This is a genomic window from Gilliamella sp. Nev3-1 (assembly GCF_001690435.1).
Classification (GTDB): Bacteria; Pseudomonadota; Gammaproteobacteria; order Enterobacterales; family Orbaceae; genus Gilliamella; species Gilliamella apicola_C.
On sequence record NZ_LZHN01000063.1, the window covers coordinates 57,672 to 115,342 of the forward strand.

The 57,671-nt window shown below is 35.5% G+C and carries 56 protein-coding genes and 1 pseudogene (2 of these 57 cut by a window edge); 24 read left to right on the forward strand and 33 right to left on the reverse strand.

All coding sequences use genetic code 11. The features are described 5' to 3' along the window. From A9G40_RS09575 to A9G40_RS09585, 3 genes are all read left to right on the forward strand, one after another. A protein-coding gene (locus A9G40_RS09575; RefSeq protein ID WP_065582849.1) for a helix-turn-helix transcriptional regulator crosses the window boundary here: on the forward strand, positions 1-188 show its 3' portion. It extends 13 nt beyond the left edge of the window; only the last 188 of its 201 coding nucleotides appear in the window; its start codon lies off the left edge, out of view; its stop codon occupies positions 186-188. Next, the gene (locus A9G40_RS09580; protein ID WP_065582850.1) at positions 188-601 is read left to right on the forward strand and encodes a hypothetical protein; all 414 of its coding nucleotides are present in this window, start codon (positions 188-190) and stop codon (positions 599-601) included. Before A9G40_RS09575 ends, A9G40_RS09580 begins: the two co-directional genes overlap by 1 nt. 100 nt (positions 602-701) lie before the next feature. Then, on the forward strand, positions 702-1,463 hold the full coding sequence (locus A9G40_RS09585) for an antA/AntB antirepressor family protein (RefSeq protein WP_065582851.1): 762 nt from the start codon (positions 702-704) through the stop codon (positions 1,461-1,463). A 304-nt stretch (positions 1,464-1,767) separates the two neighbouring features. Here the strand turns inward: A9G40_RS09585 and A9G40_RS15040 are convergent, their stop codons facing one another. After that, entirely contained in the window at positions 1,768-1,941 is a 174-nt protein-coding gene (locus A9G40_RS15040; RefSeq protein ID WP_176700243.1) for a hypothetical protein, read from the reverse strand. Positions 1,942-2,071: 130 nt separating this feature from the next. On the opposite strand from A9G40_RS15040, the gene A9G40_RS09590 reads away from it, so the two are divergent. The 7 genes and pseudogenes from A9G40_RS09590 (at position 2,072) to A9G40_RS09620 (ending at position 8,105) form a co-directional block, all read left to right on the forward strand. Continuing rightward, positions 2,072-2,689 (forward strand): host cell division inhibitor Icd-like protein, encoded by a 618-nt coding sequence (locus A9G40_RS09590; protein ID WP_065582852.1) that lies wholly within the window; start codon positions 2,072-2,074, stop codon positions 2,687-2,689. Next, a complete protein-coding gene (locus A9G40_RS09595; protein WP_065582853.1) occupies positions 2,679-2,912 on the forward strand; it encodes a hypothetical protein in 234 nt (77 codons plus the stop codon). Before A9G40_RS09590 ends, A9G40_RS09595 begins: the two co-directional genes overlap by 11 nt. Then, entirely contained in the window at positions 2,905-3,126 is a 222-nt protein-coding gene (locus tag A9G40_RS09600) for a hypothetical protein (protein ID WP_065582854.1), read from the forward strand. Before A9G40_RS09595 ends, A9G40_RS09600 begins: the two co-directional genes overlap by 8 nt. After that, complete coding sequence (locus A9G40_RS15515; protein ID WP_255307307.1) at positions 3,113-3,235, forward strand: hypothetical protein; 123 nt, start codon at positions 3,113-3,115, stop codon at positions 3,233-3,235. The genes A9G40_RS09600 and A9G40_RS15515 overlap by 14 nt, the downstream gene beginning before the upstream one ends. Before the next feature lie 4 nt (positions 3,236-3,239). Continuing rightward, entirely contained in the window at positions 3,240-5,615 is a 2,376-nt protein-coding gene (locus A9G40_RS09605; protein ID WP_065582855.1) for a primase-helicase zinc-binding domain-containing protein, read from the forward strand. A gap of 107 nt (positions 5,616-5,722) precedes the next feature. Next, positions 5,723-6,295, forward strand: coding sequence for a hypothetical protein (locus A9G40_RS09610; RefSeq protein ID WP_065582856.1), 573 nt, complete (start codon positions 5,723-5,725; stop codon positions 6,293-6,295). Between the two features lie 728 nt (positions 6,296-7,023). Continuing rightward, a pseudogene (locus A9G40_RS09620) lies at positions 7,024-8,105 on the forward strand (IS3 family transposase). A gap of 4 nt (positions 8,106-8,109) precedes the next feature. On the opposite strand, the gene A9G40_RS14360 reads toward A9G40_RS09620, so the two are convergent. The 18 genes from A9G40_RS14360 to hutW all read right to left on the reverse strand — a co-directional run bounded on the left by A9G40_RS14360 (position 8,110) and on the right by hutW (position 25,978). Continuing rightward, on the reverse strand, positions 8,110-8,382 hold the full coding sequence (locus tag A9G40_RS14360; RefSeq protein WP_081302225.1) for an RHS repeat domain-containing protein: 273 nt from the start codon (positions 8,380-8,382) through the stop codon (positions 8,110-8,112). Between the two features lie 213 nt (positions 8,383-8,595). Then, positions 8,596-8,796, reverse strand: a complete 201-nt coding sequence (locus A9G40_RS09625) for a hypothetical protein (RefSeq protein WP_141675241.1) — start codon at positions 8,794-8,796, stop codon at positions 8,596-8,598. Then, positions 8,775-8,963, reverse strand: coding sequence for a hypothetical protein (locus A9G40_RS15045; RefSeq protein ID WP_065582859.1), 189 nt, complete (start codon positions 8,961-8,963; stop codon positions 8,775-8,777). The genes A9G40_RS09625 and A9G40_RS15045 overlap by 22 nt, the downstream gene beginning before the upstream one ends. 212 nt (positions 8,964-9,175) lie before the next feature. Next, a complete protein-coding gene (locus A9G40_RS09635) occupies positions 9,176-9,454 on the reverse strand; it encodes a YrhB domain-containing protein (protein ID WP_065582860.1) in 279 nt (92 codons plus the stop codon). After that, the gene (locus A9G40_RS09640) at positions 9,454-10,740 is read right to left on the reverse strand and encodes an RHS repeat-associated core domain-containing protein (RefSeq protein WP_065582861.1); all 1,287 of its coding nucleotides are present in this window, start codon (positions 10,738-10,740) and stop codon (positions 9,454-9,456) included. The genes A9G40_RS09635 and A9G40_RS09640 overlap by 1 nt, the downstream gene beginning before the upstream one ends. 202 nt (positions 10,741-10,942) lie before the next feature. Beyond that, entirely contained in the window at positions 10,943-11,323 is a 381-nt protein-coding gene (cdiI, locus tag A9G40_RS09645; protein ID WP_065582862.1) for a ribonuclease toxin immunity protein CdiI, read from the reverse strand. Beyond that, on the reverse strand, positions 11,320-11,865 hold the full coding sequence (locus A9G40_RS09650) for a CdiA family toxin C-terminal domain-containing protein (protein WP_065582863.1): 546 nt from the start codon (positions 11,863-11,865) through the stop codon (positions 11,320-11,322). Before A9G40_RS09650 ends, cdiI begins: the two co-directional genes overlap by 4 nt. A gap of 113 nt (positions 11,866-11,978) precedes the next feature. Beyond that, positions 11,979-12,185 (reverse strand): hypothetical protein, encoded by a 207-nt coding sequence (locus A9G40_RS09655; protein WP_065582864.1) that lies wholly within the window; start codon positions 12,183-12,185, stop codon positions 11,979-11,981. A gap of 12 nt (positions 12,186-12,197) precedes the next feature. After that, on the reverse strand, positions 12,198-17,174 hold the full coding sequence (locus A9G40_RS09660) for an RHS repeat-associated core domain-containing protein (protein ID WP_065582865.1): 4,977 nt from the start codon (positions 17,172-17,174) through the stop codon (positions 12,198-12,200). A gap of 1 nt (position 17,175) precedes the next feature. Beyond that, entirely contained in the window at positions 17,176-17,859 is a 684-nt protein-coding gene (locus A9G40_RS09665) for a DUF4123 domain-containing protein (protein ID WP_065582866.1), read from the reverse strand. A gap of 399 nt (positions 17,860-18,258) precedes the next feature. After that, on the reverse strand, positions 18,259-18,405 hold the full coding sequence (locus tag A9G40_RS14365) for an integrase core domain-containing protein (protein WP_081302226.1): 147 nt from the start codon (positions 18,403-18,405) through the stop codon (positions 18,259-18,261). Between the two features lie 29 nt (positions 18,406-18,434). After that, positions 18,435-20,321 carry a DNA topoisomerase III gene (locus A9G40_RS09670; protein ID WP_065582867.1) on the reverse strand — a complete coding sequence of 629 codons (1,887 nt, stop codon included), beginning with the start codon at positions 20,319-20,321 and terminating at the stop codon, positions 18,435-18,437. A gap of 262 nt (positions 20,322-20,583) precedes the next feature. Next, positions 20,584-21,585: a zinc transporter ZntB gene (zntB, locus tag A9G40_RS09680; protein ID WP_081302227.1), complete on the reverse strand. Its 1,002-nt coding sequence runs from the start codon at positions 21,583-21,585 to the stop codon at positions 20,584-20,586. 85 nt (positions 21,586-21,670) lie between these two features. Next, complete coding sequence (locus tag A9G40_RS09685; protein WP_065582869.1) at positions 21,671-22,447, reverse strand: heme ABC transporter ATP-binding protein; 777 nt, start codon at positions 22,445-22,447, stop codon at positions 21,671-21,673. Between the two features lie 13 nt (positions 22,448-22,460). Then, entirely contained in the window at positions 22,461-23,447 is a 987-nt protein-coding gene (locus A9G40_RS09690; protein ID WP_218058003.1) for a FecCD family ABC transporter permease, read from the reverse strand. Positions 23,448-23,493: 46 nt separating this feature from the next. Next, positions 23,494-24,132, reverse strand: a complete 639-nt coding sequence (locus A9G40_RS09695; protein ID WP_065582870.1) for an NAD(P)H-binding protein — start codon at positions 24,130-24,132, stop codon at positions 23,494-23,496. 18 nt (positions 24,133-24,150) lie between these two features. After that, positions 24,151-24,651, reverse strand: a complete 501-nt coding sequence (gene hutX / locus A9G40_RS09700; protein ID WP_065582871.1) for a heme utilization cystosolic carrier protein HutX — start codon at positions 24,649-24,651, stop codon at positions 24,151-24,153. A gap of 25 nt (positions 24,652-24,676) precedes the next feature. Next, positions 24,677-25,978, reverse strand: a complete 1,302-nt coding sequence (hutW, locus tag A9G40_RS09705) for a heme anaerobic degradation radical SAM methyltransferase ChuW/HutW (RefSeq protein ID WP_081302228.1) — start codon at positions 25,976-25,978, stop codon at positions 24,677-24,679. On the opposite strand from hutW, the gene A9G40_RS09710 reads away from it, so the two are divergent. From A9G40_RS09710 to A9G40_RS09755, 9 genes are all read left to right on the forward strand, one after another. Next, positions 25,946-26,302, forward strand: a complete 357-nt coding sequence (locus A9G40_RS09710) for a TonB-dependent receptor (RefSeq protein WP_065582873.1) — start codon at positions 25,946-25,948, stop codon at positions 26,300-26,302. The two genes, hutW and A9G40_RS09710, sit on opposite strands and share 33 nt — an antisense overlap. Before the next feature lie 267 nt (positions 26,303-26,569). Then, entirely contained in the window at positions 26,570-27,223 is a 654-nt protein-coding gene (locus A9G40_RS09715; protein ID WP_065582874.1) for a YjfI family protein, read from the forward strand. Between the two features lie 18 nt (positions 27,224-27,241). Next, a complete protein-coding gene (locus tag A9G40_RS09720) occupies positions 27,242-27,934 on the forward strand; it encodes a PspA/IM30 family protein (protein ID WP_065582875.1) in 693 nt (230 codons plus the stop codon). Between the two features lie 94 nt (positions 27,935-28,028). Next, positions 28,029-28,673: a hypothetical protein gene (locus A9G40_RS09725; protein ID WP_065582876.1), complete on the forward strand. Its 645-nt coding sequence runs from the start codon at positions 28,029-28,031 to the stop codon at positions 28,671-28,673. 31 nt (positions 28,674-28,704) lie between these two features. Next, positions 28,705-30,807 carry a hypothetical protein gene (locus A9G40_RS09730; protein ID WP_065582877.1) on the forward strand — a complete coding sequence of 701 codons (2,103 nt, stop codon included), beginning with the start codon at positions 28,705-28,707 and terminating at the stop codon, positions 30,805-30,807. Between the two features lie 115 nt (positions 30,808-30,922). After that, positions 30,923-35,866: a DNA repair ATPase gene (locus tag A9G40_RS09735; protein ID WP_065582878.1), complete on the forward strand. Its 4,944-nt coding sequence runs from the start codon at positions 30,923-30,925 to the stop codon at positions 35,864-35,866. A 900-nt stretch (positions 35,867-36,766) separates the two neighbouring features. Further along, positions 36,767-37,510 carry a hypothetical protein gene (locus tag A9G40_RS14745; RefSeq protein WP_065582880.1) on the forward strand — a complete coding sequence of 248 codons (744 nt, stop codon included), beginning with the start codon at positions 36,767-36,769 and terminating at the stop codon, positions 37,508-37,510. Positions 37,511-38,141: 631 nt separating this feature from the next. Beyond that, complete coding sequence (gene nifJ, locus A9G40_RS09750; RefSeq protein WP_065582881.1) at positions 38,142-41,684, forward strand: pyruvate:ferredoxin (flavodoxin) oxidoreductase; 3,543 nt, start codon at positions 38,142-38,144, stop codon at positions 41,682-41,684. Positions 41,685-41,960: 276 nt separating this feature from the next. After that, a complete protein-coding gene (locus A9G40_RS09755; RefSeq protein ID WP_065582882.1) occupies positions 41,961-43,148 on the forward strand; it encodes a pyridoxal phosphate-dependent aminotransferase in 1,188 nt (395 codons plus the stop codon). 77 nt (positions 43,149-43,225) lie between these two features. On the opposite strand, the gene A9G40_RS09760 is transcribed toward A9G40_RS09755, so the two are convergent. The 4 genes from A9G40_RS09760 to zapB form a co-directional block, all read right to left on the reverse strand. Continuing rightward, complete coding sequence (locus A9G40_RS09760; RefSeq protein WP_218058006.1) at positions 43,226-43,678, reverse strand: C40 family peptidase; 453 nt, start codon at positions 43,676-43,678, stop codon at positions 43,226-43,228. Positions 43,679-43,712: 34 nt separating this feature from the next. Next, on the reverse strand, positions 43,713-45,071 hold the full coding sequence (locus A9G40_RS09765; protein WP_065582883.1) for a GTPase/DUF3482 domain-containing protein: 1,359 nt from the start codon (positions 45,069-45,071) through the stop codon (positions 43,713-43,715). Position 45,072: 1 nt separating this feature from the next. Continuing rightward, the gene (locus A9G40_RS09770; protein ID WP_065582884.1) at positions 45,073-46,377 is read right to left on the reverse strand and encodes a DUF2868 domain-containing protein; all 1,305 of its coding nucleotides are present in this window, start codon (positions 46,375-46,377) and stop codon (positions 45,073-45,075) included. An 81-nt stretch (positions 46,378-46,458) separates the two neighbouring features. Continuing rightward, positions 46,459-46,704: a cell division protein ZapB gene (gene zapB / locus A9G40_RS09775; protein ID WP_065568020.1), complete on the reverse strand. Its 246-nt coding sequence runs from the start codon at positions 46,702-46,704 to the stop codon at positions 46,459-46,461. 100 nt (positions 46,705-46,804) lie between these two features. On the opposite strand from zapB, the gene tpiA reads away from it, so the two are divergent. Further along, entirely contained in the window at positions 46,805-47,569 is a 765-nt protein-coding gene (tpiA, locus tag A9G40_RS09780) for a triose-phosphate isomerase (RefSeq protein WP_065582885.1), read from the forward strand. 270 nt (positions 47,570-47,839) lie between these two features. On the opposite strand, the gene A9G40_RS09785 is transcribed toward tpiA, so the two are convergent. From A9G40_RS09785 to corA, 4 genes are all read right to left on the reverse strand, one after another. Further along, entirely contained in the window at positions 47,840-48,262 is a 423-nt protein-coding gene (locus A9G40_RS09785; protein ID WP_065582886.1) for a YcgN family cysteine cluster protein, read from the reverse strand. Further along, positions 48,259-48,507: a YcgL domain-containing protein gene (locus A9G40_RS09790; RefSeq protein ID WP_176700479.1), complete on the reverse strand. Its 249-nt coding sequence runs from the start codon at positions 48,505-48,507 to the stop codon at positions 48,259-48,261. Before A9G40_RS09790 ends, A9G40_RS09785 begins: the two co-directional genes overlap by 4 nt. A 25-nt stretch (positions 48,508-48,532) precedes the next feature. Further along, positions 48,533-49,492, reverse strand: coding sequence for a glucokinase (locus A9G40_RS09795; RefSeq protein WP_065582887.1), 960 nt, complete (start codon positions 49,490-49,492; stop codon positions 48,533-48,535). 213 nt (positions 49,493-49,705) lie between these two features. Further along, a complete protein-coding gene (gene corA, locus A9G40_RS09800) occupies positions 49,706-50,647 on the reverse strand; it encodes a magnesium/cobalt transporter CorA (protein ID WP_065568016.1) in 942 nt (313 codons plus the stop codon). Positions 50,648-50,866: 219 nt separating this feature from the next. Between corA and A9G40_RS09805 the strand changes: the two genes are divergently transcribed. The 3 genes from A9G40_RS09805 to A9G40_RS09815 all read left to right on the forward strand — a co-directional run bounded on the left by A9G40_RS09805 (position 50,867) and on the right by A9G40_RS09815 (position 52,180). Continuing rightward, a complete protein-coding gene (locus A9G40_RS09805; RefSeq protein ID WP_065582888.1) occupies positions 50,867-51,388 on the forward strand; it encodes a single-stranded DNA-binding protein in 522 nt (173 codons plus the stop codon). 375 nt (positions 51,389-51,763) lie between these two features. After that, positions 51,764-51,922 (forward strand): hypothetical protein, encoded by a 159-nt coding sequence (locus A9G40_RS15050; protein ID WP_176700480.1) that lies wholly within the window; start codon positions 51,764-51,766, stop codon positions 51,920-51,922. Positions 51,923-51,982: 60 nt separating this feature from the next. After that, entirely contained in the window at positions 51,983-52,180 is a 198-nt protein-coding gene (locus tag A9G40_RS09815) for a hypothetical protein (RefSeq protein ID WP_141672025.1), read from the forward strand. 685 nt (positions 52,181-52,865) lie between these two features. Here the strand turns inward: A9G40_RS09815 and A9G40_RS09820 are convergent. Further along, positions 52,866-53,933: a beta family protein gene (locus tag A9G40_RS09820; RefSeq protein WP_065582890.1), complete on the reverse strand. Its 1,068-nt coding sequence runs from the start codon at positions 53,931-53,933 to the stop codon at positions 52,866-52,868. A 930-nt stretch (positions 53,934-54,863) separates the two neighbouring features. Next, positions 54,864-54,995 (reverse strand): transposase, encoded by a 132-nt coding sequence (locus A9G40_RS15520; RefSeq protein ID WP_065582891.1) that lies wholly within the window; start codon positions 54,993-54,995, stop codon positions 54,864-54,866. Between the two features lie 311 nt (positions 54,996-55,306). Here A9G40_RS15520 and A9G40_RS09830 point away from each other — a divergent pair, with 311 nt between their 5' ends. Continuing rightward, positions 55,307-55,969, forward strand: coding sequence for a MarC family NAAT transporter (locus A9G40_RS09830; protein ID WP_065582892.1), 663 nt, complete (start codon positions 55,307-55,309; stop codon positions 55,967-55,969). Positions 55,970-55,991: 22 nt separating this feature from the next. Here A9G40_RS09830 and A9G40_RS09835 read toward each other — a convergent pair whose 3' ends face one another. The 4 genes in view from A9G40_RS09835 to lpxK are tightly spaced (at most 17 nt apart) and all read right to left on the reverse strand, a layout consistent with a single transcriptional unit that may run on beyond the window. Further along, positions 55,992-56,684: a DUF2461 domain-containing protein gene (locus tag A9G40_RS09835; RefSeq protein ID WP_065582893.1), complete on the reverse strand. Its 693-nt coding sequence runs from the start codon at positions 56,682-56,684 to the stop codon at positions 55,992-55,994. 3 nt (positions 56,685-56,687) lie between these two features. Further along, the gene (gene kdsB, locus A9G40_RS09840) at positions 56,688-57,452 is read right to left on the reverse strand and encodes a 3-deoxy-manno-octulosonate cytidylyltransferase (RefSeq protein WP_065582894.1); all 765 of its coding nucleotides are present in this window, start codon (positions 57,450-57,452) and stop codon (positions 56,688-56,690) included. 17 nt (positions 57,453-57,469) lie between these two features. After that, a complete protein-coding gene (locus tag A9G40_RS09845; RefSeq protein ID WP_065582895.1) occupies positions 57,470-57,655 on the reverse strand; it encodes a Trm112 family protein in 186 nt (61 codons plus the stop codon). A gap of 3 nt (positions 57,656-57,658) precedes the next feature. Beyond that, positions 57,659-57,671: the end of a tetraacyldisaccharide 4'-kinase gene (gene lpxK / locus A9G40_RS09850; protein WP_065582896.1), read on the reverse strand. The gene runs 995 nt beyond the window's last position; the window shows 13 of its 1,008 coding nt (coding positions 996-1,008); the start codon falls outside the window, past its right edge — the gene reads right to left on this strand; the stop codon is at positions 57,659-57,661.

The window sequence follows — 57,671 nt, forward strand, 5'->3', positions numbered from 1 at the left end:
TCCTTTCCAAACAAGAAGTAAAAAACTTACTACATTTCAAATCTGACACTAGCCTTTACACGCTAGAGAAGAAAGATAAAACTTTTCCGCAAAAAATTAGAATCGGTTTACGCCGTGTTGGCTATCGAGCTGATGAGATTTATTCTTGGCTTGAATCTCGCAGAGTAGAACGTCGCGAGGTAGCATAATGGTGATAAAACAAAACCCTCTATATCGCGAAATAATCGAGGGCTTGCATTGGAATCTTGACGCTTCCAATCATAGCCAATCTGATTATAAAAAGCTACCCAAAAAGCCGAGAGCTTACCTATTAATTGCGTGTACTGGTGACAATGGTATTACCGAAAATGAGATATTGCTCACCTGTAGGCTTTCTAGTGGTAGAAATTACTGTTCAGAGCTAGAAAGAAAGTTAGGCATCACATTAAAGCGCATGGATGAACCTAATACCGACGGAATAGGCTCACACTATCGCTATTACCTAGCCAATAAGGAAGATGCTCAAAAGGTGGTTAATCTGATTCTTAGTTATGAAAATAGCTTATTAACTGAATCAGATATCAGCCAAATTTTAGCACTTTACCCAAGCAAAGCAGCTTAATTAATTGATTTTATAGCAAAGCTCATTTTTGAGCCGACGGTATCCCTTTGCCTAAATTTAGCTAAAAGAGGGATTTTTCGACACGTTAGGAGTAATACTTATGACAGATTTTAATAATTTAGTACCAGTAACCGAAACACAATTAAACGGCAAATTACAGCAAACAGTTAGCGCAAAGGCTTTACATAATTACTTAAAAGTAGGAAATGATTTTTCAACATGGATAAAGGGAAGAATAAAAGAATATGGACTTATTAAAAATGATGATTTTTTAATCTTTGATTCATCAGAATTCAGGAATCAAAGTACAAATAATGAACAGCAAATAAAATGGACAACTAAGCGAGGTGGAGATCGTAAAAGTACAGATTACATCCTTACAATCGGAACCGCTAAAGAATTAGCAATGATTGAAAATAACGAGAAAGGACGAGCAATAAGAAAGTACTTTATACGTTGTGAAGAACACCTTAAAGAAATCGCTCCAGCAATCCAAAAGAAAGCACTTAATCGATTAAAAGCGCGTTTAGAAGTCGCAGATTATAGCCGTCCTATGTGTGACGCTTTAACTATACAACGATTATCCCTAGGCAAGGAGACCAAGCCACATCACTATACTAATGAATTTGATATGATTAATCGTATTGTACTTGGCATGACAGCAAAGGCTTACCGAAAAGCTCATAATCTCACGGGTGATATTCGCGACCATATCACTGAAGAACAGCTTAATCACTTAGCTTACCTTGAGAAATCCAATATCACGTTAATAGATATGGGTTGGAATTATGAAAAACGAAAAGCAGAACTCATCAAGTTATCACAAAGCTACATGATTCGGTTATTGGGTAAGGTGGCTTAATTATGATGACTACACACCCATTTAACGCCCTAGCAATAGGGCAATATACTCAAGCCCTAAATAATCGCTTAAATTGCTGTTTTGATGGGATTAACGCCATCCAAAAGGTGAAATCATTCTTCTTGGTTGGCAATAATTCTAGTTTTCAGTCAAAAAAGCCTATTTCAGTGGAAACCAGTGTAAAAGTACGCACTAAGTACGCAATGAAAACCGTTTTTTTAATGCGTACTAATCATTGCATGGGGTTGAATTTTAAAAGTAGGTTTCTTGAGTCCATAAAAAGAAACCACAAGAAACTTAATTATTATGCTTTAGGTATAATTCCTCGTGATTGTAATTCTTTTCTTAAAACTCTTTTAATCCAAGTAGCCAAGCTAGTATCGCCATCTTTCATAGCTTCTTCTTCTAACTGTTGCCGAAATTCTTCGGTTAATCGCATTTGGTATTGTGGTGATCTTTTTTCTTTTGGTGTTGACATGGTAATTACCAGATATTATTATAATTACACGGTGACGACCATTATAATGGTCGCGCCCCAAAAAACAATAGCCCAGAGAGTTCACGCCTCAATAAGCTATCTAACCACAAACATTAAATGGAGTAATGCTATGGCTAATAGTAATGATACCCTACGCCCTAAAAATGGGCAACCCGACCTATTTAATTTAATTTCTGTTTTAAATCTCTATCAAGCAGATATTAAATCAAGTAAAAAACACTTGCACAATCTCAATCATTCGGGCTATATTGATAACGCCTTAGCAAAATCTAAGGTCAGGATTGGAACCCTGAACAGTTACTTGGCGACACATGACGCCCAAAGCGTCTTTTTTTGTGTCAATGCTTGCGCACACCTATTTATCAATATTTCTTCTATGGTGGCGTTAGTGGGGCATCCGAAAGGATGGCTGGGTCACCAAGTAACCAGTAGTTCCAACCCTGCTAACGTCACCGCCAACGAGATTGGAACCTCTAGCGGTGGTTATGTAAATCATTACTTGGAGGCTGTCACTATGACTACGATCCCTACCCCTATTATATCCACTCAAAAACTATATAAATTCTATGACCTATCAACGGCTCAAGTAGTCCAAATAACGGCAACAACCGAACGCCAAGCACGCAAGAGCCTAGGCAAATCATCCCTTATCTTTATTGCCAGAATTCGCTTATATCCAGTTATTGAAGACACTAAAAGCTTTGGAGGTTATCACTATGGGCAATAATAACTTTCAGATATTAAATAACATCGAAACAAAACTTATTCAAGTTCGGAGCATGGCTAAAATTGCCTTAGATAACACTAACTATAAGTGCGCAGGATATGACGAGCCTTTTATCGAACAAGCCGACATGAGTAATTTACTATGGGTTATCGTTGATTTAGTAGAGCAAGCTTTTGATGAGTTACAAGAGTACGGGTTAACAGAGGATAATAATAATGGCTAATATCTCATTGGACGCAATTAATACTATCAATACAAGACTAGGACAAGCTAACGCTATCACCACGCTTTTAATGGCTGATTGTGATTCAAACACGCCAATTAACGAAGAATTACGCTCCTATGCCCTTGATGCTGTATCAGACTTAATTAACGATTCTAAAAAGCTATTTAGAAGCGAAACCGAGCGCAAGGAGGCAAAGAATGAAAGAGTTTGATTTTGTCCATAACGATGACGATACCAAACGATTACCACCCGAAGTTAGGCGATTTTATATTTTAGTGGCTCAATTTGAGCTACTAGACATGGAACAAACTAAGGGCTAAAAATATGAAAATCAACGAAATTACAGCCCAAGCCGTAGGTAAATGGGATTATATCTTTCAATCATTAGGTATTGAGGTGGGTAATGGCAAACATTGCCCTTGCCCTGTCTGTGGAGGTAAGGATAGATTTAGATTTGATAACCAAAATGGTAGAGGTACTTATATCTGTAACCAGTGCGGTAGTGGTGACGGCTTAGAGCTTATCAAAAACTATTGTCAATGCGACGCTAAAGAAGCATCGAGTAAAGTAGTGGAGTGTTTAAATCTTTCTAATCAGAATAACAAAATACGGGAAAATCTCGTATTTAGAAAAATAGATTCTGAACAATTACATAATGATAACATACCAGATAATCCCGTATGTAAAAGGGTCGAGTATTTGCTATCTAAAGCAACATTAGGGCAATCTCAATACCTGACCAAGAAAGGGTTAACCTTTGATTTACCCTTGTTAGATAACGGGCGCATTTTTGTGCCTATGCTGAATCTTCATAATGAATACGCAGGTGGTCAATTTATCGAGCCTGACGGCAGTAAGCACTTAATGAAAAACTCAAATAAGAAAAGTGCTTTTATATTAGTGCGCTCAATATTGAGCCGACCTGCCGAGGTGTGCGCAAATTTGCTCGCACACAATGAAATTATTATCTGTGAGGGTTTAGCCACAGGGATATCGATAGCGGAATTCCGCCAACAGTCTATTGTTATATCTGCCATTGACGCAGGCAATCTTATTCATGTAGCTAAGTCTATTCGTGAACTAAATCCTACTACTAAAATCATTATCGCAGGTGATAACGATATTGGTCAAAGCCCGAATACGGGCTTAGCTAAAGCAATAGAAGCGTCTCAAGCGGTAGATGGTTATTACTCAGTACCTGATACAGATTATAAATGTGATTGGGATGATTATAGACAACAATTTGGAAGTGATAACGCTTCGGCTCATTTTAATAAAAACCTCATAAAACCAGAGTTACCAACCGTGACAAAACTTAACATGCAAAACGAGTTATCAAGCATGAACCTATCGCAAATGGCATCAAGCCAACGCGCCGAACTGCTCAATCAATATTATGATAATAACCTTGCGATTAATCTTACTACCGATGAAATCTATCACTATCAAGATAACGCATGGCAACCTATAAGCGATAAACTGTTAATGCGAACGCTAGCCGATTTATTCACTCAATCAGGCGAGCCATTTAACCCTATGCGAATTAGCTCAGCGGTTGAATCGCTCAGGTTATCACTGCCTATAATGGGAACACCTCAGAAAGATTTAATCTGCTTTAAAAATGGCGTATATGAGCTAAAAAGCCAAACCTTTAGACCTCACAATAAGCAAGATTGGCTATTAGTCAGTAATGATATTGATTACTACCCTGTCAAAGAAAATGAATCTTTTGATACTCACGCGCCAAACTTCGCTAAATGGCTAAAAAGAGCATCAGGCAATCAAGATAAGGCTAAAAATATCTTAGCTGCGCTATATATGATATTGGCTAATCGTCATGACTGGCAATTATTCTTAGAGGTTACAGGCGCAGGCGGTAGCGGTAAAAGTGTTTTTGCTGAAATTGCGACGATGTTATCAGGTAAAAACAATACTGTAATAGGCACTATGGACGCATTAGAAAAGGCAAGGGACAGAGCCTTAATCGTGGGTTACTCATTAGTCATATTACCCGACCAACCGCGTTATATGGGTAGTGGTGCAGGATTAAAAGCGATTACTGGCGGTGATGAAGTCGCAATAGACCCAAAACACAAGCAACCTTACTCATGTAAAATCCCTGCGGTAGTTTTGGTTATCAATAACGAGGCAATGAGATTTAACGAGCGTAACGGCGGTATATCACGGCGTAGGGTTATCTTTCACTTTGGCGAGGTCATCCCTGAAAAAGAGCGAGATTTAAACTTGGTTAGCAAAATAGAGCAAGAACTCCCCTCAATTGTGAGGTTGCTATTAAATGAGTTTACCAGTCCAGCAGAAGCCAAAGAAAGACTACACCAGCAACAACAATCAGACGAAGCGACGGCGATTAAACGCGAATCCGACCACTTGGTAGATTTTTGTAGTTATCTTGATGCGCTTGATTATCCCAATGGTATGTTTATTGGCAATATGGGAATAATGCCCTTTAACCCCCGAAAATATTTATATCATGCTTATATTGAATACATCCGCAATACAGGTTTAAACAATCCGTTATCACTGACGCAATTTGGCACATCGCTTAATTATGCAATGAAAGAAAACGGTAAAGACTACATGCGTAAAAGAGCAAATAAAGGGATGAGGACCAACGTAGAGCTTAATATCAATACTAGTCAAGATTGGCTACCCAAAGCCGAAGAACTAGCTCGTAGTTAATATTTGTTAACCTATGAACCGCCTAATTTGGGCGGTTTTTTGTTGTTCGCTTATGTAAGATAAGATACATTAAATGGGTATTTTCTTATAAATAAAAGGTTTTAAAATTGAGTAATTTATCTCTCGATGAAATTTTATCGCTTTATAGATTTAATCAATATTATGGTTCACCATCAGAATATTTTTATTCTAGTGGCCTAATAATTGATTGGGCTGAAAAACAAGTTATGCAAGGTGATGATTCAGAAATACTATTGATTATTGCTTCTTTGGGACTTGATAAAAAAATAGATAGCGATGAGGTTATGACGTACTTAAAAAGATATCTTTCCGAAAAAAATATTTCTATACCAAGCATTAATTATAGCTGTTTAGTTTTCATGAGACTTTTTAGCCAAAAAATTATGATATGTAATAGTTTAGAAGATATTGGCGATCTTCTTCATAGTTTTGTATTCAAATATATAGAATTTGGAAACAGATATTTTCATAGAATAAAGCACTATTGGCTTTTTATCTATTATGATTACTTTGATATGTATGATGGTCTTAATTGTTATTGTGCCGAAAAACAACTTAGTGAAGCAAAACGATATACAAGAATAAAAGCCTTAGCAAAAAGATTTTATTCTTTTTTAAATAATAAAGAAATGGTGGAATATTTAGCTAAACATATATAGCTAGATCTAAATTAATCCATTATTTATCTTGTGGTGAACACCTAAAGTGTACACTTGTGAATAGTAAATATTCAAGTATACACCGCTCAAACCCTTTTAGAATAAGGATTCAAGCAAGTAGTGAACACCGTGAACACTTTTTTATAAAATTTTATTTTTATGGGGGGGAGGTATAAAAAATCTAAAACATAATTAACGGATACCGCTCACCTAGATAAATTTTTACACCGTCAAAATTCTAAAACCAATTTTTTTTAACCTTTCAATTCGGCAAGATTAAAATACCTAATATTGGGGTCACTTTTTGTTTTAGGTATACGTTTAGGTATACGATTCGATTTTTAAAAGTTAATCTTTCAGTATTTCCAGTGTGTTTATCTATATGATTCTGTTTCCCTTGGCCCAATTCAATAAACAGTAACATTCTTTAAAGCCCATTAAAGTACACTAAACCCAATAACAACAAGCCTTAAAAGCAATTTTATTATCCAGTAAGTATCATTAAGGTACATTTACAACCAAATTTTTTAGGTATATGCTTAGGTTATACGGGCGCAGTATACTTATATATCGTATACCTAAAATAGTTATGGCAAGGAAAACGCACCCATTAATAGGCACCCAAATAAAAGCCACCAAACCAAGAGATAAAGATTGTAACTATCCCCTAAAATAGTACAGCAAAAAAGTAGAAAATTCTCTATGATAAAAGAAAAGGGGATTTAATTATGAAAAAAATGACTGAACATCAAATTGTAGCTATTTTAAAAGAAGCAGAGGTAGGTGTACCCGTTAAAGAGTTGTGCCGTACATATGGCATGGGTAATTCAACTTTTTATAAATGACGGGAAAAATAGGACGGTATGGAAACGTCGGATATTAAACGCTTAAAGGAGCTTGAGGCCGAAAACCGTAAGCTTAAACAGATGTTTGCTGAGCTAAGTTTAAAATCACAGCATCAGGAACAAATCATAAAAAAGCTTTAGTGCCCACAAAGGCACGTAAAACGTGGGCACAGCAACTACAACAAAATCATTCGGTTACTATTGCTATGAGTTGTGCCATTGTTGGCTTAAGCCGTTGTGCTTACTATTATCAACCTAAGTTGCAGGATGACTCGGTGATTGTTTCAGTGTTGAATGCTATCTCAGACCGGCATTTACGCTGGGGCTTTCCTAAATGTTTTAATCGTATCAGAAAGCTCGGCTATAAATGGAATCATAAACGTGTTTATCGGGTGTATTGTGAGTTAAAACTGAATCTTAAAACAAAACGAAAACAACGAATGCCACCTCGGGAGCCAGAAAAGTTATTGGCTCCCAATAAACAAGGTGAATGTTGGTCAATGGATTTTATGAGTGACAGTAGTCGTAATCAACGTCGCTTTAGGACATTCAATGTCATCGATGACTTTAATCGTGAGGCGTTAGGCATTGATATTGCAGTAAGCTTACCCGCAGGAAGGATTACCCGTTACTTAGATAAACTGGACGAATATCATGGGTATCCATTAAAAATACGGGTCGATAATGGCCCAGAATTTACAGGAAAAACCTTTACCAACTGGGCTAAATTACATGGTATAACCATTGATTATATCCAGCCCGGTAGCCCTTATCAAAATGGCTATATTGAACGATTTAATCGTACCTATCGTACTGAAGTACTCGATTTATATCTTTTTAACAACTTAGCTCAAGCAAGGAGAATAACTGAAGAATGGTTAACGGTTTATAACACCGAAAGACCGCATGAGGCATTAAATAACATGACACCGATTGAGTATAAAACACTAAAACAAGCAGCATGATTTTCTACGTGAGTTGTGTACTAAGTTTGGGGTATTTACAAGACGAATACATAAACTCGGTGGTTTTACCCTCCACTGTTTTGCTAGTACGACGGTTAAAAGCATCATAAGTATAAGTGATGATAAGCCCTGTCGGTTTAATCACTTTGATAAGCCGATGCCGGCAGTCGTATTCATAGTGGGTAACTAGACGGTGGTTTTTTCCGCTCTTTTCCGCAATCAGGTTACCAAAGCGGTCATATTCAAAGTGTTTATCACTAAAAAAGGTGTTTATCACTAAAAAAGGTTAACCGGTTGCCTTTGGCAATATTGGCATGAAAAGGCGTGGGGGCTAGCGCTTGGGTTTCACTGATTTTATTACCCGTTGGGTCGTAATCAAACTGCTCGACTTTTTCAGCATTTTTGTATTTAAAGTATAACTTACCCTTCTTGATATAACTTTAGAATTATTTTCTATTTTATTATCTCGAATAAAAAACTGGCAAAGAGATTAAAAATCACCATTAATCTGCTTTACCATACACCACATTTTTATATCATCAGTTAACTGATAGCTAACATAATCATCAGTAATTAATATACTATTTTTAGAAATTTCAAAAGCTTTTAAAAAAGCTTCTTGTAAAACAATTTCAGGAAAAATTTTTTCTAATATTAAGTCAAACCCAATCATTTTTTGTTCCTTTTCCAAACTTCAAGTGCTTTCGATTTGGCCTCTTCAGTTACTTTCATGCTATTCAGTATTTGAGCTGCTTGCTTTCTATTATCAAATTTTTTATAAACGCTAAGAATTTTAAATTCTCCTCTATTAAGTGTGGTAATGCCTTTTCCCGATATGGGAGCTAATGTACCATTCACTTTTAGTAAATATATTCTACTATTTACGGTTATTGGTCGTTTTTAATCATTGCCTACCAGCTTTTAATGTCTGCAACATCTTTAGCTACATCAATAGATGAATCAATTACAAAATTATGTGTTTTTACAGTAGTTTTCTGATTTATATTACGAAATATATTAGGGGAATGGATATCCATTCTAGTAAATTTCGTATATAGTAAATTATGATATTAACAAGTTTTATTTTTTTTATTTACATACTCTTGAAGATATATATCTAGGGGATATGCGGTTCCTAATTCGTATATCTTTCCACTATCTTTATCAATTACAAATGGGCAATTACCTATTAATTGTGTTGAAAAATCACCGGTTTCTAAAAATTCTCTAGATTGAAAACAAAAAAGCCACCCTTCAGAAAACCTATCTATTACAGTAATCTCTACAGGAACGTCGTATTCAGCTAAATAATTTTTAGCTTTATTTATCGCTTCAAAAAAAGTAATCATCAATTAGTCCTTAACAATTTGAAAGATTTAAATTTTACCATATCGGCAGCTTTACCAGTTTGCCCATCTAGAAAACGTATAAAGCCCCTTTGATTCACTACATTGAAAACATGCCCTGGTTGCCCCAGCCCATAAGAACCAAATACAATACCTCTTGCACCAGAGCCTGCATTTGTCATTTGCTCAATAATATTATTAGGGCCATTAACATTTTGAAATTTTGCCCCATATTGTTTTTCTAACACAGATATTGGAACTCCATTTTTTGAATTAATTGGTAAAGCAGAAGCTGGATTACCACCTAATGTTGCATCAGTAACTATCGCACAATTGACGCAATTATGAGTTCTACCTTCTGTAGGATAACCCGGATTTACATCACGTATAGAACCAGCTGTATCATTGATTGTAGTATTGCTTTTCTCCTTTCCAACAACCCCCTCAAACCCATTATTTTCAACCTTAATCAACCCTAACGGATCTATCCAATTTATCGGATCGCCATTGACATATTGATAACTATTTAACCCACCCTGTATACCAAGTGGGTCTTGGGTGATATATCTGCCGGTAAATGGGTCGTAATAACGGTTTAAGTTGTAATGTAACCCCGTCTCCTCATCATAATATTGCCCTTGGAACCTTAACGGATTATCGGGCAGGGAATCTATATCGTCCTGATGGTAGGTTTCGTTTATTATCTGCCCATAAGCATTATACTGGCATTCGTAGAGGGTGTCACCTAAGCTGCCGGTAAGGGCTATGGGTGTGCCGAGGTGGTCGTTTTGATACCAGTAGAGTTTGATGTTATCTTGTTGGGCATTGCCGTGCACAAGGGCTAATGGGCGGTAAGAGTCTAGCTCGTAAAGGTAGCTTTGCCAGTGTTTATCGGTCTCGGCAATAAGTTTACTACCTCGCCAGATAAATTCGGTGGTTTTACCATCCACAGTTTTGCTAGTACGACGGTTAAAGGCATCATAAGTATAGGTGATGATAATCCCTGTCGGTTTAATCACTTTGATAAGTCGATGCCGGCAGTCGTACTCATAGTGGGTGACTAGACTGTGGTTTTTTCCACGCTTTTCCGCAATCAGGTTACCAAAGCGGTCATACTCAAAATGTTTGTCACTAAAAAAGGTTAACCGGTTGCCTTTGGCGATATTGGCATGAAAAGGCATAGGGGCTAGCGCTTGGGTTTCACTGATTTTATTGCCCGTTGGGTCGTAATCAAACTGCTCGACTTTTTCAGCATGATGCTGCTCGGGATTGACCTCAGGATAAGTCACTGTGTGTAGCTGACCGGCGTTATCATAACGATAACGGCGTGGCTGATGCCCGGTGATTTCGGCAAGCTGCCCGTTATAATGATACTGATATTGCCAGATTTAATGCGATAAAAATCAAACAAGATAAGCTAATTGTTAAATTTTTTTTGTTAATTTTAATAAATAAAACATACCCCCACTAATTATGTGGGGATTTCACTATTTACTTTGAATAACGTTCTCTTAATTTATTCATATAAAATTCGATTGAATCTTTATCTTTAGGATGCGCTTCAATATAGCTATTAGATATTATTTGCATAAGTTCAACAAATTTTGGGGGAGATATTGTGGAACTTTCATAATCTCCAAACATAAAACTTACTTCATCAAATTCTTCAGGATTATCCCTGTCTTGGTCTAATGCATAACCACACCCCTCGGACGGTGAACATCCAATTCCTTTGGAAGCATCATATAAAAACTGTAAAAAATTCATTTTTTGTTCTTTATACATTATTTCCAATAAGCTATATAAATCTCCTCCATCATTTTCAATTAATTTTTTTTCAATTTTTTTCAACCATTGTATATTATTTGTCATCTAATACTCCTCGGCGGCATTGTCAAAAATGCATTATTTATTTTATTAGTTTTTGGGTCATGTGTCACTCTGAACCAATAGCCATCTACTTTAATATCATACACGTTCTTTGTCGGATTTGATTGAAAATAATCTTTTGCTTGATGTGCTGCTTTATTTGACATCTCCGCTACTTTTGCATCAGAAAGTATTGCAGGATCATAGGTGGTTTTTCTTTCAACACCTTTGTATCCGGTTACTTTTCCTGCATTTGGTCCATTTCCGGCTATAGCTGGAATTTGATACTCATATTCAATCAACCCAGGATATTGTCTATCTGTGTACTTAGGGTTTACAATTTTAGCACCTGTTATTTCAATAGATTCTAGAAATGCATCTTGATTATGAGCACCAGAAATTGTACCTTGTTTTCGATTTATTACTCCTAATTGTTTATTATGAGTAGTAACATCTGATACAAAAGTATCTGGTACTAATTGTGTATCAGCTTCTTTTCCAACAATCCCCTCAACGCCCTTGTCAGCAACCTTATTGCTGGACATCCGGTTATTATTAAGGTGAGTTAAAACAAGTTCATTATTGAACTTACGATGCAGATCTAAAAAAGATAAAAAAATCCCAACATCAGGCAGAAATTTAACAAGCTTTAATTCTGTTATAAATTAATATTGTGTTTCTCTGCTAGTTCACTAAGCATGATCCCAAATTCTAAAAGATCTTCTCTAGTCCACCCTGTTAAGGTAGGAATTTCATTTACACTGCATGAAACTAAAACAGCAGATTCAAGCTCTCTTATTAAGTTAAACTCCCTCTCACTCATTTGAACATTTAATAAATTATTTTGTTTCTCTAATATCTTCATTTTAAACCTCAGTTAATTCATTGGCGGTGTTTTTTGGATTGGTAAACGTTTAATATAGTTATCCCATCCAATATCATAATCAGGCCTAAATGCTGTACTTTCACCTTTACCCGGATTTCTTATAACAATAATTCTTATATTTGAAGCTAAATAAACAACTCGCCCGTCAGAGTAATAACGTACGTCTGTCGGGTTATTAATAACTTTTTCTACATGTTGTCGGAACTGCTCTCGTGTTCTAATACCTAGGGAATTAAATTCACCTCGTTGTAAAACATGCTTATCAAAAGCATGTCCATTGGCTATTTCTTGAGATGCTAATTGAGCATTTAATTTAGGATTATTGGCGGCATTCTCTGCTCCTGTAGCAGGTTTTGTTACTGTAGCTCCCTTTCCAGCAATGCCCTCAAACCCATTATTTTCAATCTTAATTAACCCTAACGGATCTATCCAATTTATCGGATCGCCATTGACATATTGATAACTATTTAATCCGCCCAGTATACCTAGTGGGTCTTGGGTGATATATCTGCCGGTAAATGGGTCGTAGTAACGGTTTAGGTTGTAATGAAGTCCTGTTTCCTCATCATAATATTGCCCTTGGAACCTCAACGGATTATCCGGCAGGGCTTGGGTATCATCCTGATGGTAGGTTTCGTTTATTATCTGCCCATAGGCATTATACTGGCATTCGTAGAGCGTGTCACCCAAGCTGCCGGTAAGGGCAATGGGTGTGCCGAGGTGGTCGTTTTGGTACCAGTAGAGTTTGATATTGTCTTGCTGCGCATTGCCGTGCACCAGGGCTAATGGGCGGTAAGAGTCTGGCTCGTAAAGGTAGCTTTGCCAGTGTTTATCGTTATCGGTCTCGGCAATAAGCCGACTACCTTGCCAGATAAACTCGGTGATTTTACCATCTACGATTTTGCTAGTACGACGGTTAAAGGCATCATAAGTATAAGTGATGATAAGCCCTGTCGGTTTAATCACTTTGATAAGTCGATGCCGGCAGTCGTACTCATAGTGGGTAACTAGACTGTGGTTTTTTCCGCGTTTTTCGGCAATTAGGTTACCAAAGCGGTCATATTCAAAGTGTTTATCACTAAAAAAGGTTAATCGGTTGCCTTTGGCGATATTGGCATGAAAAGGCGTGGGGGCTAGTGCTTGGGTTTCACTGATTTTATTGCCCGTTGGGTCATAATCAAACTGCTCGACTTTTTCAGCATGATGTTGCTCGGGATTGACCTCAGGGTAAGTCACTGTGTGTAATTGACCGGCGTTATCATAACGGTAACGGCGTGGCTGATGTCCGGTGATTTCGGCAAGCTGTCCGTTAGGATTGTAGTGATATTGCTGTTGCCAAATTGGCGTTGGCGAGGTTTGGGTGCTGATATCATAACTATGATAACGTTGATGGGCAATAAGTTGCCCTAGCGGGTCATACTGGTAACGGTTAACCAGCCCATTACCCTGACGGCGTTCATACTCTCGCCCTTGTTTATCCCAACGAAAAGCGGCTAATGGCTGGTGGTCGAGTGTCATCCCCAGTAGCTGACCCTGATTGTAATGATATTCTAACCATTGCCCATCGGGCAGTTTAGTGCCATTGAGTAAGCCGGTGATTTCATCGTAGCGATGGCGGATAGTCGCCCAGTTTTGGTGCTCGGCCGTTAAACGACCAACTTTATTATATTCCCATCCTAAAACCGATTGCCCATCGAGTATTTGTGTTAATAATCCATTCTGATTGTAACTATAGTGCTCTTTTATGCCATCAGCTAGCTCTTTTACGATGAGTTTTCCACGGCTATCACGTTGGTAGCGGGTAATGAGCGGTTTTTCATCATGTTGGTTACCATACTCGTGTTTTTCAATTAAATGGCCATTTAAATCGTAATGATAAGTGGTTTTTACCTCGTCAAAACCAATTTCTTCACTCAATTGCCCCGTTGGCGTGTAGCTGAAGCGGTAACGTTCCCCTTTCTGATTTTCAATTTCACTGATTTGTAGATGGATATTATCATAACGAAATTTCAGCCGTTCGCCATCTGGCAGCCGCTTTTCGGTCATTAAATGTAATGGCGAAGCGTAGTCATATTCTGTGACTTTACCCGCTTCATCTTTAAACCAAGTCACTTTGCCATAAGCGTTGTATTGATACTCACGAGTGGTGTTATTCGGGTAGGTGATTTTTGTGATTTGTCCTAAATCGTCATAAGTATAATAGGTCTTGCCCTGTTGTCCATCACTGACGACCGTGAGCCGAAGTAAAGCATCATAACTAAATTGAAAAAGACGTCCATCGGAAAAGCCTAGCTGTTGTAATTCACCGTTATCTCCCCACGTAAAATGTTGTTCGCTACCATCAGGGTATTGGGTCGATAAACGCTGTCCATCTTCATTATAACGATGACGAGTGAGTAAACCGTCGGGCGTTTCCAACTCAATAATGTCGTCGTGATGGTTATAACGTATTCGCCATATCAGCCCATTTTTTTCAATTCGAATAATTCGTCCACGTTGCCAAGTATAATCTTCATAACTGTTGTCTGGGTAAATAATGGTTTTTAACTCGGCATTAACCGTATATTCATAGTGGGTTTGATGCCCTAACGCATCAATCTCAACGGTTTTCAATCCCTCTTCATTATACTGATAGGTTTTGGTCGCCCCATTAGCATCGGTTTCTGACTGTAACAAACCATCTTTATGGGTGTAACACTTTTGACTGCCATCAGCCATGGTGACAATCACGTTTTCATCTTGCCATGTGTAACGTTCATCTAATTGCCCAAAGTTACCCCATTGACGTAAACAACGAACATCTTGACCTTCACCCTCCCAGACCCAGTTAAATTCAGCGCCTCCAGCCATTGTTCGCTTTTGAATAACATTTAAGGCGTCATATTCATACGTTTCAGTTTGACCTGCTGCGTTAGTTGCCCCAATAAGTTGATGATGGTCATTATAGTGATAGTGCATTAGAGGGTGCAGCGTTTGCCATTCCCCTTCCACTAAAATCTGAATAGTGACCGTATCAATCAGTATTGATTGCTTATCATAATAACCAAAAGCTAAACGTCGTGTTTTATCTTGCTGAGGTTGTAAGGCTATCAAGCGATGATGATTATCATAAACCACATTGAGTCGGTGACCATACTTATCAGTAATAGCACTTAAATAGGCCGTTTGTTCAACTCGTTTGAAATGATATCGTACACGGTTGTTACCTTTTTTATACAAGACGTATTCATCGGCGGTGTCGCTTAAATAAATGCTTGACTCGGCTACCGGATTAATGATGATGGGGTCTTTTTGGGTAGGTAGCGGAAACGTGGTTAATAAGTTTTCATCATCCAACCAGACAACTTCTTCACCCTCAAATAATAAGTAGTGCGCCAGAGAGTGGCTCCATCCATAGCCTAATCCAATATTGTGCTCAACAGCGCTGCTTCGGTAACAACGTTGCCAAATAAAAGGCAATAAACCTTTAAATTCACCATCATCAAGGGTGAGTAACTCTTCACCCGTTACCATCGATATGGGTTCACCACTTTGAGCTGGATTGCGTGAGGTTCCTTTTTTATTACGACTTTTAGATAAGCTAGATTTTGCCTTTGCAATTTTTTTCTCGCCTATTTGTATCCATGACTTCAAGCGTGCGGATAACTTAATATATTGGCTTGATGATTTGATATGCTTAACCACATTAATACCATTCCCGCCCAAGATAGCCCTATTAGGTTTGATTGCTTTCATGCTTTGTTTTAAGCCATCGCTCATTTTGGTCATGGAGTTAATAAATCGGCCCCCCCCATTTATCGCACTAACCGATTTGCTTACCCCTGCTGTGACCCCTTTAAATATCAACGCTTCAACAAGGAATTCAGCAACAAATTCCATTACTGATATCATTATGGCGGAGTACATTTCACCCGCAAATACCATTTGATAATGCGGTGGAAGCATCGCCATCCAGCTTTGCGCATAATACGCAGCAAGATAAAAACGAACTTCATCTTGTAATAAGGTCAGCGTTGGTTCGTCACTAACTACACGCTCTTTAAATAATTCATCAATCCAACCACGAAAATCCCATTCTTCAAGCTTTTCTAGCGCTTTTTTGTATTTTTCTAATTTGTCATCAACGCCCGTTACTAGCCCAACATTCCACCATTGAGATAATAACTGATATTGTTCTGCAATCTCTAATGTAGAATAGGATTCCCATTCTGGCAATATCTCATTGGTCCAGTTATCTTGCAGCTGTTGATGTAACTCATCGATAATCATTTGATAGGCTTGTAACCAGTTGTCGACATCGCCTTTTTCAACGGGCAATACCACAACATGGTATCTTGAATATTTGGCAAATTTTTCGTCTGACCAGTCTAACTCTGCTTCACCGTTTTCATCTAGTGTAATGATATACTCTTGTTTTTCAGCTTCAGAAAGAGGAATATCTTCGTCTACTATGTACGGAATAGCATTCGTAGCACTAAAATACTGGGTAAGCGCTTTGGATTGATAAGGAATTAATTGAATTTTAACTTGACTTAAAATGACTTTTTCGTTGTTAAGCCCCTCCATATTATAACTGATTTTGACTTTCCCTTTATTCGCGCATTTGGCACAATAGGGTTTATTAATATTAACCACTTGTGTTGAACGTTGATAACTTGATAATTTTTCTTTAATATCAACATAAGGAATGACATTCGATGCGCCCCATCGCTTCATCCTTGCTTTATATTCATCTTGAGTTTCTTTTGAAAATGTAGATAAACAAGTTTTTAATTCAGTTAATAATGTATTAGCTCTTTTAATATAAAATTGTGGGTCTTCCTCTTTTTCGACAAGAAACTTAATAATTGTTGCACGGACAGATAGGTCCTGAACATTTATCGCTCCTTCAGGGCTTACAGATACTGGCGGGAGTACGCTGTTAACCTCTCGGGTAAATTTACCTATATTATTGTCATTATTGTCCATGTTAAGTTTCCTTTTTTTCTTTATCCAACTGCTGCAATATAAAATCAAAGACGTTTTGTTTTTTAGTTGGTAACGATAAAAGATGAATGATTTTTGTTTCTAATACTTGATAAGGGAAAGCGGTATATATATCCAAATAATTTTCTTGTAATAATTGTAATATATGGTTGACTAAAAGCTTAGGTTGGGTAGCAGATAATTGTTCTAATAGATTTTGTGGCACCTGCCACCAAGGCGAAGTTTGCACCGCTTGCTCAACGGGTACATGCACCACATGTGATTGGTGATTAATCCAGTAAAAAGCAAAAGCAGGCAGCACGTCTTGCCAGCTATCGGTAAAATAATCAAGCATGATTGACAAGTATTCACCATCCCAATAGCGAAAAAACACCGTTTCACCATCGGGCATAATGGCCTGGGTTAAGCTCCGTAAATGGGCGCAGATGTCTGCAAAGGGTAAATGAGAGCGTGCCAGCCAGCCCCAGTCTTTGTGCTCAGTGTTATTAATCCAATCTAAAAAGGGGCTATGCTCATCAAGTCTCACTAGCATAGGCATAACAGAAAACCAGTGCTCGTAAGGAGTACCACTATAAAGACCATAGGGCGTTTGTGAGCCATCAGTGATATAGTAGTTTTTAACCGCTTGCGCATCGCTGACATTAGAAAGTACGGCATACAAAGGCATGGCAGAGGTAGCGGTAATCGTGCGCCATTAAGACAGTGGCATAGCTAGCATAATCTGCTCCTTGCATTGCGCAATAAAACCCGTACTACTAAAAATCCGTTTAACTTATAAAAGACAAGAAAGGGATATTGAATAAGGCGATTGATGATTAAAGCAATATGACTAACAGCGCGCTCCATGATATTTACCTAAATTCCTTTAGAAAGTATTAAGAAACCGAAAAATAAAGGTATTTTTTAGCTAAGATAAGATTATTTTTTATTCTATGTAACCTTTTTTTAGTCTATTTTTGTTATTTTTTACTTATTTTGAAAAATCAATACATATGTATCAGGTTGTTACGCTTGGCGTAAATGTGTAAATACCCCCTCAAACTTAGCGCACAACTGACGTAGAAAATTAAGTTACTTGTTTTAGTGTTTTACATTCAATTGACGTCATGTTCTTCAATGTTCCATGCGGTCTTTCCGTGTTATAAATCATTACCCCTTCTTCGGTTACTCTCTTCGCTTGCGCTAAGTTGTTAAAAAGATATAAATCGAGCATTTCATTCTATTTTGATGAAGATAGCGACACTAAGATCTAATATTCAATCGCGCATTTTTTAACTGATTAACAAGCTCTAGTAGTGATAAATTGAGTTGGTGCATAAATTGCTGGTATGAAAACTCTTTTTTGCTAATTTCATCTAATTGTAATTCCCAATGTGCTGTCATGTCGGGCATCGACATGATATCAGGTAATGATAAAATCAGATTTTTACCCACGTCTGTTGAACGTATTGTTTTACCTTGACGAGTCAAAAACTGGCGTTTAAATAACAATTCGATAATACCAGCTCTCGTTGCTTCGGTACCTAAGCCATCCGTTTCACGTAATATTTTTTTTATTTCTGGATCTTTAACAAATCGGGCAATACCCGTCATAGCCGATAATAATGTGGCATCGGTAAAGGCTCTTGGTGGCTGGGTTTCTTTGCTCAGCAATTCAGTATCAACACATTGCACAGTTTCACCCTTTTTAACCAATTTAGTTAATAACCCATTGGTTTCATTATCATCTGCATCAGTTTGGTAGTTTTTATTCCTAAATAGAATCTTCCAACCCTCATCAAGCATTTGGTTTGCTTTAGCAATAAATTTCCCGCCTTGAATATCAACATCAATTTGCAATTCGGCATATTTGTAAGCAGGATAAAATTGTGCTAAATATTGCGTTGCAATAACTTGATAAACCGCCTTTTCGTTATCGCTCAAATTTGTCATTTTAGTTTTGCGTAATGTTGGGATAATAGCATGATGTGCTTCGACTTTTTTATTATTCCAAGCTTTGGAACGCAAAGTAAAACTTGCCTGCTCAATAGCAGTTTGAAGCTCAGGGCAATTATTTTCAATAGCAGACTTAACGCCCATAATTTGTTTTAAATGATCTTCAGGTAGAAAGCGACAATCTGATCTTGGATAAGTAATTAATTTGTGCTTTTCATATAACGATTGACAAATGTCGAGTACATCTTGCGCACTTAATCCATTTTTCCTAGCCATTTCAATTTGCAGTGCCGATAAATTAAATGGCATGGGAGGCGCCAACTCTTTCTTTTTGTTGCTAACTTTATCAATTGTTCCTAGTTTACCTTTTATGCGTTGACAAACATTTTCAGCCAACTTTTTGACTAATACTCGCCCTTCTTCATCTTGATAAGGTGCACAGGCTTCGCTTGGTTGCCATTTTGCCTTAAATGTTTCATTGTCTTTGGTTTGTAATACAGCAAACACTTCATAAAAAGGTTTAGGTACAAATTGCGCTATCTCTAAATCACGCCTAACCACTAACCCTAAAATAGGTGTTTGTACTCGCCCAATTGATAATACACCTCGATAACCGTTTTTTTGTCCAACAATAGTGCAAAGCCGGCTCATATTAATGCCATAAAGCCAATCCGCTCTAGCTCTTGCCAATGCAGAGGTTGATAAAGGAATAAAATCTTGGTTATTGCGTAATTGTTGTAATGATTTTTCAACAGCGCTCGCATTTAAATCACTAATTAAACATCGCTGTATAGCTTTGCGTTTGCTCGGCGGTAATTGGCAATAATTTAAGACTTCATCCACCAATAATTGTCCTTCTCTATCGGGATCACCTGCATGTACAATTTGATCGGCAGAGTTAATTAGATCGACCAAAATATTAAATTGTTTTTTTGTATTGTCTTTTGGCATTAAGATCCATTTTTCAGGCACTATAGGTAAATCACTCATCACCCATTTTTTATATTTAGGATCATAAATTTCTGGTGTAGCTTGCTCTAGAAGATGACCAATACACCAGCTAACAATATCACCATTACTTGCTTTAATAAAACCATTGCCTTTTTGGTGAGGTTTAGGCAATACATCAGCAATAGCTCTAGCTAAGCTGGGTTTTTCAGCAATAAATAAACGATAAGAATGATTAGATCGCATAACAATGATTATTCATTAAATATTTCAAGCAACATACGCTTCATAAAAGAGAGTATCTAATGTATAGTCCAACAATGTAGCCACATTCATCAATAGAAAATTATACAAACCCCAGCTTGGTAAAAAAACGCAAACAAAACAAATTAACTTTTCGCAATTAGTTTTTTGCTGGTTGTTAAATAAAGGCTTAATAATATCCTTATCACTAACTGTATAAACAATCACAACCTTTTGTCCATTTTTTGTAAAAATGCGACCACAATTACCACCACTTTTTATATTTAAGCCAAATAGCCGAAGCAATACAAATAACAACAAGCAGTAATATTAGCCCAACAAAAGACCATTCTTGTTGGCTAAAAGGAATACCCGCTAAATTGACGCCAAGTAAACTAGTTAAAAATGTAATCGGCGTAAATATAATGGTAAATAGTGACATTAAGTAAATTCTTTTATTGGTTGATTCGGCCAAGAAACTATTAATTTGCTCCATTATTGAAGCTAACCGCAATAAACAGCTATCTATGTCAGATACATAATGGTTTTGCTGATTGGAAATATCGTGTAACCGTTGACGATCGTTATCATCAATCCATGAAATTCTTTCAGTCGAAATTTTTACAAAAATATCACGTTGCGGTGATAACAACCGACGTAAAACGATCAATTGTTTACGTACACGGCCTATTTCTTTATATGAAAATATCCGTTGGTTAAGAACTAAATCTTCTAGCCTGATGATTTTATTATGAGTACTATTAAAAGATAAATTCACTTGATCGCTAATTAAATCAGATATTTGAATTAACCAATCAGCAACATCCACAGGTCCAATGCCTTTATCTAAATTGTCTTGCAGCTGAGAAATGGCGCCAATTTTTTGATGTCGGGTTGAAATAATCATGTTATCGGTGATATAAAAACGGAAAGTCACAATAGGATCTGGAAGTTCATTTGGAATAAAATTCACCCCTTTTAAAACCACTAAAATCCCCGACTCAAAACGGATTTCTTTAGATATTTGGTTCGATTTTATCAATTCGTTTTTGATCAAATCAGGAACTAAATGGGTGGTATTAATCCAATTAATGGTTTCTTGCTTAGCAAAATCTAAATGAATCCAAAATGGCTGTGTAACTGAAGGAACACTTTGTTCATTAAGTGGCATTGCTTTGCCTTTACCATCTAGCTGGCAACTAAAAGCCGGTTTAGCATCTAAGAGATGTGAAACAGAAATAGAACTGGTACTATTTTGATTAGTCATAACCGCCCCCCATTTGTTATTTTTTCAAATTATATACTGAATTTAGCTTAAAATGGAGTAACCTATTAGAGTTTATTTATTTTGTTTAACGCATTAAATAAATTTGAGGTACACAAGCATTATCTGGATGAGGATAAATCCCTAATTCTACCTTATACCAACGGTTAATATTTTCTGAGGTTAAAACATCTTTAGGTATACCTTGTTTAACAAGTTTTCCTTGATTAATTAATAAGATCTTATCAGCATATAATGCAGCTAAATTGAGATCATGCAAAACACAGCATACGGCTAATTGTTGTTCGCAAGCCAGTTTCTTTAATAATCTTAAGGTTTGTTGCTGGTGATATAAATCAAGTGCCGAAGTAGGCTCATCTAAAAAGAGCAGTTTTTCAGTTGACTGTACTTGCCACAACTGCGCTAAAACTCTAGCTAACTGCACGCGCTGTTGTTCTCCACCAGATAAGTTACGATAATCTCGATTTGCTAGTTTTAAACAATCTGTTTGCTGCATAGATTGTTCTATTGCTATATCAAAATCAGTTTTTCCATATGGCGAACGCCCCATAGCGACGACCTCTTTTACTTTAAAAGGAAACGTCAATTGGTTATGTTGTAGCATTACCGTGCGAATTTTAGATAATTGCTTTTCTGACCATTTTGACAACGGTTTATTTAATAAATAACACTCTCCTGATGATGGCTTTTGGTAACCTGTTAACAAACGCAATAGTGTTGATTTTCCTGCACCATTAGGTCCAATAATAATGGTAATTTTGCCCACTTCTATAGTTAAAGAGATATCATTAATTAAAGTGTGATTTGCATAATTAAAAGTTAAATGTTGAGCAGTTAGCATCATTAGATTCCATTTATTATTTATGTCTTAAAATTAACCATAGAAAATAAGGCCCACCAATTAAACTAGTAAATAGCCCAACTGGAATTTCAGTAGGAGCAACTAACGTTCGGGCAAAAGTATCCGCCAATAATAATAAACAAGCGCCACCCAACGCAGAGGCCGGTAATAACCATCGATGATTAGCTCCCATTTGTAATCGAATCATGTGAGGAACAACTAAGCCAACAAAAGCGATTATGCCACTAACTGCAACTGAGGTACCAATTAGTACTGCACAGAGTAATAATAGGTATCGTTTTATTCGTTGCACATTGATGCCCAAATAATGAGCATCTTCATCGCCAAGTTGAAGAAGATTCAGTGCATGCGATAACTTAAAAATACCAAGTAAAGCGGGAAAAATGAGTGATACCGCAACTAAAACCAAATCCCACGAACCTTTACCTAAATTGCCCATTGACCATAATGAGAGCTGACGCAATTGGATCTCATCACCAATATAGCTCAAGCACCCCATTATTGCGCCAATAATGGCATTTATGGCCACGCCTAACAAAACCATTTTTGCTAAGTTACATTGTGAATTTAAGCTATAAATATAAATTAACAAACAAATCAGCAAGCTACCTGCAAAAGCAGCAAACATTTTACCGTAAAGCATCATAATAGATGGAAATATTGCAGGAAATAAAATAGATAGTCCTACCATTAAAGCAGCACCACTACTAATGCCCAATAGGCCGGAATCGGCTAATGGATTTCTAAACAACCCTTGCATTACCGCACCAGAACTAGCTAAAGCCATACCAACAACAACAGCTAACATAATGCGAGGCATACGGACATTGAGCCAAATATGCCATAACTGATCGTCAAATTGTAGGTTAATTAAATGGGTAATGGATAAATTTAATGCGCCAGAATTAGCCGAAAATAGAATAAGCACCAATAGTAGACCAATTAAACCCCATAACAATGAGCGATGACGATTGTTTTGCACCCATTAACCTCTTTTATATTTTGAATTACTCATATTATTTAGCTAATTAATAAGTTACTGTTAAACTAGGGTCAACAACACTATAAGCACAATTACCAAATTCGTGATTAGCGATTTTATCAATAATTATTTTTGCTAAATCAATGCGATGAATAAACCCATGTACTTCTTGTTGATAATAGCATTGGGCATTTTGAGTCATTTCACCATCACGCAAACCTCCAGGCCTTAAAATTAAAAAATTTAATTTACTGGTTTGTAACCAAGTTTCAGCTAACGATTTTTCTCGTACTGCATGACCAAAAGCCTGTTTTGCTCTCGCAGATAAAGTTGCCCATGAGTCACCACACCCTAATGAAGTGACTAAAACCATCTGTTTTATGCCTGTTTGCTCAGCACAATCAATAATAATACGCTGGGCCTGATAATTCCCAGTTTCCCCACCTAAGGTTGAAACAATTGTTGAATCAGTACCAGCTAAATCACAAAGTTGTTTAACCAGCACGCGATCAGTTGCATCACCGACATAGGTTTCAATGCCTTGATTGACTAATTGCTTAGCAAAAGTATTATCACGAGCTAATGTAATACAATGCCAATCTGGATGGCTTTGTTTAACTAGTTGTAAAACTTGATAACCAGTTCCTTGTTTAGGGCTGACGCCAAAGATTAATAGTGTTTTCATTGTATTAACATCTTAAAGTTAATTAATCCGATTAGCTAATGCTCTGAATTTTTCTAGCTGTTCTGCTTTAAGTTGATGTTTTTCGTCACGACCAGCAAAAATTTTAAACATCGCTTGTCCCATATGATTAAGAAATATCATCGACGCAGTAGACATTTTCATAAATTTACGTTCAATAAAAGTAATGTATTGGCAATGCTCCGCCTTGATATGGCCACTTAAACCTTTTTGGTGTCGTAAATTAAAATATTTATGGCTATGCGTCCCTAAGGGTAACTCACCAGAAATTTCAGCAATAACATCCCCCGTATGGATTAAAAACAATACTTCTCCCCAAGTTGCTACTTCTTCCCAAATGGTATCAAAATGGCTGCCATCGACAATTTTTGCTCTGGGTAAAGCCTGAATGACTTGCGTCAATGTAACATGATGATCTTGAGCAATCTTTTCTAATACTTCCTCGGGGTGGGTTTGCATATATGCAGCTAAATTAGCTAAATGGTTTAGTTTATCTGTCATAATAATATCCTTTAATTACGAAGTTTTAATGTGGATCTTTTGCTTGCTTAATAGCGGAATGAGACATCATTTGTTGGCTACCAGTCGTTCGTTTTTCTTGCGCCATTTTTTGTTGTAATTCAATATATTCTGGATTATTGAGTTGTAATAATAACTGCTGTAAAGCTTGCAAGATATTGCTTGACCAAAATCGCCCAGATAATGTCAAAAGCAGGCAATGATCTGTATTTTGTAGAAGCCCTACTTGATGCCATTGATTGATTAATGGTTCAAACAATTGATAGTGCTGTGTTAATTGCGTCAAATCAATTCGCCCTTTTTCAATACCTGCTTGTAATTGATATAACCATTCACCTATTAATGGTTTACCTGTTAACATCATAATTGGCTTTTTACCTTGATCTAATTGGGTGTAATACTGATTTAAATCTCGATGGATCATAAAAGATTGACCACCTAACCGCCCACCAGCACAAGAGCCGAAAGCAAAGAAATTCGAACCTTGTTTAATTAAAAAATTATATAAATTTCGTTCACGGCTAGTTTTAGCCCAATGTGCATTAGTTAAATGAACCCAACCTTGTTTAGCAAAAAATTCAGCACCTTGATGATAAAAACGACACTTATCAGTGACAGACGGTATTTCAATACGTTTATTTTCAACACCTTTAGCAAGTGGTGTTGTAGGCAATAAATTAAGGGGATAAAGATCAATGCCATCTAATGGCAAATTATTAGCAATATCTAGATCTCGTTGCCATGTTTGAGGGGTTTGATCGGGTAAACCAAACATTAAATCACACACTAAAGCAACACTATCTCGTGCAGCTATGCGTTCAAAGTTTTTAATGATTTGTTCTTCAGTTGATGCTCGCCCTAACCTTTGTCTAATTTGAGTATTAAAGGTTTGTACACCTATAGAAAAACGATTAGCACCAGCTTGAATATAGCTATCAACACGTTCATCATCAAAATCAGAAATGCGCCCTTCAATCGTAATTTCACAATCAGGTGCCAAAGGAGCGTGCTGTGTAAAATAACGAATTACTCTGGCTATTTGCCCACTAGCCAAAGCCGAAGGTGTGCCTCCACCAAAATAAATGGCATGAATTGGAGCAGATTGCATCGCTTTATTATCTATTTCAAGCGATATTTCTTTTAATAAATAATCGATATAGTTTTCAGTATTAAACTTCCGTAATGGGTTTTGATAAAAACCACAAAACTGACAATGAATATCGCAAAAAGGAATGTGAATATAAATTAAACGTTTTTTACCTCTAAGTGATGTCGCTTGAATAATTTCCCATTGCTGCTCAATTTCTATGGTTTAGCATTAATTGCCACCTTCCAAAAAGGCAAAAAAGCTGAAAATACAGCTCGTGAAACTTACAATAATGACAGCAAACCAATCAAAGCCGCTACAGATGATTATTTTAGAGTTGCAGGACACGGCATTGTGGATCTGACTGGTTATGTCAATATCACTAAGAATGTAAAATTAAGCGGTGGCATCTATAATCTTACCGACCAAAAATATTGGGATTATCTAAGTAACAATAAATTATACAAAACATCAAACTATAAATATCTAGAAATGTTCACCGCACCCGGTAGGACATTCCAGTTAGGTATGGATATTGATTTTTAACTAACAATATAAATAATGAAAATATCCTTTTTTAAAGAGAGGATATTTTCATCTAATATGTACATTTGGCTCATCTAACTTTGACTAATTAACAAATATCTCACGCAGGCAAATTTCCTCAATATAGCTAAATTTAATAATAAAAATACAATTGTTAAGTTATAGAAAATAAATATCACATGTAATTATTACATGTGATATTTACATGTGATGTTTTTATGTTAATATAAACCCTATTGATAATTAAAATAAACACAAAATCAACATATGAAAAAAACAAAAGAGGCCAAAGGCTCTGCATTTTACCAACAACAATATAGAAAACGCTTGCGTGAACAAGGCCTAATAAAAAAAGAAGTTTGGATTTTACCTGAAAATGCAACTCAGTTACTCGAAATTGAAAAACAGTTTCGCCTACCTATAGACAATAGCACATGCTTTAACAATATACAGGAAAGCAATAAAATGAAAAAAAATGAAGTTTGGTCAATTACAAATCTTTATCAAGCTTTGCGTGACTCAGAATTATCTAAGCAAGGTTTTGCCACTATTGAAGTCATCGATGGCGTTGATGCTTGTTTGCATATAACCATGCATGAATATGGCGATCTACCTCTATTTTTAAGTGCTTCTAATCAACAAATTATTATTGAGGCTCTACTTTGGCCTGTTGATATTGTCAAACACACAAATCAATTTAATGAAGAAATATTATGTACTAGAAAACTATTCCCATTATCGACTATTGCAATTGAAAAAACAGGAGATGGGGTATTAAATTATATTATGTACGGAGCTTTAAGTGCGTCTTCATTATTAAGCAACATCATTTATGAATTAGAAACTTTATCAGATAATGTCATTAAAGCTACCGAAGCATATGAACATTATATTAACATTAACAATATTGAATCAAAATAGTTAACAAGGAGATTAACAATGGCTATCTTCAAAAAGCTTATTACCGCGCTTCGTGGTAGTGTTAATGAAGCCGGCGAAGCGATTATTGATGCGCAAGCTATACGAATATTAGACCAAGAAATTCGCGATGCTGACGTTGAATTAAAACAAGCTAAAGAATCTTTAGCAAGCATACTTGCGCAACAAAAATTAGCCGATAAAGAAGTTGAAAAAATTCAAGCTGAAATAACTGAGTATGAAAATTACGCCATCAAAGCATTAGAAAGCAATAATGAAAAATTGGCCTTAGAAGTCGCTGAAAAACTTTCGGTTCTTGAAAAGAAGTACACAGTTAATAAAGAGCAAGCAACTTATTTTGCCGATAATGTGAAAAATCTACGACAAACAATATTGCAAACAGAAATTAATATCCGTAATCTTAAACAACAAGTAGATATTGTAAAAGCAACAGAAAGTGTGCAAAAGGCACAATCTGCTATTGCTCAGCGTTATGGAAATTCAACAACAAAACTACAAACAGCCTTAGACTCTCTTGAGCGAATAAAAAAACGACAAGAAAAAACATCTGCCACTATTGAAGCAAAAAAAGAATTATTGGGATCTGAAGCTCAAGATTCGCTTGATCGTAAACTTGAAGAGGCAGGAATAAAATCGAGCAATCAAAGTGCCGAAGCAATCTTAACTAGGTTAAAAGAAAAACAAATTAATTAAATTTTTTAAGTTTTACTTTTTTTAGTTACAGTAACCGTTAAAAATATAATAATTAGAAAATTGTAATAACTATTTAAAATATAAAGGAAATATAATGGAGCTTTTTTGGGGGATATTTTTTTCTTTTCCCGTTGTTATTTTTAGCGCCTTATTAACACTTTGCGTTATGTATTGGTTAACTGCTGCAATTGGCATTTTAAGTGTTGATTGTTTAGATATAGCGATTAACGTAGAGGATATAGCTACCGAGCCATCATCTGGATTTGGTGGCTTATTATTGAAATTTGGTTTTAATGAAGTACCGCTCACATTAGTTATTACCTTAATTTCATTATTCGGATGGTCAATTAGTTATTTTAGTTTCCGATTTTTTATATTACCGCTATATAACGATGTTTTGCTTTATTTTATTATAGGAGCAGTTTTTTTTGTTATTTCACTAATCACCGCTGTTTACCTTACTGCATTTGTCATAAAACCTATTCGCCCCATTTTCACAAAACTAAATTTAACTCATGATCATAAATCATTATTAGGACAAATTGTTCAAATACGATCCAGTATTGTAAATAACATTAAAGGAGAAGCTATTTATGAAGATGGCGGAGCGGGATTAATTTTACAAGTTAGAAGTGACGAAACTTATCAATTTAAGCGTGGAGATAAAGCAGTACTGCTACGCTATGATATGGCCAACAATTTCTATGAAATCATTAGCATTGAAGAATTTAACGGATAGTCAGAGTTCAATTTTTGGAGAAAAATAAATTATGCATATAAATACTGATACAATAATATTTTTTTTTATAACAATAGGAATTATCTTTTTAGTTATAATAGGTTTTTTCTTATTATTTAAAGCTTTTTATATTAAAGTTCCTCAGGGTACAGCACTTATCGTTAATGATATGACCTCAAAACCCAAAGTGCACTTTACAGGGGCCTTAGTTTACCCTGTTATCTATAAAAAAGAATTTATGAAAATTTCATTGATTACTTTTGATGTAGAGCGTCGTGGTAAAGATGGTTTAATTTGTAAAGATAATTTACGTGCAGATATCTGTGTTGCTTTTTATTTACGCGTTAACGAAACGACTGAAGATGTGTTAAAAGTAGCTAAATCTATTGGTGTAGATAGAGCTTCAGATCAAAAAGCAGTAAGTTCACTCTTTAGTGCAAAATTTTCAGAAGCGCTAAAAACCGTCGGGAAACAATTCGAGTTATCAAAACTGTTTGAAGATCGCATGAACTTTCGTGAACGCATTATTGATGTTATCGGAAAGGATCTAAATGGTTATGCTTTAGAAGATGTTGCTATCGATTATTTAGAACAAACGCCAATAAAATCTCTTGATCCTGATAATATTTTTGATGCTGAAGGGATTAATAAAATTACATCCATTACAGCTGTTCATAAAGATGAAACTAACAAACGAGAAAGAGATCTTGAACTCGCATTAAAAAAGAAAGATACCGAAACAATTGAAGCAAAACTTGAACTTGAACGACAACAAGCAGATGCTGAAGCAAGACAAAAAAGAGAAATCGAAACAATTCGAGCACGTGAAGCGGCTGAAACGCTAAAAGTACAAGAAGAAGAGCGTTTGAAAGCAGAACAAGCTAGAATTCAATCACAACAAGAAATTGAAGTACGAGAAGAAAATCGTTTACGTGAAGTCGAAGTTGCACAACAAAACCGCTTAAGAGCTATTGCAATAGAAGAAGAGCGAGTTGAAAGAGCACGTTCACTTGAAATTGTTGCTCGTGAACGCGAGGTTGAATTGCAACGTATTGAAAAAGATAAAGTACTTGAAGAAGAAAAAAAGCTTATTGCCAATGTAATAAGAGAACGTGTTGCTGTTGAAAAAACAGTTGCAGTCGAAGAAGAAAACATTAAAGAAGTACGTGAAGTTTCAAAAGCAGATCGTGAAAAACAAACAACGATTATTGAAGCAGAAGCAAGAGCTGAACAAGAGTTAGTCAAGCAAGTTAAGCAAGCAGAAGCTGACGAACAAGCATCAAAACACCGCGCTATTGAAATTAGCACAATGGCACAAGCTGAACTTGAAGCAGCAGCTAAGCAAGCCGAAGCGAAAAAACAATTAGCACAAGGTATTGAAGCTGAAGAAGCGGCAATTGGTCTTGCTGAAGCAAAAGTACGTAAAGCACGAGCAGAAGCTGAAGAGAAAGAAGGATTAGTCAAAGCAAATATCACAGCAGAAACTTTATTAGCAGAAGCAAAAGGTAACCAAGAAAAAGGATTATCAGAAGCAAAAGTCATTGAAGCTAAAGCTGTTGCAATCGAGAAACAAGGCTTAACAGAAGCGAAAGTACTTGAAGAAAAACTTTCAGCACAAGCTCGTGGTGATGAACGAATCGGTTTAGCTAAAGCATCGGCAACAAAAGAGCAAGGTCTTGCTGAAGCACTAGTAATACGTGAACGTTTAACAGCTGAAGCTAGTGGTTTAGTTGAGAAATTCCAAGCTATGGGCACAATGAGCGAACAATCTCAACACCATGAGGAATTCCGTTTGGCACTGGAAAAAGGATTTGAACAAGCTATGGCTGCTATTACTGCCAATAAAGAAATTGCAAGAGAGCAAGCAGATGTTCTTGCTGCAGCATTTAGTAAAGCCAATATCGAAATTGTGGGCGGTAACGATAACTTCTTTAACAGCTTCTCTAAAGCAATTAGTGTTGGTAAAGCTATTGAAGGAACAGTTAATCAAAGCCCTGTCCTTCAATCTGCTTTGCAATCAGTGTTATCACGCTTATCAGGTGATAAGCATGTTGATCTAAAAGAAACATTGCAAAATACTGATTTAAAAGCACTAGCAAAACAATTTCTATCTACAGAAAATGACAATAAATAAGGAACATGTTCTTCGATAGTTATTAATTTGGCTTATCGCTATCACCTGTTTTCGGTAGATAATACGTTTCTACCGAAAACAATAAGCTTTTCTGTATAATCATAATGAGTTAAAAATGTCAGAAATACAACAAGATATTGAAAAACAAACAACATTAGATAAAGCAGTTGCCGAAGGCGGTGCTTATGAAATTCTTCGTAAACGTCTAACATCATTAGGGCAAGAGCTTAACCAAAAAACAGAAACATTAAATCAACAACGGCTTTCTGAATTCGGTAAAAGCGATATGTCAATTACCGCGCGAATTCGTATAAGAACTGAAAATAACTGTATAGCAAGAGATATTGTTCGTTTTGGTGATTGGCTATTATTTGGCTATAACGTTTTTTTAGGGTTAAAAAAAGAAACCAAAATTGAAGATGTCTTTTCTCTTTATCAGCTTATCGACCGTGATGGTAATTACGAAGCAGATCCTGTTGCTCTTTCTGATACCTTCTTAAACATTGATCGATTTGTTCAAGATTTTAATGAACTTTATACTTATTATAAAAATGCTCAGTTATTACAACTTGTTGAACGTGATGGTAAGTTACTAGCTAGTTTCCAAATTGGTGAACGGGTAAGTGATATTCGCGTTTTTCGGTGGTCTATATCAACCGATAAAAAAAATATTAATTATATAGATAACCGTGGTGAACGAGATATAGCTCTTCCACCTGCTTATGATTTTGAATGGCAAGAGACCACACGTGAAAATATTATTAATGGGCGATTTCCACATGTTAACGTGTTAGATACTATTTTTGTTGAAACCATTGGTGGTGATTTAACAATAAAATGTGAAAATAACACTAACGATGGGCTTGGAATTTACCGCGAAGATGTCATCGATAAAAATCAATCCATTAATGACGCTAAAATAGAATATGCTAAAGTAGGATCACTAATTCTACTAAAAGTATTACCTTATCGTGAAGATAATTGGCGGTACTTAGTCTATAATACGCTAACACAACAAGTCCAACGAATTGATTTTATTGGTCAAGCTTGTATCCAACTCCCAGAAGATCATGGAATTATTTTCCCTGGTGGCTACTATTTACAAAATGGCGAATATAAAACATTTGATCAATCAATGTCAGGAATGCGTTTTAGACGTATCAGACGTTCACCTAATGGCGAAGATGTTTTATATATATTTTATGATCCAACATCTGGTCGATTAGCATTATTTAACTATAATATGATTGAGCGTAAACTCAATAGCCCTATTTTAGGTCATGGTTATGCAGTTTTTGAAGATGGTAGAATGGTTGTGTTTGAGGGAGAAAGTAATGAACCAACTCGGGTCCATCCAATGCAAATATGGCAAACACCATTTTATAGTGATGAATTTGCTGCAAAACAACCAACAAATAATAGCTTTTTAGGTAGAATAGGTAATGCTGAACTAGTTCGAGGCATATCAGATCTTTATTTTATTGCTCGCGAAATTGACAACCAATCAGTATCATCCCAGCTATACGGCAAATTAAGTGAAGACACTAAAAAACTTTTTGATACCTACTTTTGGCTAAATGACGAGAAAAATTTACCTTTTACACCAATTCTTCGTAATATTTCGCAAACAAGCGAATTAGTGCTTGATGAATATGAAAAAGTTGAAAGTATACGCCGCCAATCAAATAGCGCCATGCGCGAAGCGATTTCAAATCAACAAGATCTATTAGCAAAATTATATCCTGATAGTTGGAAAGAAACCCAAGAATATGTCGATGCCCTGAATGCAATCAAAATGCAATTAGGTAGTCTTGTCACTTTAAGAACTTACCGTTATATCGATTTAGATCAAATCGATATAATGGAAGATGAACTTAAAAAACGCCAATCTATCGTTTATTTAGCCACAGCAGAATTTCTAGGTAGTGAACAAGCCTTAGAGCCATTCATATCAAAAATTGATGACATTGAAAATGACATTGCGAAAGCAGATTCTGTCGCAAAACTCAGTAAACCAACAAAAATGGCTGATGATATGTCTAATGATTTAGATATGCTATCGCAATTAATGGCATCATTAAAGTTTGATGATGTCACATTGCAAACAAAAATCATTGAATCAATTGCAGAAGTTTATTCAAAACTTAATCAAACCAAAGCAAGAATAAATCAAAACCGAAAAAATTTTTCGAGTACTGAAATGATCGCCCAATTTGGCGCTCAATTCAAACTATTTAGTCAAAGTATAGCTAATGCACTAGGACTTGCTACAACGCCTGAAAAATGTGAAGATGAGCTTTCTAGGCTGTTAGTTCAATTAGAAGAACTGGAAAATCAATTTAGCGAAAGTGAAGAGTTTTTAAATGATATCTTAGCAAAACGTGAAGAAATATTAGAATCGTTTGAAACACATAAGCAAGCGCTTCTAGAAGACAGAGCTAGACGCAGTGAAGCACTACAGACCGCAGCGCAACGAATTTTAGATAGCATACCAAGAAGAACCGCAAAGTTTTCAGACCAAACAGAACTCAATGCTTTTTTTGTTGCAGATCCTTTAGCCCAAAAAATTCGTGAAATCGTCGAAAAACTAAGAGCACTATTTGATAATGTTAAAGCAGACGATATTGAATCCCGATTCAAAAGCGCACAAGATCAAGCAATCCGCGCTTTACGTGATAAATCAGAGATTTTTGAATCAGGCGGTAATATCATAAAGCTTGGGCCAAGACATAAGTTTAGTGTCAATACACAGGAACTTGATCTAACAGTCGTACCTAAAGCAGGCCACCTATATTTACAATTAACTGGTACCGATTATCAAGAAAAAATAGAACATCCTAAACTAGAAAGCTACAAACCATTTTGGACAATTTCATTAGAATCAGAATCACCTACAGTCTATCGTGCAGAATATCTTGCTTATTCAATCATTAATTCTGCATTAAAAAAAGATGATGAATTAACTTATGAAAAACTAACTACGCAATTAAATCAACCTGAACTATTGAATAAAACTGTTCGTGATTATGCAGCAATACGATATCGAGAAGGCTATGAAAAAGGCATTCACGACCATGATGCTGTAAAAATATTATTAAAAATTATTCCACTAGGTGAGATAGCAGGCTTACTACGTTATAATCCTTTAGCACGCAGTCTAGCTATGCTTTATTGGCATTATAATCGAAAAAATGACATCGCTAAGTTATGGCCTGAACGCGCTAAAACCTGTCTAGATATTTACTCACTGTTTGGGCATGAAGAAGGCTTAAAAAATCTTCGTACAGAGATATTTGAAGAACTCAGTTTATTTCTACAAAAATATCCAATACAACATGATAATTATCATGTTAAACAAGCATCCGAATATTTAAGCTATATATTAGCCGAAACACCGCAACAATTTACATTAAGTAAATATAGCCAAATATTGTTTGAAGGATTAAAAACGCAACTAGAGCAATCTCACATGTGGGTGGACTTTAATCAATCACAAATAAGCCTGATGACACGACTAGCAGATCGTTGGAATCTAATCGAAAGTTGGTTTAAAGGTCTATGCACCCTACCCCAGTATCAAAAATTTGTAGCTTATATTGCTGAAGCAACAATGCTATGTATATTAGATAAAGAAAATGGTATAACCTCAACAGTTAGCGAAGTTGACCTTGATATTACCGTTAATGATCTATTAGGCGAACACCCAAGCATTAAGCAAGGGCAATTAAATATAAATCTAGATGACTTCTTCAGTCGTATGCGTAAACAATCGCGTGTGGTAATTCCAGAATTTAAGCATTACCAAATGCTTCGCCAAGAAGTTTTAGAAGAACAACGCCATTTTTTACATCTTGATGAATTTAAAGCAAAACCATTAAGTTCATTTGTACGTAATAAACTCATTAATCAAGTTTACCTACCAATTATTGGTGATAACTTGGCAAAACAAATGGGAACTGTAGGAGAAAGTCGTCGTACCGATTTAATGGGATTATTATTACTCATATCCCCTCCAGGTTATGGTAAAACAACCTTAATGGAATATATTGCCAACCGACTTGGTTTAATTTTTATGAAAATTAATGGACCAGCGTTAGGGCATAGTGTGTTATCTTTTGATCCTGAGCAAGCACCCAATGCAACAGCCCGCCAAGAACTTGAAAAGCTTAACTTAGCACTTGAAATGGGTAACAACGTTATGCTTTATCTTGATGATATCCAACACACCAACCCTGAATTTTTACAAAAATTTATTTCACTATGTGACGGCTCTAGGCGCATTGAAGGGGTTTGGAAAGGAAAAACCAAAACGTATGATCTTCGTGGCAAAAAATTCTGCGTAATTATGGCTGGTAACCCCTATACCGAATCTGGTGAAGTTTTTAAAATTCCTGACATGTTGGCTAACCGTGCAGATATTTATAATTTAGGGGAAGTGCTTGGCGGAATGGATGAAGTATTTGCATCAAGCTATATTGAAAACAGCTTAACCTCAAATCCTATCCTTTCCCCTCTTGCCTTACGTGATCTTAATGATCTTTATCTATTAATCGATCATGCACAAGGAAAGCCACTCAACACTAACGAGCTTAGTTATGCTTATAGCCAAGCCGAAATTAATGAAATTGTTGCAGTACTTCGTCATCTATTAAAAGTTCGTGAAGTAGTATTTAAAGTTAATCAACAATACATTATTAGTGCGGCACAATCTGATAAATATCGAACCGAACCTCCATTTAAGTTGCAAGGTAGTTACCGTAATATGAATAAACTTGCAGAAAAAATATCCTCAGTGATGAATGATGAAGAACTTAATCAGATTATTGAAGATCACTACCTTGGAGAAGCACAATTGCTTACTAATGGAGCAGAAGAAAATTTATTAAAATTGGCAGAAATCCGTAATGTACTTACTGAAGAACAAACAAAACGCTGGCAGCAAATTAAAACCGACTTTATGCGCAATAAAACACTTGGTGGTGATGAAGCTAATACAGGAGCTCAAATTGTTACACAACTTGCTGATCTAGTACAAAGCGTACAAGCATTAAAGTTATAAAATAAAAAGCTTAAAAATAAGCATACCAATAGATCGATCTTTGGTATGCTTATCTGTATAAGCAACACCTTGCCAAGCAACCAAATAAACCTAAAATCACGAAAAAAACACTCCAGCTATAGCATTCGTGGCAACAAAACTAAGAGTTAGTGACGAAATTCCATTGATGATAAAATAAAATTTTAATAGGCCTATTCGATTTTAATGTTTATCAGTGTAATAACCTGATCATATTCTTAAAATCCTGTCCATAATTTGTATAAAAATTAGTATTCACGAGATTAGTACGAGATTAATTTATAGCACATCATGCATATACCCCCCCTCCGAATGTAAGTACAACCATTTCCAATTGAGGAACAGTAAGAAATACCGCTGACGATACCATCTCCAATACATTCCCATTTTTAAAAGGGCTATCTGAATTGTTGTTTTGCTGATTATTTTTAAATATTACATTTTTATTTTTTTGTAGGAATACAAAAAATGACAAGATAAATATCCCCCTAAAATAGTACAAATCATAGGAGAACACATTATGTGTCAAAAAATTTAGCGCAGAGTTTAAACAATAGGCAGTGGTTTGATATTGCTTTATCCACTTATCTAATGCGGATTTAGTGATGTCATACTCAGCAACAATATTCGTTTATTTTTTAGCATGTTGATATAGAATCACCATTTTTTTAATTGGTAAGTAAAACGGCGTTTTTTTCTTCTTGAAATGCGATTTGTCATCGGTGATTTCTTTTGTTTTTTTGTTTATCGTAACAATAACCTGATAAAACGGGCACTAATTAGTATAGCCTGTCCAAATATTTTGGTGAGGATCAATCAGATAGATAATGAAATAAAAATATGTTATAAAATTGGTGATAAATTAAAAAAGGAGCTTCGAAGATGAAAAAGGTAAAAGCACCTGAACAGGAAAAATATGATGTTATATATGAAAAAATATTATTCAATAAAATAACGGAGGCATTTTCTTGGCGAGAGCGTCCGAAAGAGATGTGGGAATTAGGTCCAATAATGATGCCAGATGATGAAATAGCGCTAAAACAATTTTTGGGTAAGAATTGGCAAGATATTACTCTTGATATATACGTAAACTATGATGATGCTTTATTTTTATTTACTCCATCAGCCTATGCTTATTATTTACCTGGGTTACTTATTACTTCAGCTAAAGCTATGGATATAGCTATAGCTGAAGATGAAGCTATAGTTAGAGCTGAGGCTGAAGCTGAGGCTAAAGCTAAAGCTATAGATATAGCTTTAGGTAGAACTAGAGCTAAAGTAAGAGCTAAAGCAAGAGCTATGGCTAGAGCTGAGGCTTTAGCTAAAGCAAGAGTTATATGGGATAAAAAAGCAAGAATTAAAGATCTTATAGATAAAATCGTATTTTGGATTATGGATTTTGAAAAAATACTGTCTGAGAGCCATCTATTTGAACGCTGGGCAACATTAACCATTGAAGAATATTTAGCAGTTAAAGCTTGGCTAATATGGATTACAAGAGAAGATACCTATCAAGATGATGAAGATATCTATCAAAATGATGAAAGTCTATGTCAAAATGATGTAATGAATTCTTTAATTAGCCTAGACAAACTTATTGACCTTGCTAAGCAACGAGAAAAATGACGCTGTAAATAAATTTATGTATTTGCCTATTTTTGAACTAAGCGAATGAGTAAAAATAAGTAGATACAAAATGGATAAAAAAGCCTAAGAAAAATGGTAGTTGAGTAGTTACACATAGGATGAGAGTATTCAAAATTCTGTGTCATTTCGGTTAACTAGGTGTAAAAAAGGAAATGACACAGAATATTGAACACTCTTGGAAATAGGTATCACCAGCTTGTAGTATATCAATTACTTGCTTATCTGATATTTTGTCAATCAATTTGGCTATTGCTTTTGTTTTTAAAAATCTATATATCTACCCATAACATATTGATGAATTTTAGCATAACATATCTAAAACATATCAACGTCATTCTATTAATGATTACCTTGCGCTTTTATGCTCATTATTTTCTATTCTTATTTTAGTTTTTTAGCTTGCTGATATCATTTTTATAATCGTTATTTAGTTATATATTAATTTAATTAATTGAATTAATTAATTTTGTCTTTTTATGTTTTTATTTTGTAAGGCAATAGCAAAATGTTTAACATAAAAATAACTAAAAGCTATCTTAGTTTCTGTTACAATATACTAATAATTAAAAAGTTAGTAATGTCATAACGCTATAAAATTAAAGGTTTTTTAATGATCATATCAGATGCTAATAGTGCAGTGTCATCTGTTGCTTATCGTGCAAACGAAGTCATCGCTATTTATCCAATTACGCCAAGCTCAACAATGGCAGAGCAAGCTAGCACATGGGCGGAATTTAATAAGCCAAATGTATTTGGCGATACGCCACGAGTAATTGAAATGCAATCCGAAGCAGGCGCAATTGCTACGGTTCATGGTGCATTAATGACTGGTGCGCTTGCGACTTCGTTTACTTCGTCACAAGGCTTACTTTTAATGATCCCATCGCTATATAAAATAGCTGGTGAACTTACACCTTTTGTTTTGCATGTTGCTGCACGAACAGTTGCAACGCATGCCCTTTCAATTTTTGGCGATCATTCTGATGTCATGGCAATTAGGCAAACTGGTTTTGCAATGCTTTGTTCAAGTTCGGTGCAAGAAGCACAAGATTTTGCCTTAATTGCACAAATGGCCAGTTTAAATAGTCGTGTTCCCTTTACTCACTTTTTTGATGGATTTAGAACATCGCACGAAGTTAATAAAATCTATCCACTGAGTGATGAACAGATCCATAACTTATTACCGCATAAGGCTATTAAAGCTTATCGAGCACAAGCTTTAACGCCTGACAAACCAGTAACACGCGGTACATCAGCTAATCCTGATACCTATTTTCAATGCCGAGAAGCAATAAATACCTATTATGATAATGCTTATCAGCATGTTGTTAATGCTATGGATGCTTTTGCAATAGAAACAGGCAGAAGATATCAGCCTTTTGAATATTACGGCGCTAGTGATGCCGAACGCATTATTGTGATTATGGGATCGGGAGCTAGCACCACCAAAGAAGTGGTTGATGTGCTACTTAAACAAAATGAAAAAGTTGGTGTTGTGATCGTTAGATTATTTCGCCCTTTTTCTGCCGAACATTTACTTGCAGTGATCCCAAATACTGCCCAAAAAATCGCAGTTCTTGATAGAACTAAAGAACCAGGAGCGCAAGCCGAACCTCTGTATTTAGATATTATTACTGCTTTTGCCGAAAGCTTATCACGTGGAGAGCGCACATGCATGCCACTGATTATCGGGGGGCGTTATGGGTTATCGTCAAAAGAGTTCGATCCTCGCTGTGTACTTGCGATTTTTACTGAGTTAAGAGCGAATAAGCCAAAACCTCGTTTTACCGTTGGTATTTATGACGATATAACAGGTCTTTCTTTACCATTACCAAACTGCTCTATCCCACAAAAATCTGCACTTGAAGCTCTTTTTTATGGGCTCGGTAGTGATGGCACCGTTTCAGCAACCAAAAATAATATTAAAATTATTGGCGATAGCTCACCTTTTTATGTACAAGGGTATTTTGTGTATGACTCTAAAAAGGCCGGCGGTTTAACTACATCTCACTTACGTGTCAGTTTAGATCCAATCGATTCACCTTATTTAATTACCAGCGCCCATTTTATTGGTTGCCATCAAGATCAGTTTATCGATAAATATCAGATTGTGGATAAACTAAAAGATGATGGCATCTTTTTGCTTAACACACCCTATAGTAAAGATGAGATTTGGCATCGCCTACCCAAAGAAGTGCAAGTACAATTAATTCAAAAACGCGCACATTTTTATATCATAAATGCGGCCAAAATTGCTCGTGAATGTAACTTAGGTGCCAGAATAAATACCGTCATGCAGGCAGCATTTTTTCACCTTGCTGAAATTTTCAAAAATGATTTTAATATCAGCCAATTAAAAGAAGTCATTGCTAAAAGTTATAGTAGTAAAGGGCAAAATTTGGTCGAAAATAACTGGAAAGCACTCGATTTAGCTATAGCCTCACTTGAGCAAATTCCTCTTAGTTGCGTTGATCAAAGCAGTGCCATGATGCCACCAATTGTGCCAGCTAACGCGCCTAATTTTGTTAAAACAGTCACTGCCGCTATGTTAGCTGGTTTGGGCGATAGCTTACCTGTATCAGCATTTCCACCTGATGGCACATGGCCGATCGGCACAACTAAATGGGAAAAACGTAACATTGCTGAAGAAATTCCTATTTGGCAACCCGAACTGTGTACCCAATGTAATCATTGTGCTGTTGCTTGCCCACATGCTGCCATTCGTGCAAAAGTTGTTGCGCCCGATGATATGGCTAATGCACCAGACTCATTAAGCTCGCTTGAAGTCAAAGCCCGTGATATGAAAGGTCAACGCTATGTGTTGCAAGTTGCACCAGAAGATTGTACAGGCTGTAACTTGTGTGTCGAAGTTTGCCCTGCCCGTGATCGCAATAATTTTGCAATTAAAGCCATCAATATGCAATCACGTATCGACAATATTGATACTCAGCGAGCTAATTTTGAATACTTTACCGCATTGCCAGATCGTGATATCAACACGCTTGAACGCATTGATGTACGTACATCACAATTACTTACACCACTATTTGAATATTCTGGTGCTTGTGCTGGTTGTGGTGAAACACCATACATTAAATTGTTAACGCAACTTTATGGCGACCATTTAGCGATTGCTAATGCCACTGGGTGTTCATCCATTTATGGCGGTAATCTTCCATCATCACCTTACACTACTGATAATGCTGGTCGTGGGCCCGCTTGGGCAAATTCGCTATTTGAAGATAATGCTGAGTTTGCATTAGGTTATCGCATTACTTATGATCAACATAAAAAACGAGCATTGCGTTTGCTTGATTATGTTGCAGGCGACATTTCACCTGAAATTGTTATCGCTTTAAAATCATCAGAAACATCAATTGCTGAAAAACGCCAACAAGTCGCCTTGTTACGTGAACAGCTTGCCCATTTAGGTTCTGCGCAAGCACAAGAATTGATTGAAGATGCCAATTATTTGATTGATAAATCAGTTTGGGCCATTGGTGGCGATGGCTGGGCTTACGATATTGGTTTTGGTGGGCTTGATCATGTGATGAGCTTAACGGATAACGTCAATATATTAGTATTAGATACTCAGTGTTATTCTAATACTGGTGGCCAACAGTCAAAAGCTACCCCTATGGGCGCTGTATCAAAATTTGCTGATTTAGGTAAGCATAAAGCCCGTAAAGATCTTGGTGTTAATATAATGATGTATGGTCATGTCTATGTCGCACAAATTGCGTTAGGCTCGCAACTTAATCAAACACTTAAAGCTTTGCAAGAAGCCGAAGCCTATAATGGACCATCGCTAGTTATTGCTTATAGCCCGTGTGAAGAGCATGGTTATGATCTTGCTAAATCACACGAACAAATGAAAGATTTAGTTAAGTCAGGATTCTGGCCGCTGTATCGTTACGATCCACGTCGCATGGCTGAAGGCAAGCCAGGTTTATTACTTGACTCAAAAGCACCGAATAGCGATTTATTATCTGGGATATTATTGAAAGAACAGCGTTTCCGTCGTTTAGAAACACTTGAACCAACAATTGCTAATACCTTACATGAACGTTCAACTAAAATGGTGAATTCTAAATATAAATTCTTACAGATGCTGGCAACCTATTCAGACATAGAAACACCCGCAGAGAGTTAAGCGTTATTATCCACGAATAGTTGGTAACATATCCCTCAAAGAACCGTTGATGATAACGGTTCTTTCCCTCGCTCTTTTTTGCGCAATAAAGCGCCAGATTAGTGCACGCTTAAATCATCATGATGCACATAATGTAGATGTTAAACAAGAATAATCATTATTTTATTATTTTTATCTCACAAAGTGCTTCCTTTCTCGTGCTTGTTATAAACTTGGTATTATTTTTGCATAATTCATTATTGACCACATAAAAAACAATTAAAAATGAGGTGAATCATGGTGTCTAACTTACATATCAGTAGAAGAAAACTATTAACATTTTCAAGTGCAGCAATTGCAGGATTATCCGTTAATCAGCTATTATCTAAAGCGTATGCTCAACAAGCACAAAATTCGATTTCATTCTCACTACCGATGCTTGATAAAGCAGTAGTGCCAGATGCAACTAGCCCTGTTCGGCTCAATTTTAACGAAAATGCGCTGGGCATGTCATCATCAGCCAAACAAGCAGCCATTGATGCCGTTTGGAAAGCAAATAGATATGCAAAAGCTGAAATGCCACTTTTAAATAAAGCATTAGCTCAATACCATCAAGTAAGTGATACACAAATTCTTTTGACAGCAGGTTCATCAGAAGGGATCCGTAGCACTATTTCTGCTTTTGTAAAACCTGATGCTCAATTAGTGATACCCGAACTCACCTATAGTGATGGTGAACATTTTGCCAAAATATTTCATTTAAAAATCACTAAAGTGCCATGTTTAACCGATTGGAAAATTGATATAAATGGTTTAAGAAAAGCGGTTGAAAATTATCAAGGATTTTCTATTGTTTATTTAGTTAATCCCAATAATCCTACTTCTACTGTATTTGGCATAAATGAAATTGAATCATGGATAAAAAGTAAACCTAAAAACACCATTTTTATTTTCGATGAAGCTTATGCCGAGTTTGTCAATGATCCAGCTTTTGAATCAGCAGACAAATTTATTACCCAAGGGTATGAAAATATTATACTACTTAAAACATTTTCTAAAATTCATGCAATGGCTGGATTACGAGTAGGTTACATTGTCAGTACAGAAGAAAACACTAAAAACATAGCCCAGTATGTAGCAGGCGAAAAGCTTAATTATTGTGGAGTTTGTGCGGCATTGTCATCACTAAAAGATACTCAATATTTGGCTTATTGTAAAAAAGTAATTGATGTATCACGTGAAATCATGGAAAAAGTATTGTCCGAGCTTGGATTTCATTATCTTAAATCAGAAACCAATTTTATATTTCATAAAACCCCTATTGCATTAAATGATTATCGGGAATTAATGAAACAAAAATTTATATTAGTTGGCCGAGATTTTTTCCCTGCCACTGATTGGTGTCGTATATCACTTGGCACTCCAGAAGAAATGCTTTATGTAGCAAAAGTAATGCGTGAATTAAGACAAAAATCAATGATTTAATTATAGAGGAAAAGAATAAAATAACATTAAAGCACTCTAAATAGATTGAATTTAGAGTGCTTTAATTTCATATAGATTTAGCTTTTGCTAGTTATTAAACGGCGTGCCATCCAATAATGCTTCTTCCAGTAACTATCATTCAAGTTTGAATAAATCACACCTTTTGATGTTGAAGCATGTAAAAATTTACCATTAGCATAATAAATCCCAACATGTAAACCACTGCGGCTACGGCCTGTCTTAAAGAATACCAAATCACCTGCTTTAGGCTTATTAACTTTAACACCTAATCGAGCTTGCTCAGCAGCACTTCTTGGTAAGTTTTTTGACAGTTTGTTTTTGAAAAAATTCATTACCAATGCAGAACAATCACTACCTGCTAACGTGGTGCCTCCATAACGATAGGGTGTATTTTGCCATTTTTTATAATGGGAGTCTATTTTAGCTAACATAATCGAATCAGATTTAGTTTTCTTGCCTGAAACCTGAGGTTGGCTAGAACTACAGCCAAATAGCATAAAAATAGACAAAACAAATGTAATTATTAAAAAACATTTCTGCGTGCTAATGCAACTGCTCAGCAACGTTCCTAATAGTCGATTGCCATTTTTTATCATTTCTTTTTGTTCCTTTATTTAAAGTCGACCAATGCGAATAACGTCTAGCTACCTTTAAACTTTTAGGCAACACACCTTTTTCCCATTCTTGCTTGTCTAATTTTGATAACTTAATAGGAGATGTGTTCGCATGGCTTCGATAATTTAAACTTTCTTTAAGATTCATAAGCCTTAAAGAAAAAAAACAAATAATCACATCATCAATACTTAATTTTCTATACCCAGAAAGCTGATATCGCATTCTAGAGCCATAATGTTTAGCTGTTTGCATTAAACTACCAACAGCGCCTCCAATTAAAGCTGCTGAGCCAAGTGTAATTCCGCCTGTAGCTAAATCGATGCTTGCCCCAATAGTTGCACCTGACACAAAACCTTTTGTCAGATGTTTGCTCATCGTTTTTAGCGCATCTATATTAAATAGATCGGCATTATAACGACCTTTTATTAAAGGTAAATGCTCTTCACTCTCTAGTACAGAATTGAATTGATAAAGTTTTAACAATTCGTTTATTGCTAATTGTTCCCGTTTTCTTACTTGATTTTGCATATCTACAATAGCTTGTTTGTCATCTGATTTTACCATTTTATAAAAAGCAGTGACATCAACTAATGCTTCTGCGATAATCAAATTAGCACTGTGATTGCGAGATTCGCGCATTTGCACAATGTGATCTAGCCATTGTTCTAAAATAACCTTTGCAGGTTCAATTAATAAAGCTAGGCTTTTGTACAGCCGCTCCTCACCGTCTATGGGGGACACTATAGCATCAAACTTTATGATAGCATGAATCCCCACACGTGAAAGCAATTTTTTCCATTCATTTTCATTTTTTTCCTCATGGGCAGTAAAATTTAGTACGGCTAACAATGGTTTATCACCGTTTGCTAAAATAGCCAATTCATCATGATATTTAGCAAGAATAGGTTCTCGCACATCAATAACATATATAGCTGCATCACTTTTTAATAACTGCCTAATGACCTTGGCTTCTTGATCAAAAGAATTTTCTGCTTCAGGACTTTGTAAAAAATTTGTTAATTTATCAACGCCATCAAGCCTACTATTTGCTGGCGTTATTTGATTAATGTAATCATATAATGCCAAGCTGTCTTCTAATCCAGGCGTATCATAGAAAATGATTGACTTTTGCTTATCTAAAGACACTTTAATAGACTCAACATGTCGAGTTGTTCCAGGTTTATCAGAAACATCACCAAAGCGACTATTCCGAGTTAAAGTTCGTAATAACGAAGTTTTACCTACATTTGAATGCCCTACCACAGCTAATTTTAATGTTGTTAACATGTTAAAATTCCTCGTTTAACCATGTTGGTGTAGCTGATTGTAGTGATAAATCCTGCCAATTATTAAGTTGCTTACCTTGATTAATAAACCAAATTCGGTTTTGTTGTGATTTATTCATCAATTGATCAATTAAATTTAACATTCCCCTATCAGGAGCCCTATCAGTATCAATAGCAATTAATAATTTTTTAGCTGGCGATAATTGTAAATAATCTAAAATGTTACGGCGTTGCTCGCGTGTATTTAAAAAACCTAAAAAAGTAACTGAATCTGGTGGAGACCAATCTTCCTGTATGTCAATGGCGACCAAAAAAGCGCCTTGCCCATCTTCTATAAAGTGGTTGGTTAAGTGAGATACCTTATCTTTTCCTTTACTATCCGCATCTTCAACATTAACTAACAATGGTTGTAAGTCATTAGCTAATAATTGGTAACAGGCAGTTTGAGTATTTAATTTAATTTGCCGACAACTTATTACCCAGTTAAGCCCACAAATCACCATACAGAGCAATCGAATGATTAGTCCATAAACACAAAAAACCCCAAGTAGCCAAATTGCCCATGCTGAACGTGCGTCACTGGTATTTAATGCTTGTTCACTGAGTCTTATAATATCATTGTTTGGAATGGTAAAACCGATTAAAGAAGGCAACCAACCTAAATAATGAGTTAAATTAATAATAGCATCCGAACTCAGTAATGTTGTTTTCCATTCAAATCGATAATGTTGAGTTGAAAATAAAACAACTAATACTAATAGCGCACTACTTAATATAAGGGTCCAAAAAAGATTGAGAACAAAACCAATTAACCAACGGATACGTACACCAAATAACTCAACAAAAGCGGGAATAAGCTGTTGTACTGTCTTTTTCTGAGAAAATTTTTTAGTCAGCCATAGCCAACAATAAACAAGTAAACTACCACCAAGATTTGAAAAAAAGAAAAAAGAAAGTAACCAAATTAATAAGGTAACTAAATGCATGCCTAATAAGCTAAAAATAGCCCAATACAAATTAACCGGATCTTGGCTTAAAGCGCCAAAAGCCAAGGTTGCCCCAAATATAGTGGATAAAAAAAGTAATATAATAAAAGAAAGTTTTGCTGCACGTAATAATGTTTTTTGCGCTGAAAGCAAACCATTTTCTTTAGACAACATGACAGCACGCATCACAATACGATTAGTAAGTGATGTCTGCATCGCTCTTACTTGTCTATTAATATCTTGATCTGCAAACCGCCCAGATTCGTTTTCAATTAAATGAATAGTCTGAGTGATCCATAATGATTTTAGCTCTTCTCGCATTAAACTTAAGTTTCGTCATAGCATTTAGTAAAAAATAAAACAAACGCGACATAAGTCGCGTTTACAGGTAAAGTAGCTAACTTATTGGGTAATTTCACCTATTTTAGTTAGTAAAGTTTGAATGCGTTGTTGCCACATTTGTTGATCTTGTTTTAGTTTGTCGTTTTCGTCACGTAACGCTTTCATTTCATCAGAACTATCATTAATCAGCTGTTCCAACTCCTGATTGCCTTGTTTTAAAGTAGCAATCTCTTGTTGTAATGTAGTGATAGTATTAACAGTATGTTGGATTTTACTCTCTAATTGATTCAATATTTCTAATGACATATTTTTCCTCAAGCTCAAATTATTTGGTGTATAATGCTAATCATTATACCGAATTCATTCTAAAATCAACACTATTTTAAACTTTAAGTTGGAGAAAATTATGCGTAAACCACTTGTTATGGGAAATTGGAAGCTCAATGGCAGTACCGACATGGCTAAAAGCTTAGTCGCAGGGCTACGAAATGAGCTATCAAATAACACGGCTTGCAATATTGCAATTGCACCACCGGTAGTCTACCTTGATTTGGTAAAACATCAGTTAGATGGCTCTAATATTATTTTGGGAGCTCAAGATGTCGGCATTAATCTGTCTGGTGCTTATACAGGTGAAGTCTCTGTTGAAATGCTAAAAGATATCGGCGTTAGTCATATAATTATTGGGCATTCAGAACGTCGAACTTACCACAAAGAATCTGATGAATTTATTGCTAAAAAATTTGGTGTAATAAAAGAAGCTGGTTTAGTCCCTGTTTTATGTATTGGTGAAACAGAAGCAGAAAACGAAGCTGGACAAACACAAGCTGTTTGCGCTCGCCAAATTGATGCGGTAATTAAAGCGCTTGGAGTTCAAGCATTTAACGGCGCGGTTATTGCTTATGAACCCGTTTGGGCAATTGGAACTGGCAAATCAGCAACTCCAGCACAAGCACAAGCTGTTCATAAATTTATTCGTGACCATATAGCTAAACAAGATGCTAAAGTTGCTGAGCAAGTAATCATTCAATATGGTGGTTCTGTTAATGACAAAAATGCCGCTGAACTATTTACTCAACCAGATATTGATGGAGCATTAGTTGGTGGGGCATCACTAAAAGCAGATGCTTTTGCAGCAATTGTTAAAGCCGCTGAGCAAGCTAAAAAATAAACCTCATATATAAGAAAAATATATAAGAAAAGGCATTTATTGCGCCTTAGCTCATTGTTAATAGACCTCGATATAATTCGAGGTCTATTTATTGCCGCCTTTGTTTCTACTGAGGACTAAATTAATCACTTCTTATTTAAACTTCCTACCTGATTTTTAACTATAAGAAATCACTTAGTTGTTAATAACCTATACCAAATTAGTAGAAAAATACCCATTAAAAATTCATATTTAACAACAGTTTAAAGAAGGCAATAATGCTGGTCTGTATTAGATAATATGATCTTCCCAACAAATCACATCTTTTTCATAGACAATGCGATTTTTAACCGATATTTTCAGCTTATGCATAAGCTTCTTATTTCCTGTAATAAGTGGGTGCCAATCAGGTAGCATGCCTTTTTCAGAAAAATAACGATAAGTGCAAGTTACAGGTAACCATTCGATAGTAAGTAAATTTTCACGTGTTAACTTAATGCAATCAGGTTCATAATCAAAGCGATTATAATAATGTTTACACTGACAAGTATTAGAATCAAGCAAATTACAAGCTACATTGGTGTATAAGATTTCGTCCGTATCTTCATCCATAAGTTTATTCAGGCAACACTGACCACAACCATCACAAAGTTGTTCCCACTCTTCGTCGCTCATTTGCTCTAACGTTTTATATTCCCAAAATGGTTCAATCATACTTTAAAATCATCTTCTTTTAACATCTGCAAGAAAAAGCCATCTGTTTTTATTTTTTGTTCGATTTCATCTGAAGTGCCAACAACAAAACGTCGTTTGCCATCAAGTAATACTTTCATCACAAATACTGGTGTACCAAAAATCGAAAGTATCTTATCTGGAATGCTTGAAAAGTTATTTTCATGTTCCATATATAAATAACAGTTTTCTTTTTTGGTACTTCGATAAATATAACACCACATCATAAAATAAAACCTTATCAATAAATCTTTATTTAAGACTATTTTGCAAATAAACACCTGCACCCAATAACCCAGGATCCTCATGAGTTATTACATAAACGGGGATTTTTTTGACTAAATATGACATTCGGCCTTTATGCTCAAATGCCTCTCTAAATGGTGATGCTTTAAAAAACTCAATAAAACGCGGTACAATCCCTCCAGCAATATAAACCCCACCTTGTGTATTAAGTGTTAAAGCCAAATTACCACCAAACCGACCCATAAAGGTACAAAAATAAGTTAAAGTTTGCAAACAAAGTGGGCAACTATTTGATAAAGCTTTGTTGACAATAATGTCAGGTGTCACCTCTTCTATAGGTTTATTATTAATATGTAACAAAGCTTGATAAATATTAACAATACCACTGCCTGAAAGAAACCGTTCGGTCGAAACTCGCCCAAATTTTTTTCTTAGTTGAGCTAAAATACGATCCTCTTCATCACTAATCATCGGTAGCTCTGTATGCCCACCCTCACCAGATAAACTAACCCAGCGTTGGTTAACTTTGATTAAATGAGAAACACCAAGCCCTGTGCCAGCGCCATAAATTGCAATTGGATAATTTAAATCAGGCTCCCCCCCCTCAATTTTAACTAATTCATTTTTCGATAATTGAGGAATCGACATTGACACAGCGGTAAAATCATTAATTACTTCCAGTTTTGTAAGATTTAATGCTTGAATCAACTCAGAACGTGAAAATGACAAATCATTGTTTGTCAGATTGATCACATCCTCGCTATCAATTGGGCAAGCAATAGCAATACAAGCCATTTTAACAGTTACTGATTGGGATGCTAAATAATCTTTAATTAATGTTAATAAAACATCATTTTTTGAGATAAGAATTTTAGTGATTGCCGATAACTTATTAGTTGTTAAATCATACAGTGCAAATCGCGCATTGGTTCCACCAATATCAGTAACTAGTGCATATTGACTCATGTTGTTCCCTCCTGTGACAAATTAATTATACTAATTCAAATAACAGTATTTATATTTATCCGCTACACAAAGTGCAACAGGTAATATTATGAACTATTTATCACCATTTAACTAATTTACCTTAATGATATTACTTAGGCGAGGCTCCGCTAAGCTAAGTTAAGTTAGCTTAGCGGAGAAAAAGTCTTAAAGATTATTTAAAATAACCAAGAACTACAACCATTTTTTTAGTTTAAAATAAATATAAGGTGCAACCCCCGCTAACAACATTAATAGTAACGAAAATGGATAACCATATTCCCATTTTAATTCGGGCATAAATTCAAAGTTCATACCATAAGCAGAAGCAACCACAGTTGGCGGTAAAAATACAACCGACACCACCGAGAAAATCTTAATAATTCGGCTTTGTTCTATATTGATGAAGCTAGTCGCAGCTTGCATTAAAAAGTTTACTTTTTGAAATAACGATTCATTATGAGGAACAAGCGACTCAATATCTCGAATAACTTCACGTGCTTGTTCAAGCTGATCGGTCGGCATTTTGGCACGACGAACTAAATAGTTAACCGCACGTTGGCTATCCATTAAACATAAGCGTACTTTCCATGCAGTATCTTCAAGCTCTGCCAATGAGGTAATTGCTTCATCATAATGTTCTTGTGCAGAACGATCCATAATAATTGAGCTTAGCTCTTCTAATTCACTATAAATATTTTCGATTTGATCAGCTAATTGTTCCACTTTAACTTCAAATAAATCAAGCAATACTTCATAGGGATTACCATCAATCATAGTTTGATAACGTGAGCGCATTCGGTACAAACGAAATGCGGGAAGATCACGTTCTCGCAATGTAAATAGTCGCCCATTATGCACAGTAAATGCTACTGTTGAATTGCCTGCTCGATCTTCTGCATCAGCATAAAAAAAGAAAGAGTGAACATGTAATCCTTCATTATCCTCAAAAAAACGAGCTGACGCTTCAATATCATCTAATTCAATACTCGTTGCTAAGTTTTGTCCTAAATGTGTTAAAACAAAATCACGATCGGCCTCTTCTGGCTCTATTAAATCAATCCAAGTCGCATTATTTATATCGTCTTCATTAATTTTTACTAATTGTTTGTTTTTCAACCCAAACGCATTAATCATAAGGTCTCCAGTAAGGGGAATATGTTTAGAACAATACATCAACAAATGTCGGGTATTATACTCGTTATAGTAACAAATTCCTATGATTAGACTAATGTTTCTATATCTTTACAAAATGTGAACAAAATTCCATTAATAGAATTAAATTCGCTGATATTACTATAGTCTCATGCTACAATACATAGTTTAAAATACTTATGCAATTTTTAGGAGTTAATAATGGCCAATCGAGGAATAAATAAAGTCATTTTAGTTGGTAACCTAGGTCAAGACCCAGAAGTTCGTTACATGCCGAATGGTAACGCGGTTGCTAATCTTAGTTTAGCGACATCAGAATCCTGGAAAGATAAACAGACTGGCGAAACTCGTGAGCGCACTGAATGGCATCGAGTTGTTGTTTTTGGTAAATTAGCCGAAATTGCAGGTGAGTACATAAAAAAAGGCACTCAAGTGTATATTGAAGGTCAATTACAAACAAGAAAGTGGCAAGATCAATCAGGCAACGATCGTTATACGACAGAAGTTGTTATTAACCCAATAGGCGGTACATTACAAATTTTAGGTTCTCGCAATAACAACGAAGGAGCAAGTAACGGTTCATGGGGACAAAGTGCCAATAATTATTCATCTGCGCCAGAAGCACAATCTCGCCCAACAATGCAAGGTGCACCAACTTCAGCCCCTCAACCCACAGCTATGCCTGAGCCTCCAATGGATTTTGATGACGATATTCCATTTTAAATACTATACATAAAACACAAAGAAACCAAGAGATGCATTTAATATCAATGTGCATCTCTTTTTTTACATTTGTTTGGTCATGCTTTATGTAACAACTTCCTAAAATAGTGCAACAAAAAAGTAGAAAATTCTCTATGATAAAAGTAAAAGGGGATTTAATGATAAAAAATAACTGAACATCAAATCGTAACTATTTTAAAAGTAGCTAAACCTTTAAAAGTAGCTGAAACCGGTATGACCCTCGCAAAAAGATGGGTAAATGCCACCTCCATGATATAACTAACAATCATAAGAGGACACATTATGGTCAAAAAATTCAGCGTAGAGTTCAAATAACTATCAGTTGATTATGCTTTATCTAATGCGCATTTTTCATTGGCTAAAACCGCTAACTATTTAGGTATTGATAAATCAAAGATGGATAAATGGCTTAGGCAACTTAATCCTAACAAAACTAGTAAACGTGAACTAACTTGTGAGCAACAAAAAATGATTGCGCTAGAAAAAACACAAAGCACTAAAAATGGCCAATGAAATGCTAAAAAAGGCGCATGTGTACTTTATCAACCATCCAAGTCGGTGAATTACCAATATATGAAGCAACATTTGTTGCCATACCCATTACCGCTAGTCTGCCGTCAGTTAAAAGTTAGCGTATCAGGTTATTATGTTTGGCTAAAGCGTGAACCAAAATCAAATGAACTATTTGAGAATATCAAAGCACTTTATTGGCAACATAAAGCTCGTTTAGATGCACCAAGCTTAGTACATAATATCAGGGACAAGGGCTAGGATGTATCATAATGAAAGATTAGATTAGCTGAGCACGATAAAAATCATTCAGAAAAGCCATTGATTTTATTAAAGTTTTTATTTTATAACATAATAAAAAATAATAACATTAATCTTTTTGCTACAAGCCTATCATTATGATGTGCTGACTAATACATAAAGTATATTGATAAGTATTTAGTTTGTAACTCACTCAAAATAGGCTAACAAACGTTTATTGATACCTATTCAAGGCTGGCTTTTACCAAAGTCTATACTGAAAAAATAGTTTAATTGTAGCTGATAAAACGCTTCCTTTTTTTGATAGTGAACAGATACCACTATTACGCATACCAACCTAGGCACAGAATATAATGGACATAAAGGAAAGCCATGCTTATGAACTTTATCCTAACCAGCAGAGATTGAACACACCAAAACCAAAGCTTATAGCCCGCAGACGAATAGGATTTGTGAACGATTTCATAAGACAATAAACACCGAATATTACAATGTAATGTTCAGTCGTAATATTTATACTGAATTATGCATTTTTTACGCCTAAATCGTCTTGAGTTTCCATGTTTTTGGCTAGTTCAGTCACTAACTCTCTTGATTTTTTTCATCAATTTTTATTCACCTATTTTTTGTACATTAGAATAAGTTAAAAATAGGCAAATACACAAATTTATTTACAGTATCAAGCTTAAGGCATTCTGGCAATAGAAGTAATATGTTGATTAATCCTTATGCCATCCCATGTTCCTGAATGACCATTATTAATGGTTTTATTTGCAATGTTATAAATTTGAGTGTCTCCCCAACTAAAATAATTACCGTGATAAAAATTTTCAGAAACAAGGCAATTAGCTAAATCAATAAATTTATTAAATTCATGGTTATTGCCCGTTTTCATTTGATACCAATTATAATTATCGTAGTAAGTTACACATGGTATTATTTGCATTCCAGGAACATATTCAATTGGAGATGTTGGGTTAGTTGCACCATAGTCTCCATATATTAGGTTTATTCCTTGAAATGAACTTTTTAGGTTAAAATATAGAAGTAAGTCAAGGTTAGGTATTACATCCCAAACATCTCGATTAGGTGTTTCAGGGTGAGGTGTTGCTTCACCAACATCTCGGTTAGGTGTTTTTTGTGATGGAAATGATGTTGAGATTATTGAAACATCAATACCCTCATATTCAATTGAAAGCCTCTGTAAAATATAGTCCAATCTATTTTGAATTACATTGATATTTTCACCAACTATTGATCCTATATCGCATAATACTAGCATCTTCTTAACATCATATGATGCCGCTAATAATGCAAATAAGTTATTAATTGAGCTTTGTGACAAATCCGTTATTCTTAATGCAATTTTTTTGTATTGTCTATTTTCAAGTTTAAATAAAAATTGAAGATTATCTCTCGTTCTAGACGGTAATATACTGATAACTGGGATTAAATTGTTATTAACATTAGCAATTCTTTCATAAAATTCGTATTTATGTTGAAAAGCATTAGTATGATCTAATAAACCATTAACTTGATTATACTCATCATACATATCAGGAGTAATAAAAGAAGCGTCAATCATAAATGGATAATTACCCCAATTAGGGAGAAAATTATTGAATAAGTAATCCGACTTTAATTCTCCTCTTGTATTTATAAACGGCAGAATTTGATTTTTATCGCTGTCATACGTGTTAACTAATGCATTGATATCATTCATTCCTAATCTTAAATTTACTATATGAAACATTGTTTTCTCCTTACTTTCTAACTGGTTATATTATCTATTTTATTATATTCAAAAAACTCAAGCTGCTAGCCGTGTTTTCTTAATAGAATTGATTGGCTTAACATTACCTTGCCGTGTATGTAAAGTTGATCTAGCCCATCTTCATGTATTTTTCACGAGTCGTACAGTTTATTGTCGGATTTCACCCGAATAATATTTTTATATTACTTGTAATCGTTTGGCATATAAATTACGTATAGTAGCTCAAACTTAAACTAACGAACACTAATTATTCACCAGAATTTATTTTAACAAAATGTATGTCTAATGCACAAAATAAATTCTCCAGTTACTTTTCTTTAACTAACGCCTTTGTGTTTAGCCAAGTTTACCACGGTGTTTTGCCACAAAAATACTTGCCTAAATGCGCTCTTTCTTTATTATAAAATTTCAGCTTTTTTTTAATATCCTATTGAATTTTAGACAATTCATTATAAATCTTACATCAGAACATCACATCATAACATTCGGTTTTCATCGTTTTATAAAATTGTTCATCAATCTCATCTATCTGTTAGCTGTATACTTTGGTTTTGGTGTATTTTGCATCTTCGAAGTTAAAATAAAGTTTATAAATTAGTTTTTACGAATTATTTTCTGAAGCGCTAACACTCCGCTTTGCTTATAAACTTTTTTGAAGCGATAATAGCTATCCCCACTATACTACATCACTTTACAGGCCTGTCGCACATTTCCTAACTGTTTGATGCATTTCTGCCACGCCTTTTTTAATTATAAAATAACTCCGACTCCGATTGTTGATGAAGCACACATGCGCCTTTTTTAGAATTTCATTGGCCATTTTTAATTCTTTTTTTCCTTTTTAGTGCAATAATTTTTTGTTGCTCACTAGTTAGCTCAATTTTATTGGTTTTGTTAGGATTAAGTTGTCTACCCCCACTTATCCAGTGTTGATTTGCCTATTCCTAAATGGTTAGCGATTTCAGCTAATGAAAAGTGAACATTAGATAAAGCATAATCCACTGCTGGTTGTTTGAATCCTGCACTGAATTTTTTGACCATAATGTGTTCTCCTATGATTGTTAGTTATATCATAGAGGTAACATTTTCCCATTTTTTTGCGAGGATCACTTTCTCATTTTGCTACCTCTTATTTATATAAATTGTTTTTCTAAAGCATTTCAACCTGCGATTACGCCCTAAAAACCAGTCAGAAAAGACATTGATTTTATTTAATTTTATTTCAATGCCTTATAAAAACCAATACTGCTTTATCCTATTTTTTAGTTATTTTTAAATAACTTTATTTCGAGCATTTTTTATATATTTCAATTATACTTAGCTACAGTTTTTGTTAGATACCAAGCAAATTTATGTTAGAACTTTTACAAACTGTCGGTTTTGGTTTAATTTTATTTATTCCATTAACTAACCCATTAACCACTGTGGTACTGTTGTTAGGTTTATCGGGCGATATGACCAATGAGGAGCGCAATTACCAATCGAAACTCACGTGTATTTATGTGTTTATGATTATGGTGGTATCGTTTTATTGTGGGCAACTGGTCATGAATACATTTGGTATATCAATTCCAGGATTACGCATTGCAGGCGGTATGATTGTTGGCGTTATTGGCTTTAGAATGTTATTTCCTCAGCAGCCTGCGCATAAAACGCTGGAAGCCGATGCCAAAAAGAAAGAAGTGTCAAATAATATTGCTTTTGTTCCGCTCGCCATGCCAAGTACCGCAGGACCAGGAACCATTGCCATGATAATCAGTATGTCATCAACAGTAAAAAGCGGTGGTTATGATGTTGCAACTTGGGTTATTTACTCTGCTTCAATATTAGTACCTTTACTGCTATGTATTATTCTTTGGTTCTGTATGCGCAGCGCAGGTAACATCATGCGTTTTATGGGGAAAAGTGGCATTGAAGCCACGACAAGAATCTTAGGATTTTTATTGGTTTGCGTTGGAACGCAATTTATTATCAATGGTGTTAAAGAATTAATATTAAACTTTCCTAATATCTAATATTAAAGCTCATGTTACAAAACTAAAATGTGGGTATGTTTTTAATTAGCTCAACCCGCATTAAATAATCATAAAGCGGAACTAATTGCTTAAATCCTTTAACCAATTTTTGTGGTAAATCAGCATTTAATATATCCTCAATATGATTGCTTGTCACCATAACAGCAAGATTTTTACGGTTGTACCATGTCGCTATTTGGGCATCTTGTTCTTTGATTAACGGTCGTTTATAGCTCTCACCTACAAGCTCAAATGGTCTTTTAATACAACGTGTCATCGATAAAAACTTTTTAGTATCATTAAGAATTTCTTCTCGAAAAATATCCATCGTTTTTTTGGATGAACAGTAATAGCCAAGTCCATATTGATAACTACTTGGGCTGATTTCAAAAAAATAGGCTGGTGCTTCTTTCCAACCTTGATTAGGTCGTTTAAAGGTTAACCATAAGTGGCTACGATAAAGTGATTTGTCATTTGAAAAACGTGTATCTCGATGAATGCGTGAAATGGTTTTACCTATAGAGGGTTTAGTTTCAAACCATTCATCAATTTTGAGCATTTCGGGGGTTAACTGTTCCACCAATAGCCTAAACGGTCTAATTAAATCGTTATCATAAATCGCACGATGTTCTTCAAACCATGATTTGCTATTGTTGATCCAAGCATCTTGTAAAAAATTAAGTCCAGCTGGTGTAAATCCCGTAAAGTTTGCCATTGCTTATTCCTTAAATAACGTTCTTACTTTTTCTAAATCTTCTAGCGTATCAACGCCAATTGCAGGAGGCTGTTTTGCCACAGCAACATGAATTTTTTCGCCATACCAAAGCACTCTAAGTTGTTCTAACATCTCAATTTGTTCAAGTGAAGTTGGCATCCAATTAATATACTGGCGAATAAAACCTGCACGATAAGCATAAATACCAATATGACGAAGGTAAAAGTCACCAATACTGGATTGTTTTAATAGATCAGTCGATTTAGCAAAACGATCACGTTCCCAAGGAATTGTAGCACGTGAAAAATAGAGTGCATAACCATCTTTATCGGTCACAACTTTAACAGCACCAGTATTAAACGCTTCCTCAACAGAATGGATCGGCACGGCTAACGTAGCCATTCCTGTTTTATATTGCACTAAATTCTCAGCCACTTGATCAATAACAATAGGCGGGATTAAAGGTTCATCGCCTTGCACATTGACAATAATTTCATCATCAGCAAACTGATAGCTATTTATCACCTCGGCCAACCGTTCAGTACCAGAGTTATGTTTATCGCTAGTAAGTATGACCTCACCACCATACGCCTTGACCACATCAAAGACTTGCTGGTGATCGGTTGCAATAATGACACGATTGGCTGATGATTTTTTTGCTTGTTCCATTACTCGTACAATCATAGGTTTACCATGAATATCCGCTAGTGGTTTAGCTGGTAGGCGGCTTGATGCGTATCTAGCGGGAATAATAACCGAAAAATTCATAATTAATACCTTATTTTTTATTCTTGGTTAGGCTGTGGTCGGTTAAGCGGTTTGGCTTCACATTCAAGCAATACGGGAATGCTATCTTTGATTGAATAGATTAAATTATCAGCATAGCAGATTAACTGTTGATTATGGGCATCATATTGCAACTGACCATGGCATTTAGGACAAGCAAGTGCATTTAAAAGGGTTTCTTTCATATTTTATTCTCTTTGG

Excerpts from the sequence above, each read along its gene's own strand:
- A9G40_RS09590 (WP_065582852.1), top strand. The coding sequence starts at position 2,072 with ATGGCTAATAGTAATGATACCCTACGCCCTAAAAATGGGCAACCCGAC.
- A9G40_RS09830 (WP_065582892.1), top strand. The coding sequence starts at position 55,307 with ATGTTAGAACTTTTACAAACTGTCGGTTTTGGTTTAATTTTATTTATT.
- A9G40_RS09820 (WP_065582890.1), bottom strand. The coding sequence starts at position 53,933 with ATGTTTCATATAGTAAATTTAAGATTAGGAATGAATGATATCAATGCA.
- cdiI (WP_065582862.1), bottom strand. The coding sequence starts at position 11,323 with ATGACAAATAATATACAATGGTTGAAAAAAATTGAAAAAAAATTAATT.
- kdsB (WP_065582894.1), bottom strand. The coding sequence starts at position 57,452 with ATGAATTTTTCGGTTATTATTCCCGCTAGATACGCATCAAGCCGCCTA.
- hutX (WP_065582871.1), bottom strand. The coding sequence starts at position 24,651 with ATGACAGATAAACTAAACCATTTAGCTAATTTAGCTGCATATATGCAA.
- corA (WP_065568016.1), bottom strand. The coding sequence starts at position 50,647 with ATGATTAATGCGTTTGGGTTGAAAAACAAACAATTAGTAAAAATTAAT.
- A9G40_RS09835 (WP_065582893.1), bottom strand. The coding sequence starts at position 56,684 with ATGGCAAACTTTACGGGATTTACACCAGCTGGACTTAATTTTTTACAA.
- A9G40_RS09665 (WP_065582866.1), bottom strand. The coding sequence starts at position 17,859 with ATGCCTTTGTATGCCGTACTTTCTAATGTCAGCGATGCGCAAGCGGTT.
- A9G40_RS09695 (WP_065582870.1), bottom strand. The coding sequence starts at position 24,132 with ATGAAAACACTATTAATCTTTGGCGTCAGCCCTAAACAAGGAACTGGT.
- A9G40_RS09715 (WP_065582874.1), top strand. The coding sequence starts at position 26,570 with ATGAAAAAAACAAAAGAGGCCAAAGGCTCTGCATTTTACCAACAACAA.
- A9G40_RS09725 (WP_065582876.1), top strand. The coding sequence starts at position 28,029 with ATGGAGCTTTTTTGGGGGATATTTTTTTCTTTTCCCGTTGTTATTTTT.
- A9G40_RS09785 (WP_065582886.1), bottom strand. The coding sequence starts at position 48,262 with ATGATTGAACCATTTTGGGAATATAAAACGTTAGAGCAAATGAGCGAC.
- A9G40_RS09735 (WP_065582878.1), top strand. The coding sequence starts at position 30,923 with ATGTCAGAAATACAACAAGATATTGAAAAACAAACAACATTAGATAAA.
- A9G40_RS09605 (WP_065582855.1), top strand. The coding sequence starts at position 3,240 with ATGAAAATCAACGAAATTACAGCCCAAGCCGTAGGTAAATGGGATTAT.
- A9G40_RS09670 (WP_065582867.1), bottom strand. The coding sequence starts at position 20,321 with ATGCGATCTAATCATTCTTATCGTTTATTTATTGCTGAAAAACCCAGC.
- A9G40_RS09635 (WP_065582860.1), bottom strand. The coding sequence starts at position 9,454 with ATGATTACTTTTTTTGAAGCGATAAATAAAGCTAAAAATTATTTAGCT.
- A9G40_RS09805 (WP_065582888.1), top strand. The coding sequence starts at position 50,867 with ATGGCCAATCGAGGAATAAATAAAGTCATTTTAGTTGGTAACCTAGGT.
- A9G40_RS09580 (WP_065582850.1), top strand. The coding sequence starts at position 188 with ATGGTGATAAAACAAAACCCTCTATATCGCGAAATAATCGAGGGCTTG.
- nifJ (WP_065582881.1), top strand. The coding sequence starts at position 38,142 with ATGATCATATCAGATGCTAATAGTGCAGTGTCATCTGTTGCTTATCGT.
- A9G40_RS15040 (WP_176700243.1), bottom strand. The coding sequence starts at position 1,941 with ATGTCAACACCAAAAGAAAAAAGATCACCACAATACCAAATGCGATTA.
- A9G40_RS09795 (WP_065582887.1), bottom strand. The coding sequence starts at position 49,492 with ATGAGTCAATATGCACTAGTTACTGATATTGGTGGAACCAATGCGCGA.
- A9G40_RS09685 (WP_065582869.1), bottom strand. The coding sequence starts at position 22,447 with ATGATGCTAACTGCTCAACATTTAACTTTTAATTATGCAAATCACACT.
- A9G40_RS09755 (WP_065582882.1), top strand. The coding sequence starts at position 41,961 with ATGGTGTCTAACTTACATATCAGTAGAAGAAAACTATTAACATTTTCA.
- A9G40_RS14745 (WP_065582880.1), top strand. The coding sequence starts at position 36,767 with ATGAAAAAGGTAAAAGCACCTGAACAGGAAAAATATGATGTTATATAT.
- A9G40_RS09600 (WP_065582854.1), top strand. The coding sequence starts at position 2,905 with ATGGCTAATATCTCATTGGACGCAATTAATACTATCAATACAAGACTA.
- A9G40_RS09720 (WP_065582875.1), top strand. The coding sequence starts at position 27,242 with ATGGCTATCTTCAAAAAGCTTATTACCGCGCTTCGTGGTAGTGTTAAT.
- A9G40_RS15520 (WP_065582891.1), bottom strand. The coding sequence starts at position 54,995 with ATGGTCAAAAAATTCAGTGCAGGATTCAAACAACCAGCAGTGGATTAT.
- A9G40_RS09770 (WP_065582884.1), bottom strand. The coding sequence starts at position 46,377 with ATGCGAGAAGAGCTAAAATCATTATGGATCACTCAGACTATTCATTTA.
- zntB (WP_081302227.1), bottom strand. The coding sequence starts at position 21,585 with ATGACTAATCAAAATAGTACCAGTTCTATTTCTGTTTCACATCTCTTA.
- A9G40_RS09655 (WP_065582864.1), bottom strand. The coding sequence starts at position 12,185 with ATGAAGATATTAGAGAAACAAAATAATTTATTAAATGTTCAAATGAGT.
- A9G40_RS14365 (WP_081302226.1), bottom strand. The coding sequence starts at position 18,405 with ATGCTCGATTTATATCTTTTTAACAACTTAGCGCAAGCGAAGAGAGTA.
- A9G40_RS09660 (WP_065582865.1), bottom strand. The coding sequence starts at position 17,174 with ATGGACAATAATGACAATAATATAGGTAAATTTACCCGAGAGGTTAAC.
- tpiA (WP_065582885.1), top strand. The coding sequence starts at position 46,805 with ATGCGTAAACCACTTGTTATGGGAAATTGGAAGCTCAATGGCAGTACC.
- zapB (WP_065568020.1), bottom strand. The coding sequence starts at position 46,704 with ATGTCATTAGAAATATTGAATCAATTAGAGAGTAAAATCCAACATACT.
- A9G40_RS09815 (WP_141672025.1), top strand. The coding sequence starts at position 51,983 with ATGAAGCAACATTTGTTGCCATACCCATTACCGCTAGTCTGCCGTCAG.
- A9G40_RS09585 (WP_065582851.1), top strand. The coding sequence starts at position 702 with ATGACAGATTTTAATAATTTAGTACCAGTAACCGAAACACAATTAAAC.
- A9G40_RS09790 (WP_176700479.1), bottom strand. The coding sequence starts at position 48,507 with ATGATGTGGTGTTATATTTATCGAAGTACCAAAAAAGAAAACTGTTAT.
- A9G40_RS09730 (WP_065582877.1), top strand. The coding sequence starts at position 28,705 with ATGCATATAAATACTGATACAATAATATTTTTTTTTATAACAATAGGA.
- A9G40_RS09765 (WP_065582883.1), bottom strand. The coding sequence starts at position 45,071 with ATGTTAACAACATTAAAATTAGCTGTGGTAGGGCATTCAAATGTAGGT.
- A9G40_RS09845 (WP_065582895.1), bottom strand. The coding sequence starts at position 57,655 with ATGAAAGAAACCCTTTTAAATGCACTTGCTTGTCCTAAATGCCATGGT.
- A9G40_RS15515 (WP_255307307.1), top strand. The coding sequence starts at position 3,113 with ATGAAAGAGTTTGATTTTGTCCATAACGATGACGATACCAAACGATTA.
- A9G40_RS09650 (WP_065582863.1), bottom strand. The coding sequence starts at position 11,865 with ATGTCCAGCAATAAGGTTGCTGACAAGGGCGTTGAGGGGATTGTTGGA.
- A9G40_RS09595 (WP_065582853.1), top strand. The coding sequence starts at position 2,679 with ATGGGCAATAATAACTTTCAGATATTAAATAACATCGAAACAAAACTT.